Below are 56011 nucleotides of genomic sequence, written 5' to 3' on the forward strand. Positions count from 1 at the left end.
ACAGGTTCTGGTTAACCAGTACGGTGTTGGCGCTAGCCGCGTAAACTCGGTTGGTTATGGCGAATCCCGTCCAGTTGCTGATAACGCAACTGACGCTGGCCGCGCTGTTAACCGTCGCGTAGAAGCCGAAGTTGAAGCCCAAGCTAAGTAATTAGCCCGCTTTAAATCGCTTCAATAGAAGAGCCCGGCTTATGCCGGGCTTTTCTTTGCCCGGGATTTGACCCTTGTCCTTCGCAAGCTGACGAGGCATGAGTGCGGATATTGGAGGAATAGGCAATATCCACGGAGCAAACGCTCATCCGGTCCGAGGCCTGGAGTCGTAGCATGGCCCTCTCAACCATTGATCGAGGACCAGTCATGACAGCTGCAAAAACGATTTTCATCACCGGGGTCAGTAGCGGTTTTGGTCAAGCCTTGGCAATCGAGGCGTTGGCGGCAGGGCACCGCGTCATCGGCACGGTTCGCAACGCCGAAGCGCTGGAGTCGTTCGAAACCAGCGCTACGGGTCAGGCGCATGGCGTGATCCTGGACGTGACCGATTTTGCCGCCATCGACGCCGTAGTCGCCAAGGCAGAAGCCGACTTTGGCCCGGTGGATGTGGTGGTCAACAACGCGGGTTATGGCCACGAAGGCATTTTCGAGGAATCGCCCATCGAAGAAATGCGCAGGCAGTTCGATGTGAATGTGTTCGGCGCAGTGGCGGTGACCAAGGCGTTCGTGCCTTATTTCAGGCAGCGCAGGACCGGCCACATCATCAACATCACCTCCATGGGCGGATCTATCACCATGCCGGGCATCTCTTACTACTGCGCGAGCAAATTCGCCCTTGAGGGCATTTCCGACACGCTGAGTAAGGAGCTCAAACCCTTCAGTGTTTTCGTCACCGCCGTGGCGCCGGGCTCGTTTCGTACCGACTGGGCGGGGCGGTCGATGCTCAGGAGCCCCCGGGCAATTGCCGACTATGACGCGTCGTTCGATCCGATTCGCAAGGCTCGCGAAGATAAAAGCGGCAAGCAATTGGGCGATCCACGCAAAGCTGCGCTGGCCATTCTGCAGCTGATCGCCAGCCCGACGCCGCCTGCGCACCTGTTGCTCGGCAGCGATGCGCTGGAATTGGTCAGGAGCGAATTGCAGCGCAGGCTGGAGCAAATCGACGTTTGGGAAACCCTGACACGCTCCACCGATGGCTGAAGAGGTAGCAATGAGCCAAGAGCACGATACAAAAACGCGCATGATTGAGTTGATCGAGCAGCTGGCGCCTGATGAAGGCTACAACCTGTCGGCCCTGGATGATGTGCGCTTTCTGCGCTCCAATCGGCCTTTGACGCGCACCCCGGTGCTCTACGAACCGGGGATCGTGATCCTCTGTCAGGGTCGCAAGCGCGGCTATCTCGGCGATGAAATCTACCTTTACGATGCCCAGCATTACCTGGTGGTTGCGGTGCCGGTGCCGTTCACCATGGAAACCGACGCCAGCGCTGAAGAGCCGATGCTGGCGGTATATCTGCGTCTGGATTTTACTCTCGCCGCCGAACTGATGCTGCAAGTCGATGAGGGCAAAGGCGCGACTCAGCCGCAGCCGCGAGGCATGTATTCGTCGCCCATGGAGGATTCGCTCAGGCACTCCACGCTGCGCTTTCTCGAAGCCATGAGTGATCCGACCGATGCGCGGATTCTGGGCGCTTCACTGCTGCGGGAGATCTACTACCGAGTCATCTGCGGCGAGCAGGGTGGTTCATTGCGCGCTGCGCTCAACAGCCAGGGGCAATTTGGCAAGATCACCAAGGCGATCCAGCGTATTCACGGCTGTTATCAGGAGCCGCTCGATGTGGACGGCTTGGCGAAAGAGGCGGGTATGAGTGCTTCCAGCTTCCATTCGCACTTTCGTGCGGTGACCGATACTTCGCCCATGCAGTACCTGAAATCTACGCGGCTGCATCAGGCGCGGCTGTTGATGCTGCGCAGCGACATGACGGCGGCAATCGCCGGTTTCAGTGTCGGCTATGAAAGCCCGTCGCAGTTCAGTCGCGAATTCAAACGCTTTTTCGGTCTCACGCCGCACAGCGAAGTGGCGCGCATCCGGCGCAGCTACGCCTTGCCCGCGCCGACATCGCCCTCGATTTACGTCTCATCCCACTGATGACTGGATCAGCCCACGCTGGCCTGGGTTTGCAGCCAATCGGCCATTTCTGCCTGATCGACAGCCGCTACCGCGCCGATCACCAGAATCGCCGGGCTTTTCAACTGGAAGGTCGCGGCGTCGCGCTGCATGTCCGCCAGAGAGCTGCGGCACTCGCGCTGCTGTGGCAAGGAAGCATTTTCGATCATCGCCACCGGCGTTTGCGCGGCGAGGCCGCCGGCCAGCAGGCTGTCACGGATTTCCGCCAGTTTCGCCACGCCCATGTACACCACCAATGTGGTGCCGGTCTGTGCAAGCGCCTGCCAATTCAGACTGCTGTCATCCTGAGTATGCGCAGTGACCAGCGTGACGCCGCGACTGATGCCGCGCAACGTCAGGGAGATGCCGCACTGAGTCGCGCCGGCCAGGCCTGCGGTGATGCCATTGACCAGTTCGACCTCGACATCCCGCGCGCGCAACCAGTCGGCTTCTTCGCCGCCGCGTCCGAAAATGCACGGATCGCCGCCCTTGAGGCGCACCACGCATTTGCCCTGGCGCACGTAACGCAGCATCAGACGATGAATGAACGCCTGCGGGGTCGAGCGGCAGCCGCCGCGTTTGCCGACCGGGATAATCCGAGCATTCGGGCAATGTTCCAGCACGGCGGTATTGACCAGATCGTCGATCAGCACCACATCGGCTTCCCGCAACGCCCGCACGGCCTTGAGAGTGAGTAACTCCGGATCACCGGGACCTGCGCCCACCAGCCAGACTTTTGCACTCATGCTGCTCACCTCTTAATTGATCGCGACCGCTGTCAGCAGCCGTTTGATTTCTGGCACGCAGGAGCCGCACATGCTGCCGCAGCCCAGTTGTGTCTTCAATTGACCCAAGTCCAGGCCTTGAGCGATACCGGCAACGATTGCCCCTTCACTGACGTTCATGCAGTTGCACAAAATCTTCGCGCCGCGGGTTGGTGTCGAGCTCGCGCCCGGCGGCGTGCTGAGCGGCGCCAGCAACCAGCGCCGCAAATTGTCATTGAGGCTGCCGTCAAGCCATTGGCTTTGCAGCCAGTGGCGAGCCAGGGTTTCCCCCGCCAGCCGCACGGCAGTAATCTGCCCGTTTTCGAGACGTACACGCTTGCCGATGGAGCGCTTCGGGTCGTCGTAGGCCATGACCGGCCCTTCATTGAGGCCCAGTATCCGGTCGATTTCCTGCAACAGCTCTGGCTCTGGTGCTGCGGCGTTGGCGGCGTTGATCACCAACCCCGGACGTTCCCGACCGGCCAGGCCCAGGCTGACGTAATCGAAGGCCTCGCACAGCGGGCGTATCGCCGTCAGCAAGTTCTGCACATCGCCTTCGATCAGGACGAAGAGCTTCCAGGGCAAGTCAATCTTGTCGATGCGTACACCTGAATGCTTCAGCTCCGGCTGCTTGGACAAAGGATCGAACGCCGGTTGGGTCAGCAGGTTGACCCCGCCCTTGAGGAAGCGATCACCCCAATGCATGGGCAAAAATGCCTGCCCCGAACGCAGGCTGTCGTCGCTGCCAACCGGCACCACGAGGCTGCCGCGTCGGCTGGTCAGGCTCACCAGATCACCGGGCTGCAAGCGGTGCCGATTCAATTCGTCAGGGTGCAGGCCCAGAACCGCTTCGCTGACATGGCCAAACAGGCGCGCGGCGGTGCCTGTACGGCTCATGCCATGCCATTGGTCACGCAGGCGCCCCGTGTTGAGGGTCAGCGGATAGCGCGCGTCACGCAGCTCGCTGGGCGCACGATAGACGTCGGCAATAAATCGGGCGCGACCGGACGGCGTGGGGAAAATCCCGTCCGCATACAATCGTGCTGTACCGACTGCTGCGCCTTGGGGGAACGGCCATTGTTGCGGGCCGCTCTGGTCGAGGATCGCGTAGCTGATGCCGGACAAGTCCAGATCGCGGCCCCGAGTCAGGACTTTGTATTCGTCGAACAACGCTTGCGGTCGGGCAAACTCGAACAGCGCAGGCGCGCCGGGTTGCAGCCGGGCTTGCAGGCGTCGGGCGAAATCTACAGTGATCGCCCAATCCGGCCGCGCTGCGCCGGGTGCAGGAATCGCTCGGCGAACATGGGAAATACGCCGCTCGGAATTGGTCACCGTGCCTTCTTTTTCGCCCCAACTGGCGGCGGGCAGCAGCAGATCGGCGAAGCGCGCTGTTTCGGTGGTGCGAAAGGCTTCTTGCAGAACCACGAACGGGCAGATGGTCAGGGCTTGCTGGATCTTGTGTTGATCCGGCAACGATTGCGCGGGGTTGGTGCAGGCGATCCACAAGGCTTTGATCTTGCCGGCCTGCACCTGCTCGAACAGTTCGATGGCGGACAACCCCGGTGCTTCCGGCAGGCTGTCGATCCCCCAGTATTCGGCGACTTCGGCGCGATGCTCAGGGTTGGCGGCTTCCCGGTGGCCGGGCAACAGGTTGGACAGACTGCCGGTTTCCCGGCCGCCCATGGCGTTGGGCTGACCGGTCAGGGAGAAAGGTCCGGCACCGGGACGGCCAATTTGTCCGGTCGCCAAATGCAGGTTGATCAACGCGCTGTTTTTCGCGCTGCCGGACGTGGACTGATTCAGACCCATGCACCACAGCGACAGGAAACTCGGCGCCTGGCCGACCCAGCGCGCACAGGTCTGCAATTGCTCGACGGACACGCCGCACAACTCTGCAACCCGCTGCGGTGGGTAATCGTGAACCAGAGCCTTGAGCTCGGCATAGCCTTCGGTGTGTGTGTCGATGAAGTCTCGGTCGATCCAGCCTTCCCAGAGCAGCAGATGCAGGATGCCGTGAAACAGGGCGACATCGGTTCCCGGCTGAATCGCCAGATGCAGATCGGCCAGCTCGCAGGTGTCCGTGCGACGCGGGTCGATGACGATGATTTTCATCTCCGGGCGGCTGCTTTTCGCGGCTTCAAGGCGCCGAAACAGGATCGGATGGGCGTAGGCCATGTTGCTGCCGACGATCAGCACGCAATCGCTGAGTTCGATGTCTTCGTAACTGCACGGCGGCGCATCCGCACCCAGGCTGCGTTTGTAGCCCACCACGGCGGAGGACATGCACAGGCGCGAATTGCTGTCGATATTGTTGGTGCCGACCAACGCGCGAGCCAGTTTGTTGAACGCGTAATAGTCTTCGGTCAGCAGTTGCCCGGAAATATAGAACGCCACGCTGTCCGGGCCGTGTTCGGCAATGGTCCGGGCGAACACATCGGCGGCGTGATCCAGGGCGGTGTCCCAGTCGGTAACGCTGCGGGCCAGGGATTTGCCCAGACGCAGCTCCGGATACAAGGCTCGGGCGCTGAGATCGCCGGTCAGATGCAGGCTTGAGCCCTTGCTGCACAGTTTGCCGAAATTGGCCGGGTGCTGTGGATCGCCGCTGACGCCGAGGATTTTATCTTCGTCATGCTCGATCAACACACCGCAGCCCACGCCGCAATAACAGCAGGTTGATGCCGTGATTTGAGTCTGGACGTCGGTCTCGGTCAGGCGCATAACGCAACACCCATATTTACACCGGTGGCAGCGCCCAGGCTGTGTTCGCCGAACATCAAGTGATCGCGGCTGTTACCGATGCAGCGTGCTTCGCGAATCTGCCGCAGGTACCAGCCGCCATCCGCAGTGTCGCCGTACAGGCAAGCGCCGACCAGCAGGTCATTCTTGATCACCAGTTTCTTGTAGCTGCCGCTGACGGGGTCGCGAAGGGTGATGCTTTCGGTGCCGTCGCCACCCATGAAGTCGCCAGCGGAAAACAGGTCGATGCCGGTCACTTTCAGTTTGGTCGAGGTCACCGAACCTTTGTAGCTGGCGAAGCCCAATTGCGCGAGGTGATTGGCGCAGACCTTGGCTTGTTCGAACAGCGGCGCAACCAGGCCGTAGGCCGTTCCCCGATGGCTGGCGCATTCGCCGATGGCGTAGATTCGTGGATCGAAGGTCTGCAGGGTGTCGCTGACCAGAATGCCTCGGTCACACGGGATGCCCGCCTGCTCGGCCAGTTCGATGGCGGGGCGCACGCCAGCGGCCATCACCACCAGATCCGCCGGAACAACATCGCCGTTGGAGAACTGCACGGCTTTGACCCGACCTTCGCCGTCGTCGAGCAGGGCCTTGGTTTGCTCACCAAGACGAAATTTCAGGCCGCGCTCTTCAAGGGCGTGCTGCAGCAATTGCGCCGAGGTCTGGTCCAGCTGGCGTTCCAGCAGCCACTTGCCGATGTGCACCACCGTGACGTCCATGCCGCGCAGCTTCAGGCCGTTGGCGGCTTCCAGGCCCAACAGCCCGCCGCCGATGACTACGGCATGTTTATGGGTGCGCGCGGTATGGATCATCTGCTGCGTGTCGGCGATGTCCCGATAGCCAATGACGCCATCCAGCGTGTTGCCGGGAATCGGCGGAATGAACGGTTTGGAGCCGGTGGCGATCAGCAGTCGGTCGTAGTGCGCCTGAGTGCCGTCGTCGGCGGTGACGATTCTTTTGATTCGATCGATTCTGACAACGCTGCGATTGAGCAGCAATTTGATGTTGTTGCTCAGGTACCAATCCAGATCGTTGAGCACGATTTCGTCGAATTTCTGCTCGCCGGCCAGCACGGGCGACAGCAGGATGCGATTGTAATTGGGGTGCGGCTCGGCGCCGAACACGGTGATGTCGTACAGGTCGTCGCTCAGCTTGAGCAGCTCTTCCAGAGTTCGCACCCCGGCCATGCCATTGCCGATCATCACCAGTTTGAGTTTTTTCATGTTGCCTCCGAGATCCACCATGGGCGCGCTCGACAAAATCCGTGCAAACAAAAAAGGCGTCCCGCTAGTTACCTAGCGAGGACGCCTTTGTCCGATCCCGTTATCTCGGGAAGCCCGGGCCTTCGTCGTTGAAGGTCAGGGCTATATGTGAGTTGCTTGAGATGGGATATGCATGGGTTGTGCCAGATTGGATGCATGAGGTGGTACAGAGTCAGTAGGAGCGAGGCTTGCCCGCGAATCGGTCTCCCTGCTGACATTAAGTCGCCGGGATGACCCCTTCGCGGGCAAGCCGCGCTCCAACGGAATCTCCAACGGAATGACTGAGGTTCCCGCTTTGGTGCGCGCTGCACCGAAGCGGGGCGCAATGCTCAGTGGCGCAACAGCCAGATGATCAGGATCAGATTCACCAGCAACGACACCAGCGCCAACGTGCGCCAGACCTTGAGCGGCTCGCGTTCCAGCAGCGGCCGATGCTGGACGACTGGACGGTGTTCGGCCTGTTCCAGCTGCAGCAGCCACTGTTCCGCCGTTTCGTAGCGGGAACCCGGTTCAGCGTGCAGGGCCTGTTGCAGGTTGTGATCCAGCCAGTCCGGCACATCCGGTCGATAACGGCTGGCGGGAACCGGTGTGCCGAACCGCCGGTGTTGAAATGCCTCTATTTCGCCGTAAGGATAATGGCCGGTCAGGAGGTAGTAGAGGGCGACGCCGACGGCGTACAAATCCTGCTGTGGGCCGGGTTCTGCGCCGTTGAAAGCCTCGGGCGCAATAAAACTCGGGGTGCCGGGCAGTTCGTCAGCGTGCGCGGACAAACCGGGGCAATACGCCAGCCCGAAATCCAGCAAGCGCAGTTCGCCGTCGTCATCCAGCAGCAGGTTTTCCGGCTTGATGTCGCGATGAATGATATTGCGCCGATGCAGCAAACCCACCGCGCGCAACAGGCGTGTTGCCAGATCCTGCCAATGCGCCACCGAAACAGGACCACTGAGCGCAAACAGCTCGGCCAGCGTACGGCCGCTGTATTCGCGCATCAGGTAATACAGATGCTGACGTTCGGGAGCAGGATGAAGTTCTGGAAAGTAGCGCCCGGCCACCCGCCGCAGAAACCATTCCTCCAGCAACAGGCTTTGCCCGGCGTTGGGTTCGTCATGTCGATTGGTCGGCAGGGTTTTCAGGAGCCAACTCTGGCCAAGCGGATCGCAGACCCGATAAAGCAATGACTGCCGCGATTCCGCCAGCAGGCTGACCACTTCAAAGCCCTCGAAGCGCTGACCGGCTTTCAGCGTTGGCGGCAGCGGCCATTGTTGAAGCTGGACCAGCGTATCGCCAAGATCGTCCTGGCCCAGCTTGTCGATGTGAATCAGCAGGGCGCTGGCATTGTCCTGACTCCCGGCCAGATGCGCGGCATTGACCAGGGTCTGCACCGCGCTGTCCAGGTCGTCCTGTTCGGTGAGAATCGAGCGGATGCTGGCATCGCCCAGCGTGGCCCAGACCCCGTCACTGACCAGCAGCAAACGTTCGCCTTCGCGGAGTTCGCCGTCCAGGTAATCCATGACCACGTACTGATCCAGCCCCAGCGCGCGCTTGAGCACATGCTGCATGTCCGGCTGTTCCCAGACGTGGTCCTCGCTGATGCGTTGCAATTCACCCCGGTGCCAGCGATAGGCCCGGCAATCACCGACATGGGCCAGGGTAAAACGGCGACCGCGCAGCACCAGCGCGCTCAGGGTGGTCAGCAAGCCATTGGCCAGCAGCCAGCGATTCTGCGCCAGCAGCAGGCGATCCAGTGACTGGGCGACGCCCCAGGTTTCCGGCGTTGAATAGTAATCCAGCGCCAGGGCCTGCAAGGTGGATTGCGCGGCCAGTGCGCCATCGACGCACTGGCTGACGCCGTCGGCAAGGGCGAACAGATAACCCTTGCTGGCGGCGAGCGCCGGGACCGGTGTCACCAGGCGCAGAGCGTCCTGGTTTTCCGGTCGCGGGCCGCTGGCGCTGCACTGGGCGAAACTCAGTTGCAGGCTCATCAACTACCTCAGACGCGGGCGGCGGTAACTGCTGCCGAACCCCAGGTGGTTCTCCAGCGACGCTTGACGTTGAGCAGGCCGAACCAGGCCAGTACGCCAAGGAAGGCGAACAGCCACAGGCCGAGCTGATAGTCACCGGTGTTCTGTTTGATTGCACCCAGACCGGCTGCAAGCAAGAAGCCACCGATGCCGCCGGCCATACCGATCAGACCAGTCATGACGCCGATTTCCTTACGGAAACGTTGTGGCACCAGTTGGAATACTGCGCCGTTACCCGCGCCCAGACCGAGCATGGCCGCGACGAACAGCGCCAGTGCCGCCCACGAGCTGGGCAGGTTGAAGCCTACAGCGGCGATGCAGATGGCGGCCACGGCGTACATGCCGGACAGGGTGCGAATCCCGCCAAACCGGTCGGCAAGCGCACCGCCCAATGGACGCATCAGACTGCCGCCAAACACGCAGGCTGCGGTGTAATAACCGGCGGTGACCGGGCTCAGGTCGTATTGATCGTTGAAATAGCCGGGCAGGGCGCTGGCAAGGCCGATGAAACCGCCGAAGGTGACGCTGTAGAAGAACATGAACCACCAGCTGTCACGATCACCCAATGCCTTGAGATAGTCCGCCATGGACTTGGGTTTGGAGCGTTCTGGTGCATTGCGTGCCATCAGGCAGAAGGCAATCAGCGTCAGGACCAGCGGGATGACGGCGAAGCCGAACACATTGCTCCAGCCGAACGCCATGGCCAGAACAGGCGCAATCAACGCGGCCAGAACCGTGCCGGAGTTGCCTGCACCGGCGATGCCCATGGCCTTGCCCTGATGCTCGGCCGGGTACCATTGCGAGGCCAGCGGCAGGGCGACAGCGAATGAAGCGCCGGCCATACCGAGGAACAGACCGAGAATCAAGGCCTGCTCATAACTGTGAATACCCAGTTTCCAGGCACCGAACAAGGCGCAGATGACGATGACCTGGCCAATGATGCCGGCAGTTTTCGGCGACAGTTGATCAGCCAGCAAACCCATGACGAAGCGCAGCACCGCACCGGCCAGAATCGGCGTTGCCACCATCAGGCCGCGTTGTTGCGTGGTCAGGTGCAAGTCGGCAGCGATCTGTACCGCCAAAGGGCCAAGCAGGTACCAGACCATGAAGCTCAGGTCGAAATACAGGAAGGCAGCGAACAGAGTCGGTTTGTGGCCGGCTTTCCAGAAACTTGTATTCATTGAACACCTCATCTGCATAAAGGAAGTCTGTCGGTTCATGAACCGCAGCGGGCGAAGACCTGCAGGCGGAGCATCCATAACCTCGGTGGCTCCACCGGCCCCAATCACTGGGGCCAAAACGCAAAAAACGCCGCAACCCGATTCGCGTTGGCGAAAGAGGTGTGCGACGTCTTTGTCGTAAGTGGGGCAACCGCCGTTGGCTACCTGTGTGATTAGCTAAGCAAAAGCTGGGCCAGAGACGCGAAGGACGCTTTTTCGTTGGCCCGCATCACCCCAGCAGCTCGCTCATGGCAATGATCTGTTCGGCCACCTGGATCAGTTTCTGCTGCCTGCTCATGGCCTGACGGCGCATCAGGGTGTAGGCCTCTTCTTCCTTGCAATCCTTCATTTTCATCAGCAAGCCCTTGGCCAGTTCGATGCGTTTGCGTTCGGCCAATTGCTGATCGCGTGCCTGAAGTTGGGCACGCAAGGCTTGATCGCTCTCAAATCGTGCCATGGCGACATCGAGGATGGGCTGCAGGCGCTGGGCAAGAATGCCCTCGACGATGTAGGCGCTGACCCCGGACTTGATCGCCTGGCGCATCACGTCGGGATCGTGCTCGTCGGTGAACATCACGATGGGGCGCGGCTGATCACGGCTGACCAGCACCACCTGCTCCATGACGTCGCGGCCCGGGGATTCGGTGTCGATGAGGATCACGTCCGGGCGCACCGCTTCAACCCGAGCGGGCAAGTCGATGATCAGCCCGGACTCGTCGATGACTTCAAATCCCGCTTCGGAGAGCGCCGCTTTCAGGCGTCCGACTTTTTTCGGTGTGTCGTTGATCAACAGGATACGTAGCATGATTGCGGCCCTCAGCGGCTGACAACGTCGGGGGCGGTATCAGCCAGCGCATGCAGTTTGAAGCTGCGCGCGTAGCCCGCCGGATCGCTGCCGTCCCAGACTTTGCCGTCGATCAACTGGCTGCTGCGCATGGCCGAAGCAGCGACTTCGATGCCCACTTCACCCGCTGCCTGGCGATACAACTCCAGTTGGTGAACGCGTGTGGCGACCGACAGATAGTCCGGGTCCTCGCGCAGCAAGCCCCAGCGGCGGAATTGGGTCATGAACCACATGCCATCGGACAGGTAAGGCAGGTTCACTGCGCCGCCGCGATGAAAGCGCAGGGCATGATTATCCTGCCATTGGTTGCCCAGCCCATCGGTATATTCGCCGAGCAAACGCGGCTCGATGCAGCTGGCGGGTGCATCCAGATAGTCTTTGCCACTGATCAGCTGCGCGGTGCTGCGGCGGTTTTCCTGATTTTCTTCGATGAAACGGCTGGCTTCCAGAACGGCCTTCACTAGTGCGCGGGCCGTGTTGGGATTCTGTTCGACAAACTCGCGGGTGCAACCCAGGACTTTCTCCGGGTGATCCGGCCAGATCGCCTGGCTGGTGGCGAAGGTGAAACCCAGTTGTCGCTGCACGGCACTGGCACCCCAGGGTTCGCCAACGCAGAAGCCGTCGATACGCCCGGCCTGCAGGTGCGCAACCATTTGCGGCGGCGGCACGACGACGCTGGTCACATCGTGAAGCGGATGAATGCCTTGGCTGGCCAGCCAGTAATACAACCACATCGCATGGTTACCGGTGGGGAAGGTCTGGGCGAAGGTCAGCTTTGGGCCGCTTTGGTGCGCGCGCCGGTCCAGTGCCTCAGGAGTGATCACGCCGGCATCTTGCAGCGGTCGAGACAAATTGATGCTCTGGCCGTTCTGGTTCAGGCCCATCAACACCGCCATGTCCGTCGCGGGACCGCCGCCGATGCCCAGTTGCACGGCATAGATCAGGCCGTAAAGGCTGTGGGCGGCATGCAGTTCGCCGCTGACCAGTTTGTCACGCAGGCTGGCCCAGGAAGCCTGGCGCTTGAGATTGAGGGTCAGGCCATAAGGCTGGGCGAACCCCTGAGTGGCGGCCACCACCAACGATGCACTGTCAGACAACGCCATGAAGCCCAGGTCGAGGCTGTTCATTTCTGGCGCATCGCTGCCATTCACCCAGGCGAGCGGATCGTTTGTGGAGGTATTCATAAGCGTTTCTTCCTTTCCGGAAAAGCCTGTCTCGGGAGCGTTTGTAGCTGGCCCGATGAGGGGTTCTTCCATAAAAAAAGCGTCGTTCAAGCCGTTGCATAAAGCAAGGACGAAAACGGCGCCATTGTCTGTGCATCGCTCCACCGTTGGAACGAGTGCTGATGACTGTTCCAAGCAAGCGATATGCCAGTGCGAGCGCCCGCATTGACGCCGTCCTGTTAAAAGCTGATCGCATGCCTCGCGCCCGCCCGCCCAGGCGTCTATAATCGCCGCCCTGAATTCAGCTTCGACGAGTCGCGCCCGCCCATGTATAACCTGGCCCGCCAGTTACTGTTCAAACTTTCCCCGGAAACCTCCCATGACCTGTCGCTGGACCTGATTGGTGCCGGCGGACGCCTGGGGCTCAATCGCCTGCTGAGCAAGGCGCCTGCGCGCCTGCCGGTGACTGTCATGGGCCTGGAGTTTCCCAATCCGGTCGGGCTGGCGGCAGGACTGGACAAGAACGGCGCGGCCATCGACGGCTTCGCCCAGCTGGGTTTCGGCTTCGTTGAAATCGGCACGGTAACCCCGCGTCCACAGCCGGGCAATCCGAAGCCACGGATCTTCCGCCTGCCGCACGCCGAGGCGATCATCAATCGCATGGGCTTCAATAATCTGGGCGTCGATCATCTGATCAGCCGGGTTCAGGCCGCGAAATACACCGGTATCCTGGGCATCAATATCGGCAAGAATTTCGATACACCGGTCGAGCGCGCCGTGGATGACTATCTGATTTGCCTGGACAAGGTCTACGCCCACGCCAGCTACGTCACGGTCAATGTCAGCTCGCCCAACACGCCGGGGCTGCGCAGCCTGCAATTCGGCGACTCGTTGAAGCAACTGCTGGAAGCCTTGAGCATCCGTCAGCAGGCGCTGACCCAGTTGCATGGCAAGCGCGTGCCGTTGGCAATCAAGATCGCCCCGGACATGACTGATGAAGAAACCGTGTTGGTTGCCGCGGCATTGATCGAATCCGGCATGGACGCGGTCATCGCCACCAACACCACGCTCAGCCGCCAAGGCGTTGAAGGCTTGCCTCACGGCGACGAAGCGGGCGGGTTGTCAGGTGCGCCGGTACGCGAGAAGAGTACGCATACGGTGAAGATCCTCGCCGGTGAACTGGCCGGGCGTCTGCCGATCATCGCTGCGGGCGGCATCACCGAAGGCAAGCACGCGGCTGAGAAAATCGCCGCCGGTGCCAGTCTGGTGCAGATCTACTCCGGCTTTATCTATAAAGGCCCGGCACTGATTCGCCAATCGGTGGACGCTATCGCGGCAATGCCCAAACGCCAGGCATAAAAAAGGGGCTCCTGAGGAGCCCCTGGGCTTGCGCCCCGCGCCCGGATGGGACGCGCCTGGTTAGGTCATTTTTTACAGAGATTTGCTGGACTGGTCGGAAGTTACCTGATTACCCGACCGCGTGAAGTTCGTTGAGTCTGTGGATTCCCGCAGTGCCGGTCATACCGTCCCAGTTGTCGCCGCGTCCTTCTCGCCAACCATTGATCCACGCTTGGCGCACTGACGGTAGAGTAAAAGGGCAAAGCTCACGGGATTTTCCATGAACGCCAAATTGATATCCGCGTAAAAATGCTCTTTCCAACGGATCACGCTTAAGTCTTCTCATAGGGTGTTGCCCTCGTTTGTTGACTGTAATGTCCCTGGGACCTCGTGCTGAGGTCGGGCAGAATTATTCTGCCGTTGGTACCCGCTGCCGGCGTCGCGGGCTTGGTGCCGTTACCATTGCAGTAACAACCTGAGATGAGTTCTAACCAATGGATTGGGCGCTGTGAATGATCGTTTTGTCATAAGCACGTAACATTTGTGACCTCTGGGACATAAGCCTTGAGGTGTTTCAAACTTGATATTTTCTACAAGCCCGCAATGTCGAGGGTTTCGGCGCAAGCTGAGACCAATTCTCAAGTGCGGGTGATGGCTGAATGCACTCAGAGGCTTTTCGACGAAGGGTCACGATGTGACTTTTTATTGCGGCAGTTGTCATGCTGAATGAGTCACTTTTCAGCCAGTGTCTTTTGGCCATTGCGGGCTGAAGGTCAAACAGGTTGGATTCAAGGTAAAAACTGCCGCACTGACGTCATAACCTCATGCGGTGGACCGGCACAATGTGTGTGCCACGCAGGCGTTCTCCAAGAAAGACGCTTGTTTTAAATCTGGTGGGGCAATGCGTTGCCCGCCGCTTATGGCTACGGCCCTGGAATATTCATGTCCGAACGTTACGAACTTTTCCTCACGTGCCCAAAAGGCCTCGAAGGCCTGCTGTCTGAGGAAGCCACTGCGCTTGGCCTTGAGGAGACCCGGGAACACACCTCGGCCATCCGTGGTGTCGCCACCATGGAAACCGCCTACCGGTTATGCCTGTGGTCGCGCCTGGCCAACCGTGTGCTGCTGGTGCTCAAGCGCTTCCCGATGAAAGACGCCGAAGACCTGTATCACGGCGTCCTGGATATCGACTGGCAGGACCACCTTGAAGCCGATGGTTCGCTGGCGGTGGAGTTCAGCGGTAACGGTTCGGGCATTGATAACACCCACTTTGGCGCCTTGAAGGTCAAGGACGCCATTGTCGACAAATTGCGTACGCCGGAGGGTCTGCGGCCTTCGGTGGACAAGCTCAATCCCGATCTGCGCGTACATCTGCGCCTGGATCGCGGCGAAGCCATTCTGTCCCTGGACTTGTCCGGGCACAGCCTGCACCAGCGTGGCTATCGTTTGCAGCAGGGCGCTGCACCGCTCAAGGAAAACCTTGCTGCCGCGATTCTGATTCGTGCCGGCTGGCCGCGTATTGCCGCTGAAGGTGGCGCGCTGGCTGACCCGATGTGCGGCGTGGGCACCTTTCTGGTGGAAGCGGCGATGATGGCTGCCGACATCGCGCCCAACCTCAAGCGCGAGCGTTGGGGTTTTTCGGCGTGGCTGGGACACGTCCCGGCGCTTTGGACCAAGTTGCATGATGATGCAGTGGCGCGGGCACAGGCCGGTCTGGCCAAGCCGCCGCTGTGGATTCGCGGTTATGAAGCTGACCCGCGCCTGATCCAGCCGGGGCGCAACAACATCGAGCGCGCTGGCCTGAGCGAGTGGATCAAGGTCTATCAGGGCGAAGTCGCCACCTTCGAGCCGCGCCCGGACCAGAACCAGAAAGGCCTGGTGATCTGCAACCCTCCTTACGGCGAGCGTCTGGGTGATGAGGCGAGCCTGCTTTATCTCTATCAGAATCTCGGCGAACGTCTGCGCCAGGCCTGTCTGAACTGGGAGGCCGCGGTGTTTACCGGTGCCCCGGATCTGGGCAAGCGTATGGGGATTCGCAGCCACAAACAGTACGCATTCTGGAACGGCGCCTTGCCGTGCAAGCTGCTGCTGATCAAAGTGCTTCCCGATCAGTTCGTCACCGGCGAGCGCCGTACTGCCGAACAGCGGCAGCTCGAGCGTGAACAGGTGGAGCCCGAGGATACCGGCGCGCTGGAAGCGCCAGGCAAGTACGAGAAGTACAACAAGAACGGCAATCCGATCAAACCGGCTCCAGTGGTTGTCGAGCAGCCGCGCTTGAGCGAAGGCGGCCAGATGTTCGCCAACCGCCTGCAGAAGAACCTCAAGCTGCTGGGCAAATGGGTCCGTCGCGAAGGGATCGATTGCTATCGCGTCTACGATGCCGACATGCCGGAATACTCCCTGGCCATCGACCTGTATCACGACTGGGTTCACGTTCAGGAATACGCCGCACCCAAGTCCATCGATCCGGAGAAAGCCTCGGCGCGCCTGTTCGATGCGCTGGCGGCCATTCCCCAGGCGTTGAACATCGACAAGAGCCGCGTGGTGATCAAGCGTCGCGAACGCCAGAGCGGCACCAAACAGTACGAGCGGCAAAGTGCCCAAGGGCAGTTCCGGGAAGTCAGCGAAGGTGGCGTCAAGCTGCTGGTGAACCTGACCGACTACCTGGACACCGGCCTGTTCCTCGACCACCGCCCGATGCGTATGCGTATCCAGCGTGAAGCGGCGGGCAAGCGCTTCCTCAATCTGTATGCCTACACCGCAACGGCCAGCGTTCATGCGGCCAAAGGCGGCGCGCGCAGCACTACCAGCGTCGACTTGTCCAAGACCTATCTGGACTGGGCGCGGCGCAACCTGTCGCTGAACGGGTTCTCTGACAAGAACCGTCTGGAGCAGGGCGATGTGATGGCGTGGCTGGAAGCGTGCCGTGAGGAATACGACCTGATCTTCATTGATCCGCCGACGTTCTCCAATTCCAAGCGCATGGAAGGCATCTTCGACGTACAGCGTGATCAGGTGCAATTGCTCGACCTGGCCATGGCGCGTCTTGCGCCCGGCGGCGTGTTGTATTTCTCCAACAACTTCCGCAAGTTCGTGCTCGATGAAAACCTCGGCGAGCGTTATGCCGTGGAGGAAATCACTGCCCAGACCGTGGATCCGGACTTCGCCCGCAACAGCAAGATCCATCGCGCCTGGAAAATCATGGCGCGCTGATTGGCAACAATGTGCGGTGCGTAACGCTTCCACGGTGCGCACTGCAATTTCAGGCTAGGCAAATTAGTGGCGAATAGCTATAAGAGAGCCACAGCCAGCGTGACTGTTTACTGTGCTGGCGTCGTGAGTTTTGCGTATGCCGTCAAACCCTGTGCGCCCGAAGATTCTTGGCTTTATCAGCGAGCAGGCCTCTCCATGGGTCGTTGCAATAACGGCTCTGGTTTTAGGGTTGTTGTTGACGATCATCCTCGCCCTCGCCAATTTCGAACTCTATAAACGCCAACTGATCCAGCGCTTCAGCTTACTCGCCACCGAACATTTCAGTCGTATTCAGGAACGCCTTGATGGCCAGGTTTATCGCCTGGACAGCCTGCGGCGCTTCTTTGTCTTTTCCGATCAGATCAGTCGCGCGGAATTCAACGGTTTTGCCGCGCCGTTGCTGATGGGGACCCAGGCGTACTCCTGGGCACCGAGGGTCGTCGACACCGAGCGCGAGCCATTCGAGCGCCAGGCTGTCGTCGAAGGCCTGGGCGGCTTCAGTGTGCGCGAGCTCGACGCTGCGGGCGGGCTGCGAAAAGCTGCGGTCAGGGCGGAATATTTCCCGGTACTTTTCACTCAGTCACGCAGCACGCTGCCATTGCCCCTGGGCTTCGACATTGCCTCTGAACAGCTGCGCCACGAAGCGCTGGAGCGGGCGCGCCAGCTGGGCTCCATGGTCGTGACCCCGCGCATGCATCTGGTCGGTCTGGAACCGGTCAACGCGACCGGGATTCTGTTGCTGTCCCCGGTATTGGCCGGGGATGCCAGATTTTCGACGCGGGCGGATGATGTAAGCGGTTTTGTCATGGCCGTTATCAGTCTGAGCGCCCTGATGACCGAAGGTTTGCCAACCCAGGAAAACCTCGCCGTGACCCTGCGCGACCTGGCCGCGCCTGACGAGCCGGAACCCTTGTATCAGTCATCTATAGCGGCGGCCGAAAGTGATTTGCGGGTCAGCACGCTGTTGAACCTGGCCGATCGCGACTATCTGCTGGAGATCCGTCCAACCTCGGTTTTTCTCAACAGTAACCAATCGCAAAGGGTCAATGTGATCCTGTTGGGCGGGCTGCTGAGCCTGATGCTCAGCGCTTTGCTCTACAGCCTGGTCGGCCAGCGGCAACGCGCCCTGCGGCTGGTGGATCAACGCACGTCGGAGTTGCGCCAGCGCGAGCAGCAATTAAGCGGCACTCACGGCCAGCTGCGCAATCTGCTCAACGCCGCCACTGAGGTGGCAATTATTGCCACTGACCTGAATGGCGTGATCAGTACCTTTAATGTTGGCGCACAGAAAATGCTCGGTTACAGCAATGACGAGGTCGTGGGGCGCTTCACGCTGAAGGATCTGCAATTGACGGCAGAGCTCGAAGAGCATGCTCAGCGCCTGAGTGTCGGCTATGGCACCCAGGTTTCAGCGGGTGAAGCGATCTTTGTCGAAGCCAGCCAGGAGAGCATCCACCAGTCTCGGGAGTGGACCTTCGTACGGCGTGACGGCAGCACATTGTCAGTCAATATGCTGGTGACGGCCGTGCGCGATGAGCAAGGCCAGTGGGTGGGCTACCTGGCGGTTTGTATTGATATCACCGAACGCAAGCGCGTCGAGGAGGAATTGCGCAGGTTAGCGGTAACTGATTCGCTGACCGGCGTCTTCAACCGTCGCTATTTTCAGGAACGTCTCGCGGTCGAACTGGGCCGGGTCCAGGGTAATGGGGGAGCGCTGTCGGTGATCATGCTGGATATCGATCATTTCAAAAGGATCAATGACCAGCTTGGGCATGCCATGGGCGATTGGGCGTTGCAGGCCATTTCTCAGCGCATCAGTCTGCGGCTGCGTAGCAATGATGTGTTCTGTCGGCTGGGCGGGGAAGAGTTCATGGTGCTCTGCCCGGGCACCGATGCTGTTCAGGCGTATCAACTGGCGTTGGATCTGTGGCGTGAGCTGCGCAGTCAACCGGTCGATGGCATTGGGGTCATTACCGCCAGTTTCGGCGTTGCGGGCTGGCGCGAAGGGGAAGGTGACGACGCATTGTTGCTGCGCGTGGATTCGCGGGTCTACGCAGCCAAGCAGGCGGGGCGCGACCGGGTCGAGGCGGGCGGCTGTGAGGGTTGGTGAACGAGGGGCCGGTCTTGCGACAGACCCCTTTCGTTGACAGGTGCGGGTCGTTTACTGCTGCTGAATCGACACGGTGTTGTTGACCAGTTTCGGCTGGCGATACAAGTCGACCAACACTTCATCCAGCACTGACGAGGCACCAAATGGACGCGGGTCATTAAGAATGGCCACGACCGCCCAGGTATTGCCGTTGCTGTCGCGGCTGAAACCGGCGATGGCGCGAACCGTGTTCAACGTACCGGTCTTGATATGTGCTTCGCCCAGCAGTGGCGTGCGCTTGAGGCGCTTGCGCATGGTGCCGTCCATGCCGGCCAGTGGCATCGAACTCATGAATTCGGCGGCATACGGGCTGCGCCATGCGGCCTGCAGAATGATCGCCATTTCACGCGCGCTGACCCGCTCTGCACGGGACAGGCCCGAACCGTTTTCCATGACCAGGTGTGGCGCGGTAATGCCTTTTTTCGCCAGCCACTGGCGGATCACCCGCTGTGCGGCCTTGGCATCATCGCCATCGGCTTCGTTGCGATATTCCGAACCCAGGCTCAGGAACAACTGCTGCGCCATGGTGTTGTTACTGAATTTGTTGATGTCGCGAATGATTTCCGTGAGGTCTGGCGAGAACGCCTTGGCCAACAGTTTCGCGCTGCCTGGCACTACATCGACGCGGTCCTTGCCGAGGATGCTGCCGCCCAGTTCCTGCCAGATCGCGCGTACAGCGCCTGCTGCGTAGGTCGGGTGGTCGAGCAGTGACAGGTAGGTCTGGGAATTGCAGCCATCGCCCAATTGCCCGCTGACGGTCACCACGACCGTGCCGTCCGCCTGCGGGATCGGGCTGTAACGCACGTCACCGGCGCATTGCTTGGAGGCTACGGCCTTGACCTGATTTTCCACGCGGATGCTGGCGATCGGCGGCTCGACGGACACCAGAATCTTGCCGCCGTCGTTGCGGGTGATGAAGCGCAGGGCCTTGAGGTTGATCATCAACGAGTCGGGTTTGACCAGGAACGGCTTGTTCTTGTCGTTGCCGTCATCGTCGAACACCGGGAGCTGCGGCTGCACGAAATGGCTGCGGTCCAGAACCAGATCACCGGTCACTTGCTGGACGCCATTGGCGCGCAGATCGCGCATGAGCAGCCAGAGCTTTTCCATGTTGAGCTTGGGATCGCCGCCGCCTTTAAGGTAGAGGTTGCCGTGCAGCACACCGTTGTTCAGGGTGCCATCGGTGAAGAACTCGGTCCTCCATTGATGGGTCGGGCCGAGCATTTCCAGCGCTGCATAGGTGGTGATCAGCTTCATGGTTGACGCCGGGTTGACCGATACGTCGGCGTTGAAAACCGTCGGATTGCCAGGACCGTTAAGCGGCAGCATCACCAGCGACAAGGCATCGTCGCCCAGCTTGCTGGCTTTCAGGGCTTGCTGAACCTTGGGCGGCAGCGTGGTGTTGATGACCGCTGCCTGAGCAGGCAGTCCCAGTGGCAGCAGAAGGGCGAAAAAAAACAAAGGACGCAAAGATTTGATCATTCAATAAAACCCTACTGCAAAGAGGGGAAAAATAAGAGGGCATGGATGGGTTCCCTCGACAAAAATAAGTAGCTGACACAGACGGTTGTTGAAGAAAAGCCGTCTGGCGGTCGAATAGACGGCATTATGCCCCAACCAGCGGTGACTTGTGCTCCGGTGCAAGCGTCTCGACCGCTATTTTTTATCAAGTGCCGAGTCGGGCCGCAGCAGCCTGTTTATCGGCAATACCCGATCTTGGGCCTGTTAGGCAGGCAATTGGCCGCCCAAACTGCTAAAGTGCCGCCCGATATTACTTATGAGGATTTGTTCAATGGCCACTAACCGTTCCCAGCGTCTGCGCAAAAAGCTGTGCGTAGATGAATTCCAGGAGTTGGGTTTTGAGCTGAACCTGGACTTCAAGGAAGATCTGGATGACAAGGCGATCGACGCGTTCCTCGAGGAGTTCCTCAAGGACGCCATGGAAGCCAATGGTCTGGGTTATGTTGGCGGCGATGACTTCGGTCTGGTTTGCCTCATCAAGCGTGGCTCGGTCAACGAAGAGCAGCGCGCTGCTGTTGAAGCCTGGCTCAAAGGCCGCAGCGAACTGACCGAAGTTACCGTCAGCCCGCTGATCGACGTCTGGTACCCGGAAAAACCAATCAATCCGGTTGCCTGATGTTCCGAGGAGGCAGGCCACGCGCCTGCTTCCTTGTTCTACCGCGTTTCCCTTCCGGTTGCAGATCCCCGTCTAGTCGTGGATCCCCTCGTTTCCCCCATTGCGGTTGCCCGATTCATCTGTCTGATGGAGCGCGTTGCGCAAGGCTGTCTCCAGTACACTCATCGCAGCTACCAAAGCTGCCTGACACGCCTCAATGATCTCCACGGGTTCGGCTTCGCCACAGGCATCTTCCAGCGCTTCACATCTGTCGATGACCTGAACCGCCCGAATGATCCGCGCCGCGCCCTTGATCTTGTGTGCCATCTGACGAATGTCGGCCTGATTCGCCGTTGCCTTGAGGCCGGTGAGTTCCGCGCGGTCCTGTTCGCAGCTGAGCAGCAGTTGCGCCAATAGCCGCTGAACGCTTTCGGGACGATCACCGGTCAACAGGCTGACGCTGCCCATGTCGAACACTTCGGGAGCCGATATTTCAGGGCGTTGCCGAGCGCGAGGCTGGAGCTTGTCCAATCGTTCGTTGAGCGCCTTGAGGCTGATGGGTTTGAACAGGCAGTCGTCCATGCCCGCATCCCGACAGCGCTGTTTCTCTTCCGGCTGGGCATTGGCGGTAAAGCCCCAGATCGTGCAGCGCTGACGCTTTTCATCCTGCTCATGGTTGCGGATTGCGCGAGTCAGGTCGTAGCCATTCATCACCGGCATGTTGCAGTCAGCTATTACCAGATCGAACTGTCCTGGCAGCCAGAGCTCAAGCCCTTGGGCCCCCTGTTCCGCTGTCGAGCAGTGATGGCCGAGAAATTCGAGCTGCTGACACAGGAGCATGCAGTTGGCGGGATGATCGTCGACGATGAGGATGTCCAGCGCCGCCGTTTCCCGTGGCGGTGCTTCCTTGGCCGGCGCGGCGATTTCCAGCGGCTCCAGGGTTGTCAGATCAAAGGTCATGTGGACTTGCGTACCGTCTCCGGGCTCACTGCTGAGGTTCAATGTGCCGCCCATCATTTCGCACAGGTGACGGCAGATCACCAGCCCCAGTCCGGCGCCGGTGCGCGGCTGTTGACCGGTGTTTTCCGCCTGGGCAAAAGGCTCGAACAGCCGCTGCTGATCCTCTGTGCTGATGCCGATGCCGCTGTCCTGGATCAGCACGTGCAGCCGCAGCTGTTGCGGGCCCGGGCTGGTGTCGGTCTGCAGGCTGATTTTCACCTGACCCTGCTCGGTGAACTTGATCGCGTTGCTGATGAGATTGGAGAGAATCTGTTTGAAGCGCAGCGGATCGATCAGGACATCGGTGTTGATGCCGGGGTCTAGATCAAGCAACAGCCCGAGGCTCTTTTGCCGGGCCAGCCCGTCGAAGACACGAAACACCGATTCGACCAGCTGGCGCAGATTTGCGCGCTCCGGACTCAGGGTCAGGCGGCCTGACTCGATGCGCGCGATATCCAGGATGTCACCGATAAGCTCCAGCAGATCCTTGGCCGAGCCGTAGGCCACCTCGATGGCCGGTCGATCCAGCTGACCCTGATCGGCTCGACGCAGGGCCAGTTCGAGCATGCCGATCACGGCGTTCATCGGGGTGCGTATTTCATGGCTCATGGTTGCCAGGAAGGTGCTCTTGGCGCGATTGGCGTCATCGGCCTGATCCTTGGCGGTGCGAAGCTCCTCGATCAACTGGCGACGCTCGCTGATGTCGATCCAGCCCCCGATGACGCCCTGGACTTCACCCAGCGAATCACGGAACGGCAGGATCCAGTGATAGATCGTCAGATGTCGGTCGCCGATGTGCAGCGTGCGGTCGAGGATCAGCGGCGTGCTGCTGGCCATCACCCGTTTGTAGTCGTCGGCATATTCGTGGGCTTCGTCGACATCACTGAGAATGCCCTCGGTAACGGTTTTGTTGAGGATGTCCTCACGCCGCGCCGAGAAGGCTTCCAGATAGCTGTCGTTGCACATGCGCAGCAGTCCTTCGCGGTCCCGCACGTAGATAGGATGCGGAGTGCCGTTGACCAGAGCGCTCATGAACTCGAATTGATCGCTGAGTGCGCGCTCGGCCCGTTCGCGTTGCTTGATCTGGCGTCGCATGTAGGCATTCCAGGCCAGTGAACCGAGCAATAACAGACCGGCGCCGATGAGGATCTGATAGATCTGGCGCTGATAGTCGTGCCAGTTGCCGCCGGCCGGGGTATACGAGCGCCAGCGGTTGTTGATCACCGCCAGATCCTGCGGGGCGATGCTCGACAGCGCCTTGTCGAGAATGGCGCTCAGCTCAGTGGCCTTGCGCGAGGTGGCCATGGAGATCAGGGCCGGCTCGTTGCCGACGGTCGCGGTCATTTGCAGGCGGTCCTCGAAGACGCCTGAAGAGAGAAAATAATTGGCGATCAGCAATGAGGTGATCGCGCCTTCAACTCGACCCTGGGCAAGCATGTCCAGTGCCTGGAAAGGGTTGTCCACTTCGATGGGCACGATCTCCGGGAAGTTGTCCCGCAGGTAGGCGGTGAGAGGGCTGCCGACGTTGATCGCCACCCGTTTGCCGTTGAGTTGCTCAAGTCGGGGTGGGTTGTCTGGCCATTTGCGCGTCACCAGCACGAATGAGTTGTCTACGTATGGACGACTGAAACTGAGCTGGTCTTCGCGCTCCTCACTGGGAATCAGGGCTCCGATCATGTCGGCCTGGCCCTGACTGACCCGATTCAGCATGTCGGACAGGCTTTGCGACCGGCTGACTTCGAAGCGCAGCCCGGTGCGCAGGCGCACCAGTTCCAGCAGGTCGGCGGTGATGCCGCGGAAGTTGCCGTTGGCGTCGAAGAACGTCAGCGGTGCATAGGATTCGTTGATGACAAGGCGCACGGTTGGGTGTTGCGCGATCCAGCGCTCCTCGCGCTGGGTCAGTTGCAGTTTCTGATCGGTCAGCATCAAGTCGTCAGCCCCCCAGCGCCGGGAAATGGCAATGCGCTCATCAACGCTGATGGATTTGAGGGTCTGATTGAGTATGGGCAACAAGGGCGTGCCGTCGTTGCGGACTGCGAAGCTGAAACCGTTGGCCTCATGCTTGCCGAAATTGGCCATCTGCACGTTATTCAGATAGCCCTTGTTGATCAGGTACTGGGTGGAAATGGTATCGCCGAGAAAGACGTCGGCCTGATTGAAAGCAACGGCGTTGATAGCGCTCTGAAACGAAGGATAGGTCTTCAATGTAGCCCCCGGGTAGAGGGCCTTGACGCTGGACTCCGGCAAATAGTGATAGACCATGCTCAGGCGCATGCCCTCCAGGCCCTGGTTCAGTGCGCGCGTCTCGCCGACGCGCGTTACCAGCACCGGCTGATCCACTGCGTAAGGTGTCGAGAGCTTGAGACTGCCATCGATTGCCTCGAACCCGTTTGCGCTGCCGAGCAGATCGATCTTGCCTTCCTTCAGGGCGCTGATTGCCGAAGCTCTGGACTCATAGCGCTGGACCTTGACGGGCAGGTCCAGCGCTTCGGAGATGATGCCGGTGTAGTCGGCGGTAAACCCTTCGTACTCTCGACCTGACTGGGTCAGATCGAACGGCGGGTAGTCAGGGGCAGAAGTACCCAGGATCAGCTCGCGCTTCTCGTGTACCCACTGCCACTGCGCCTTGTCCAGCTTGACGTCCATGTGTCCGGGACTGGAGCGACTCAGCAGGCGGTAGGATTCGCCGCCAGCCGGAATCGCCTGGGCGCTCCAACTTGCGCAGACGCAGGCGGCCAGTATCAAATAATGTTTAATGCGGGTGGACATCCGGTCCCTCACACGAGCGCGTTGCGTTTTGCCATCTCGATAAGTTCTACCAAGGTTTTAACCCTGAGCTTTTGCATCAGGCGTGTTTTGTAAGTGCTGACGGTCTTATTGCTGAGAAACATTCCCTTGGCGATTTCTTTATTGGTACGGCCCTGAGCGAACAGCTGCAATACCATCAACTCGCGATCATTGACCAACTTGAACAGTTCGATTTCGCTGGGTTGGCCATTTTCGCCAGTCGCTTTGGTCAGCGCCTGACTCGGGAAGTAATTGTAGCCGGATAATACGGCTTTCACCGAGCTGAGCAGTTCACTGAGGTCTTCCTGTTTGCAGACATAACCTGCGGCGCCCGATTGCATGCACCGGATGGCGAACAGGCTGGGGGTCTGTGACGTCAGGACCAGGATTTTCGAATGCAGACCCATGGCATTGAAGCGGGCCAGTACTTCCAGGCCGTCGAGCTTAGGGATGCTGATGTCGAGGATGATCAGATCCGGCATGCATTCGCGGACCATCTGCATGGCATCCACACCGTTATCGGTTTCACCCACCACCTGGTAATTTTCGTTTTCCAGGAGCATTCGAACGGCGAGGCGAATAACCGGGTGATCGTCGATGATAAAAACTGAGTTCATGATTCAATCCATACAAGCTGCGAAGAAAGCGCGCACCTTAGCTCAGATGTTCAAGCAGGCCCATGAACAGACTGCGCTGCAGGGTATATATAGGAAATGTCCTACAACAATTAAAGTATCGGAGTACGAGAACGCCCATTTTTCGTTGCGTTAGTGTTTAAATTATCAACGGAATGTCGTGAGAATTCAGTTATAAAAAAATACCTTGTTTATTTCGGTTATGAAATTTCCTGCAAACTAAGAACTGTTTTCCTACAGTGTTCACTGTTTGATTTCATTGCTATTTACTTATCTCTTCACAGCGGTCTTGTCCGGCGCCTGGCTCGATCATGCGTCGGGGAGGGTGGCATCAAGCATGCGGCACAGATCCGGGCCGTGCAGGGGTTTGCTCAGGCAGCCCAGTAGCGGAAGGCCGCGTTCGAGTGCCATTTGTTCAAGTGCGTGCAACTGACTGTTACCCAGTCCGCTGAGGAGTATGGCGCGGCGGACGAAGCCACGTTTGTGGGCCAGTTCAATCAGGTCGAACCCCTGAAAGTCCGGCAGACCCTGGTCGCAAAGCAGCAGGTCGTAGGGTTTGGGAGTGCGCGTCATGGCTTCCAGTGCCTCGGTGGCCGTCAGGACAGGGGTAAGCAGGAAATACCCTTGGTTGTTGAGCAGGATCTGCGTGGCGATCAGTTGAAACGGATGATCCTCCACCAGCAGGATGCGCAAGTTGTGTTTAAACATGGGGGGAGCTTCCGGCAACGTGCTCGCGCAACGCGGGTGCGGATCGAGGCGGATCGGCAGCCTTCGAACGGCATCGGCGATGGCTATTGGACTAATGGGAGATGTGCCAGTAGTGGCAATCAAAGTGGCGGGATTATTGGGCAGTGCCAGCACCCAAGCGATAGGACCTTTCTGATATGTGCGTAGGGCGATTCTGAAGTTTCAATGCGCATCTCGCGCTCATTGGTGCTGAAATGATTCGAGTGGATGCCATCCCAGCGTTTGGCAACGCGTGAGACAGCATCCCTCCGGTGCCTTACATGGGGCTTGAGCGCCCCGTCATCTCCCTGGCCATTTCACTGGCGTAGCTGTCGGTCATTCCGGCGATGAAGTCGATCATGCGCAGAAACGATGCATGCAGCGGCGCGTGTGGGTCGGGGGCGCTGTTGCCCATCAGGTCGAGAATGCGTCGATGCTTGAACGACGGCGTGCGTCCGCCGAACTGTTCCAGTGCTGCGCCGCAAAACGCATTGAGGAGAATCTCAAGGGTGGTGTATGCGCCAATCTCGTGCAGGGTCTTGCGCTTGTCCTGGAAGATCTTCTTGCGCGCCATGTCCTTGGCATCGAGCACGCAACGCTTTGCCGGGCCATGCATGTGTTCGACCAGATCGCCACTGAGCGTGCCGGCCAGCAATTCGTCCTGTTGCTCGACGAACGCCCGGGCGGCAGCGTTGGTCAGGTGTTCAATGGCCTTGCCACGCAAAATGGCCAGTTTGCGCCGCCGTGAGTCGTCCGGGCCGAGCTGGCGATAGGTGTCCGGCAAATCATCGCCCACCAGGCTCAGCAACAAGCCCTCGACCTCGGCATAGTCCAGCAGGTCCATCTCCAGCCCGTCTTCCAGATCGATCAGGGCATAGCAGATGTCATCGGCGGCTTCCATCAGGTACACCAGTGGATGGCGCGCCCAGCGTTGTTCCTCAAGTTGTGGCAAGCCCAGTTTGTGGGCGATCTGTTCGAGGATCGGCAGCTCGCTCTGGTAGCAGCCGAACTTGTGTTTCTTGTAGCCGAGGGAATCGGCATGTCGTGCGGTCCAAGGGTATTTCAGGTACGTGCCCAGCGTTGCGTACGTCAGGCGCGTGCCACCATCGAACTGGTGATATTCCAGTTGGGTCAGGACCCGAAAACCCTGCGCATTGCCCCCGAAGTTGAGGAAGTCATCGCGCTCCACTGCGCTCATGGCATCCAGCCAGCCGCGCCCGGCTGCCTGATTGAACCAGTTGCGAATCGCATCCTCGCCAGAGTGACCAAATGGTGGGTTGCCAATATCGTGGGCCAGGCAGGCCGACTGAATGACCATGCCCAGATCACCCGGATCGCACCAGTCGGGCAGGGCGCTGCGCAAGGTCTCACCGACACGCATGCCCAGCGAGCGACCGACGCAACTGACTTCCAGCGAGTGGGTCAGGCGGGTATGAATATGGTCGTTGCTCGACACGGGATGCACCTGGGTCTTGCGCCCGAGGCGGCGAAACGCCCCGGAGAAGATGATGCGATCGTGATCCTTGTGAAAAGGACTGCGCCCCAACTCTTCGGGGCTGTGCAGGGTTTTGCCAAGACGTTCGCGGTTGAGCAGGGTTTGCCAGTCCAAGGCTCGCACTCCATAGATTAAGTGCGCCTAGCTTCCCGTTTCGCGACGCTGACAGCAAGTGGCGGGTGGGTATTGGTTTACATTCCCGCCGCATCCACATCAATGAGCAGCAAGCGCTGACCATTGTCGAAGAATTGGCCCGCCGTCAGGCAATACTGGTTGCTGGTAGCGTCGCGGTAAGTGTTCGACAGGCTCAGGCGTCGCTCATGCCATCCTTCAGCCAGCAAGTGGTAGAAGTAGGGCCGCCATGACCAGTTATGCCCAAGGTATCTGGCGTCCGAATGCCAGGCGCCGTTGCGCCATTCGAGGTTCGGCGTGAGTTGCGTTCCATGCCGGTCACATTGATAGAAACGCAGTAGCCAAGGGTAGTCGAGCAGTTTTGGCAAATCGCTGATCGGGCTCTGGTTTTCATCCCAGTGCTGCAGGATTGACATCAGGGTGGTCAGTTGCTGACGCAGGCTCATCAGCCTCGCGCGCTCAGCCACCTTGCGCAGTACATAGCGATCCCGCAACTCGGCGAATTGCGCGACAAATGCATCGGCCCGAAAGAACTCAAGTTCGCCCTGGGCGAAGAGGAAACCCTGTACATAACGTGAGCCGCACTCCAGGGCGAAATGCAATTCAGCCTCGGTTTCAACCCCTTCGGCGATGATCCAGCACCCGGTTTTCTCGGCCATCTGCGCCAGGGCTTTGACCACGTCGCTGCTGGGCCCGCCGCGCGCGGCCGCCTGGAACAGGCGCATGTCGAGCTTGAGGATGTCCGGCTGCAAGGCCAGCACGCGATCCAGTTGCGAATAGCCGGCACCGAAATCGTCAATGGCGATCCGCGCGCCCGCTTCACGGTAACGGCTGACGACCTCTGCGAGGCGTTGACTGTTGCCACCCAGTTCGGTGATTTCGAACACGATCCTTTCCGGCGCGATGCCGTGTTTTTTCAACTGCTTGAGACTGGGCAGCGGCTGATCGGGCCGCAGACGACTGATCCATCTGGGGGAAATGTTCAGGCTCAGGAACCAGTCATCGGGAGCCTCATGGAGCCGACTCAGTGCATCGTCGCGGATGATTCGGTCCAGGCGCCGCAACTCGGTGCCGGGCACCCTCGGATCGGCGAACAACGGGCCGACTGAGGTCAGGCGATTATCGCTTTGACGCAAACGGCCCAGGGCTTCAACACCAGCAATACGGCCAGTAGCGGTATCGATGAACGGCTGAAAGCAGGCAAGTGGTTGCCCATCGATCACATGGCCTCCTTAGTAGAGTTAAACGCTGGAAAAAGTTTTCGTCGGACAAACAAAAAGCGTCCAGTCAAGACAGAACCTTGAATGGACGCTTTAGGACTTGTAACAAGCTCGTTGCAAGAATGCAGCCAAACACATGCAACCCGGCATCAGGATGCCATCAGTGCTTGCGCGGCGGCCCCTGCAGGGCGAGGCGGATGACCGGCAGCAGGCTGACGCCCAGCTTGACAATCCGACTGAAGCCACCGCTGCGACCGCTTTTGGCGCCTTTGCCGCTGAGGAAACCCAGTAGCGTCACAACACCCATACCCCAGAGTGGCGCATGTTTGATGCCCAGGGTGCCTTGCCAGTTTTGCGTCATGCCACGAACGCGGCGCAGCGGCTGCAGCAGCTGGCTCGATTCCTGGCGGATCTCCTGGCGGTGCATTTCCATGCGCAGGCGGATAAGGGCTTTTTGCAGTTCACGGCGAGTATGCTTTTGATGGGATTCGGGCACGCTCATGGCATCAGTCGCTCACGGTCATTGGCCAGTTCTTCGAGGGTCGCGTTGAACGGCGAGGACTCGTCGAATATGGCGGCTTTTAAACGCATCGAACAAAACAGCGCGGCCAGGGTGTAGAACACGCAGAGGCCGATGATGCCGGCCAGCCGATAGCTGTCCCACAGCACAATCAGCAACAAGGCCGAGAGCCCGGTCAATAACAACAGCGCGAAAACCAGCGCAAGGCCGGCAAACAATAGGAGGCTCAAGGTGCGAGCTTTCTGTTCCTGTAGTTCTATGCCGAACAGCTCGACGTGGCTGTGCAGCAAACCCAGGAACGCCGCGCCCAATCGCCGTGGCGATGAGGTTTGGTCCTGTTCAGGACCGGATTCCGTTCCCAAAGCCATAGCCGTTAGCGCCTTGTAGCCAGCAGACCGATCAGGAAACCAACGCCGGCAGCGATGCCGACCGATTGCCATGGATTGGTCTGGACATAATCTTCGGTGGCCACTACGGCAGCCTGACCGCGCTCGCGCAGCGACTCTTCAGTGACTTTCAAGGTCTCGCGAGCCCGTGACAAACTTTCCTGAATCTGCCCACGCAACTCGTCTGCCTGTTCGCCAGCCAATGAGGCGGTATGGCTGAGCAGCTTTTCCGTGTCTGCGACCAGGAGTTGAAAATCGTTCATCAGGATTTCCTGGGCATTCTGTGCTGTTTGGCGGGACATAGTGTTCTCCGTTCAGTGGCGTATGGATGTTTCGAGTCCGACGAATTGCGGAAGGTTCATTTCAATTGCAGCGTGATCCGCATGCGGTGATTGGTACAGCTTTTGCTTCTTGCTGGTGCGCCATCCGCACCATTGCGCCGACTAAGAGCACAAAGGCAGCGGACGTGGCTAAAACCGGTATTTTCTTTCTAAAAACTCCCTGGGAAATCCTGAACCGCGCGTCAGGCATATCAATGACGCGCCAAAGCAGGTCGTGAGGCTTGTGGCGGTACAGAGCGACTGAACCACTTCAGTGCGCCGTCTGATATATCGCGCTGTTTTGGTGCCTTTCCGGCTTGCAGGCCTGCCTTGATGGATAACTTACAAAGCGCCGTTGACACATTGGTCCACAGTTCCAATACCCTGTTTTTGCTGCTCGGTGCGGTCATGGTTCTGGCCATGCACGCCGGTTTTGCATTCCTGGAAGTCGGCACTGTCCGCCACAAGAACCAGGTCAATGCCCTGGCGAAAATCCTCAGTGACTTTGCTGTCTCGACCCTTGCCTATTTCTTTATAGGCTACTGGATCTCCTACGGCGTCAGCTTTCTGCAGCCTGCTGCGGTGCTCAGTGCCGATCACGGCTATGTGCTGGTGAAATTCTTCTTCCTGTTGACGTTCGCCGCTGCTATTCCGGCGATCATTTCCGGCGGCATCGCCGAGCGTGCGCGGTTTGCGCCGCAGTTGTGCGCCACGGTATTGATCGTTGCGTTCATCTATCCGTTCTTTGAAGGCATGGTCTGGAACGGCAATTTCGGCCTGCAGCGTTGGCTGGCCTCGTCCTTTGGCGCGAGTTTCCATGATTTCGCCGGTTCTGTCGTGGTTCATGCCATGGGCGGCTGGCTGGCGCTGGCTGCGGTGTTGCTGCTCGGGCCGCGAAACGGACGTTATCGGGAAGGACGTCTGGTGGCTTATCCACCTTCGAGTATCCCGTTTCTGGCGCTTGGGTCGTGGATTCTGATTGTCGGCTGGTTCGGCTTCAACGTGATGAGCGCCCAGACCTTGCAAGGCGTCAGCGGACTGGTGGCGGTCAACTCATTGATGGCCATGGTCGGCGGCACGGTCGCGGCATTGATTGTCGGCCGCAACGACCCGGGCTTTCTGCATAACGGCCCCCTGGCCGGGTTGGTGGCAATCTGCGCGGGTTCGGACCTGATGCATCCCATCGGCGCATTGATCACCGGCGTTATCGCTGGCGCGTTGTTCGTCTGGTGTTTCACCGCCGCACAAGTGCGCTGGAAAATCGACGACGTGTTGGGCGTGTGGCCGTTGCATGGTCTGTGCGGCGTCTGGGGCGGCATCGCCTGCGGCATCTTCGGCCAGGCGGCGCTTGGCGGGTTGGGCGGCGTGAGCCTGATCAGTCAGTTGATCGGCACCGGCCTCGGTGTGCTGGTGGCGCTGCTCGGCGGCTTCGCCGTTTACGGCGCGATCAAGCTGATCATTGGTCTACGGCTGAGCCAGGAACAGGAGTATTACGGTGCCGACCTGTCGATTCACAAGATCGGCGCAGTGAGTCAGGACTGAGCGTCAATCGCCGGGAGTGAGCGCGATCCTGCCAATGTGAAAATCTGCTGGCAGGAGAGGCGGCCGTTCTGCTCTTATAGGCGTCCAGGCTAGCCACTGCGGGGACCCATTCACGATGAATCTCCAAACCCTCACGCCCTACGGCGGCATCACCGTGATGCTGCCTGCCGTACTGGTGATTACCGCGTGGTTATGGACCACCCGTTCGCACCGGTCAGCGCTGCTGTGGATCGCAACGGTGGTGGTGGCGTATTCAATCGTGATTACCAGCAAGATCCTGTTCAAGGGCTGGGGCGTGGCCCTCGAAAGCCTGGGTATTTACGTATTCAGCGGCCACGCGATGAATACCTGCCTGGTGCTCATCGTCGGCTTGAGTCTGTTGGCGCGGCAACTGCACCAGGCTCTGCGCTGGCCGGCAGCGGCGCTGGGATTGACCCTGGGCTGGGGGTTCAGCATTTTTTGCGTAGCGCCTTTCATCCACCCACTGCCGGAAGCAATTGCCGGCGCCTTGGTGGGTTCGCTCGCGGCCCTGGTGTTTCTCTTCGGGCTGGAAAATATCCGCTCCGGGAGAATCCCGTCCTCCGCGCTGGTGGCCGGATTGCTCTTGATTGCTTTCAGTTCGACCACGACCAAGTACACCGCCGAGTCCTTGCTGGATCGTATTTCGATGAAAATGTCCGGCGCCGACGCGGCATTCCGGGCGCCGGACTGGCGTACTCCGGCCGAACCTTTGTAAGAGAGCCGATTCAGGTTCTGATATTCATGTACATGGCTCGACGACTATGCCACGCGAGCCTAAAATAACTGCCCGTTTCCCCTTGAGGGCCTTGCCATGCCTCCGGAATGCCAGCTGTTCGGTACCTTGGGTTGCCATTTATGCGAAGTCGCTGAAGCCGAGTTGTTGCCGCTGGTTGAGCATGGTTTGCTGGTTGAATTGGTGGACATCGGCGAGAACGAAGGGCTGATCGAGGATTACGGGCTGCGCATTCCCGTCCTGCGACGTGTGGATACCGGCGCAGAGCTGGACTGGCCGTTCGATGCCGAGCAGATCGTGACGTTTTTGCGTAAGTGACTGCTGAGAGGGAAGCATGATCCTCTAGGACATGCTCTAGCCGGGAAGTCGCTCTCCCGGCTAAAGCCGGTCTTACAAGAGGTGTTGGCGTGCCTTAGTGTTGCAAAACATGAAATAGGCCGATCAAACTTTGACCTGATGGGCCAGGTTCCCTAGGCTTCGAGAATCTTTGACGGGTGAGAGCAGGACAAAAACGCAGTACACCTTTCATCTGCGCAGCGAAACGCCTGGCGTTTTTGCCTGCCATCCCCACGTCTCGAATGAACTGGAGAACTGATGAAATCTTATCTATGGCTTGGCTTGATTGGCGCTGCATCCCTTAACAGTGCCTTCGCCGAAACCCGCTCGGTACCCATGAACCTGGTCAGCGCGACTGACGCGCCTCAGCCCATCGGCGAGGTCATCATCAGCGAAACACCGTACGGCCTGTTGTTCACTCCCAATCTGAAAGCACTGCCCGCCGGCGTGCATGGCTTCCATGTGCATGCCAACGCCAGTTGTGAAGCTGCCATGAAGGACGGGGTCAAGGTTGCCGCCGAGGCTGCGGGCGGCCATTTTGATCCAGGCAAGACCGGCAAGCACCTGGGACCATACGCCGAAGGGCATCTTGGGGACCTTCCGGCAATCTATGTCAGCGCAGACGGCATGGCGATCTACCCGGTGCTGGCGCCTCGTTTGAAGAAGCTTTCCCAGGTCAAGAATCACGCGCTGATGATCCATGCCGGTGCCGATAATCATGCAGATGTACCCAAACCTTTGGGCGGCGGGGGCGAACGCATGGCCTGCGGGGTGATCTGATCCAGGCTTCGGCGCGCTGGGTTCTGAACCGGGCTTGAGCGATAATGCCGCGCCAGTCAACCAAGAGCCCGCGCATGTCCGATCCCGTTTTTTCCGCCGCCGACAGTCAGGCCAGCACCCTTTATCTGCCTCCGGGCTCATGGTCAACGGTGCTGGATTGTCTGTGCGCACACTTCAAGGCCATCAGCCGCGAGCAATGGCTGGATCGCATGGCGCGCGGTCGGGTGCTGGATGCTCAGGGCGCGCCGATTGCGCCCGGCCTCGCTTACCGGGAAGGCCTGCGGATTCACTATTTCCGCGAAGTGCCCAACGAAACGCCAATCCCGGTGGTGGAGTCGATTCTGTACGCCGACGAGCATCTGGTGGTGGCGGACAAACCGCATTTCTTGCCGGTAACTCCGGCCGGTGAATACGTTGAGCAAACGCTGTTGCGCCGCCTGATCCGGCGTCTGGACAATCCGGATCTGGTGCCGCTGCATCGTATCGATCGGCACACCGCAGGCCTGGTGCTGTTTTCCGCCAACAAGCAGACGCGCTCGGCTTATCAGTCGCTGTTTCCCACGCGCAAGATCGACAAGCGTTATGAGGCTATCGCTGCGGCCTTGCCTGGCGTGGATTTTCCCTTGCTGCACAAGACCCGACTCATCGAGGGCGAACCGTTTTTCCGTATGCAGGAAGGACCGGGCACCAGCAATACCGAAACCCGGATTGAAGTCTGCGAGCAAAATGGCGATCTGTGGCGCTATGGACTTTATCCGGTGACGGGCAAGAAGCATCAGTTGCGGGTACACATGGCGGCGCTGGGTGCGGGGATCTGCAACGATCCGTTTTATCCCGACGTCATCAAGGATGCCGTGGACGATTACAGCCGACCGCTGAAACTTCTGGCGCAAAGCCTGCGTTTCATTGATCCATTGAGCGGTGAGCCGAGATTATTCGAGAGTCAGATCAAGCTGGACTGGTAGACAGGTTGTCCAGACGCAAAAAAAAACCCGCACCTGGCGGGTTTTTCAGCAACTGGATCACGTCGTCATCAAAGGTCTTTGACGGTACGCACTTGATCCTTGTTGACGCGGGTTTCTTTGCCATCGAGTTGCTTGAATTCGTAGAAACCCGACTCTTCATCGTATTTAGGGGTATCGACAGCCTGGATTTCGCGGCCGTCAGTCAAGGTGATCACAGTGGGCGAGGCGCAGCCGGCGAGGGAGGCGAGGCTCAATGCAAGCAGAAAGGCAGCGGGAAGGGTCCGTTGTTTCATTACTGTGTCTCCAGAGGATTCTTTTGATTAACTGACGTTCAGACGTACGCGCCGCCAGCAAGTTCCGTGAATAGTAACCCTTGTGGGGCGCACGAGGTCAAACGGTGATCCGCGTCAACAGATCCGGGGTGTTGAAGTTCGCCAGGCGAGGATCGCCTGCCGCACACTGCACGGCAACCGGCTGCAACGGCTCCATGGCCCGGCGCGGGCTGCGTTCGCCGGCCTGCCAGGCCGCTTCGAAGGCTGCGGCATGCCGGGTGGGGATGATACACAGCAACGGCTGCCAGTGTTCACCATCACGCACCATTACCGGCTGATCAGGGTGCGCAAATGCCGTTTCACGCAGCGCTTGCAACAACTCGCCGTCAATCAGTGGAACATCGCAAGGCAGCACCAACAGGAAGTCATGCCGGGCCACGGTCAACGCTGCGCGAATGCCAGCGAGTGGCCCGTTGAAATCAGCGTTGTTGTCCTGCACCAATTGATCAGCGTAGTGCGCGTACTGATCGAGGTTGCGATTGCAGGAAATGATCAGATCATCGGTCAATGGTCGTGTCAGGCGCTGAAGGTGCTGGATCAATGGTTCGCCGCGCCATTCGATCAGGCCTTTGTCGCGCCCGCCCATGCGCTGACCCTGGCCGCCGGCCAGCAGCAGGATCGAGCAGGGTGGGAGGGGAGCGGAACCGGACATGGCAGACTTAACCGAGGCAGTGAAAAGGAGTGCTGTGATATAACACCGGGCTGTTTCCTCGACAACTGGATTGAGCCTATGAAAGCCAAGGCTGACACACCTTTCGTGCCCTTGAATATCGCTGTCCTCACCGTCAGCGACACCCGCTCCCGCGAAACCGATACCTCCGGCCAGATGTTTGTCGACCGCCTAACCGAGGCCGGTCACAACCTGATCGAGCGCGTACTGCTCAAGGATGACCTGTACAAGATTCGCGCCCAGGTAGCGACCTGGATCGCCGATGATGAGGTGCAGGTCGTGTTGATTACGGGCGGCACCGGCTTCACCGGGCGCGACAGCACGCCAGAAGCCGTGGGCTGCCTGCTGGACAAGCAAGTTGATGGTTTCGGCGAGCTGTTCCGGCAGATTTCCGTGCCTGACATTGGCACTTCGACTATCCAGTCTCGTGCCCTGGCAGGCCTGGCCAATGGCACGCTGGTGTGCTGTCTGCCGGGCTCGACCAACGCGGTGCGCACCGGTTGGGACGGGATTCTCGCCCAGCAGCTGGATTCGCGTTTTCGCCCGTGCAACTTCGTGCCGCACCTCAAGCAGGCCGAGCCCTGCGCAACGCGTGGGTAGCCGTTCATGAACAAACCCTTGATGCCGGTTGAAGACGCGCTCGCGCGTCTGCTGGAAATGGCTGCGGCCACGCCCATTACCGAACGTGAACGGGTGCCGTTGGCCAACGCGCAGGGTCGTGTACTGGCGGTGGATCTGATCTCCACGCTGGACCTGCCGCCATGGCCAAACAGCGCCATGGACGGTTATGCGCTGCGCCTCGCTGACTGGGCTGGGGAACCACTAAAGGTCAGTCAGCGGATTTTCGCCGGCCAGGCCCCCGAACCCCTGACGCCCGGCACCTGTGCGCGGATCTTCACCGGCGCTCCGGTTCCGCAGGGTGCCGATTGTGTCGAGATGCAGGAAAACGCTGTGGTGCAGGCCGATGAGCGGGTTGCGTTTATCGAACCGTTGCTCGCCGGGCAGAATATCCGCCCTCAGGGCCAGGAAACCCGCGTTGGCGATAAGGTGCTGGCAGCCGGGACTCGTCTCGGTCCCATCGAACTGGGACTGACGGCTTCCCTCGGCCTGGCCGAAGTTGACGTGATCCGCCGGGTGCGCGTGGCGGTGTTGTCCACTGGCGACGAGTTGATCGAGCCGGGACAGCCATTGGGGCCAGGGCAGATCTACAACAGCAATCGCGTGCTGTTATGCAGTTGGCTCAAGCGTCTGGAATGCGAAGTCATCGACGCCGGTATTCTTCCGGATGATCTGGAAAAGACCCGCACAGCCCTGACCGCGCTCAATGATGTGGACCTGATTCTTTCCACCGGTGGCGTCTCCGTCGGCGAGGCTGATTTTCTCGGTCATGCACTGCGCGAGGAGGGCGAGTTGTCCCTCTGGAAACTGGCGATCAAACCCGGAAAACCGCTGACATTCGGCCATTTCCGAGGCGTGCCGGTGATCGGTCTGCCGGGCAACCCCGCTTCGACCCTGGTCACCTTTGCCCTGTTGGCCCGGCCTTACCTGCTGCGTCGTCAGGGTGTGCAAGACGTTACGCCGCTGCAATTCCCCGTGCCTGCCGGATTCGCCTGGACCCGGCCGGGCCATCGTCGCGAATATCTGCGCGGGCGTCTTGAGCAAGGTCGTGCGGTGTTTTACCGCAACCAGAGTTCAGGTGTTTTGCGCAGCGCCGCCTGGGCCGACGGGCTGATCGAAGTCCTGGAAGAGCGCACCTTTGCCGAAGGCGAATGGGTCAATTTCATTCCATTGAGTGAAGTCTTGGGCTGAGACTCTGATGCTGGCCGCTGTTCCCAGGGCAAGTAACTTCCCTTGGGAACAGCGGTGAGAGTGAGCTTGTGTCAGTCCTTGACTGACTCTTCCTCGCGCCGATCCGCATCGAACAGTTGCTCAAGTTCCTTGCGCGCTTCCCGCGCCGTTTGCAGCACTTTGGCTGCATCGTCATAAACCAGATGCTGCGCGGCGAGCACCTGTTCGTCATGGCGTTTGAAGCGATTGATCCGCGCGTCAGCCTGGGCCTGGCTCAAGCCCAGGCCGAGCAGGGTCTGGCGGCTCATTTCCAGGCTGGAATAGAAGGTTTCCCGAACGGCCTGGGCGCCAACGTCAATCAGCCGATGCACATGCTGGCGGTTACGCGCCCTGGCAATGATTTTCATGTTGGGGTACAGCTTGCGCACCAGTTCGGCGGTCTTGATATTGGTGTCCGGATCGTCGGTGGCGATGACGAAAAACTCGGCCTGATCGACCTTCGCCGCACGCAGGATTTCCGGGCGCAGCGGGTCGCCATAAAACACCGGTACATTGCCGAAACTGCGGGAAAACTCGATCGATTCCACGGCGGTATCCAGTGCCACAAAAGGAACGTTCTGCGCCCGCAGGATACGCGCCACGATCTGGCCCATGCGACCCATCCCGGCGATCACCACCCGAGGCGAATCGGTGGTGATGTCCTTGTATTCGTCAGGAACTTCGATAACCACTTTCTTCGGCTTGAGCCAGCGAGCAATGGCCAGTAGCAACAAGGGCGTCATGGCCATCGACAAGGTGATGGTCAGTACGAGAATGTCGTACAGCCGGGCATCGAACAGGCCTTGATCGCTGCCGATCTTGAACACCACGAAGGCAAACTCACCGCCAGCCGCGAGCACGATACCCAGGCGCAAGGCGCTCTGTTTGCCCAAACCGCCCGCCAGGCGGCCGACCAGAAACAGCAGCGGCAGCTTGATGAACACCAACAACAGGGTCAGTCCCAGGACGATGGCAGGCTCGCTGAGCAACAAACTGAGATTGGCGCCCATGCCGACACTCATGAAAAACAGCCCCAGCAGCAAACCCTTGAAGGGCTCGATCTGCGATTCAAGTTCGTGACGGTATTCCGAATCGGCGAGCAGCAGCCCGGCGAGGAATGCGCCCAGGGCCATGGACACTCCGACTTGATCCATCAACCAGGCGGTGCCGATGACCACCAGCAAGGCCGTCGCCGTGGACACTTCCTGGATTTTGGTCTTGGCGACAATACGAAACACCGGGCGTAGCAGGTAGCGGCCGCCGACCACGACAATCGCGATACTGCCCAATACGCGCAGGCCGTGATTCAGGCCTTCGCTGGCGCTGAGGTTGTGATCGGAGCCCGCGAGGAACGGCACCATGGCGATCAAGGGGATCGCGGCAATGTCCTGAAACAGCAGGATGGCGAACGCCAGTCGCCCATGGGGCAGGTTGAGCTCCTTGCGTTCGGCCAGGCTTTGCAGGCCGAATGCGGTGGACGACAGCGCCAGGCCGAGACCCAGCACCACAGCGGTATTCAGCGGTTGGCCGAACGCCAGCAGCGCGACGCCGCCGATGATCAGACCCGTCAGCAACACCTGGGCCAGGCCTACGCCGAAAACCGATTTGCGCATCACCCATAAACGTTTTGGCGAAAGCTCAAGGCCGATGATGAACAGCAGCAGCACCACGCCGAGCTCGGAAATGTGGCTGACGCTTTCGGGATTGCCGATCAGCCCCAGCACCGACGGGCCAATAATGACGCCAGCGAACAGATAGCCGAGCACTGCGCCCAGTTGCAACCGCTTGGCCAATGGAACGGTCAAAACCGCGGCAAGCAAAAACACGACTGCGGCCTGTAACAGGCTGCCTTCATGGGGCATGGTGAACTCCTTGGCATCTAGCGAAAGGTCAGCTGATCGACCTTGAATAGACCGCCATTAAACCATGTGCAGGCTACGGTTCGTTGTCTGGATGTGCTGTGACATCCGTCAAGGGAAGTGGCTGGGCGATGTAACGCGACGCGCATGGGCGTAATATGGGCGCGCATTTGGCGACGAATGCCGTCCATGAAGAATTCAGGAAACCCGCAATGACCAATAAACAGCGTTTGATGTATTCCATTCTGATTGCTTTGAGCGTGCTGGCGATCATGTTGGGTCTGTCGCATTTGCAGACCATCGGGGTGATTACCGAACAGACCTTTCAATACATTGCCATCACCGTTGCCATTCTGGTGGTGGTCATCAATGGCTTCATGCGGCGCAAGGTCAAACGCTAAAGGCGTGTGGGGCGGGCGCGCCGATCATTCGGCGGGCTTGCCCGGCTCGTTCAACCGTTGCCAGGCGCGCGGATGCAGGCTGTAGCTTTTGTCGGCGTTGAGGTGAATGACGCCTTCATCGCACAGACGCTTGAGCACTTCGCGCACGCTCAGGAACGACAGCGGGATATCCAGCTTCAGCAGCTGGCTGTGAACGCCACGCACGCCCAATGCGTGCCCTTCGCCAGTGGCCGTCAGCAAGGCGTCCAGGACTTTCAGACGGACCAGACTGGTGCGCAGGCCGAAACTTTTAAGCAGCTGTCGGATGGGCTCATTGCCTGGACGTTCCGCATCCGACGTAGCGGCAGGTGTCTGTGCTGCGACGGCTGATTGGCGAAGCATCGTTCGAGTAGTGGTTGCGTGACGATTAAACATGCGCAAATTCCTTTTCAGGCCCTTCTTGTGATCTATCTCCTTAATAAGACGAATGAGCGCGAGAAATCCTCAGCCTGAAATGCAAAAAACTTCCTGAATGCAGATGACGTCATGCTTTGCCCAAGGCATGGCTGGCTAAATTTTCCGGATCGGCTTCGTTTAATGGGGGCGACAAGCGGCGGCGAGCTCGCGCCTGCCGGTCAGCCAAGCCATCAGGAGTCAGAGTGATCATTTCCAAGCGGATGCCGACGATTTGCGTTTCAGGGCTGTTGTTCTGCCTGAGTTTTACCGTGCAGGCCCAGGCGCCCGCAGGGCACGCCAGCGCTGAGATACGCCGCACGGCATTTGGCGTGCCGCACATACGCGCCAACGACGAACGGGGTCTGGGCTTCGGTATTGGTTACGCCTATGCCCAGGACAATCTGTGCCTGCTGGCCAATGAAGTGGTGACGGTCAATGGCGAGCGCTCGCGCTTTTTTGGTCCGGACAAACAAACCCTTGAACAGCGCAATAACCTGACCAGCGATGTGTTCTTCCAGGGCTTGAACAGCCCGCAGGCGGTCGGCGCGTTCTGGAAGGCGCAAACGCCGCAGGTGCGTCAATTGGTCGAGGGTTACGTCGCAGGCTACAACCGTTATCTGGCCGAAATCCGCGAGAAAAACGGGCAGGGCCAATGTCTGCAGGCGGCCTGGTTACGGCCGATCACGCCCGAGGATCTGGTCAAGCTGACCCGTCGCCTGCTGGTCGAAGGTGGCCTCGGGCAATTTGCCGAGGCGGTGGCTGGCGCGGTTCCGCCCAGTGTGGCGAAGCAGGCAAGCATTGCCGACAAGGAATTCGAGGTCGCCGAAGCCAACATGCAGAGCTTCGCCTTCGAGCGCGGCAGCAATGCGGTTGCCATCGGCAGCGAGCGTTCCGCCAACGGCCGCGGCATGCTATTGGCCAACCCGCACTTTCCCTGGGTGGGCGGCATGCGCTTCTATCAGATGCACCTGACCATTCCCGGCAAACTCGACGTCATGGGCGCCTCGCTACCCGGCCTGCCGCTGATCAATATCGGCTTCAGTCAACACCTGGCCTGGACCCACACCGTGGACGCGTCGAAGCATTTCACCTTGTATCGCCTCAAGCTGGACCCCAAGGACCCGACCCGTTACCTGGTCGATGGCCAATCCCGGGCCATGCTCAAGACCACCGTCAATGTCGCGGCGACGGACAAGGACGGCAAACCTTCGCAGCAATCCCGAGACCAGTATCGTTCGGAGTTCGGCCCCATCGTGCAATGGCCGGGCAAGCTGGACTGGAATCGTGAATATGCCTACAGCCTGCGCGACGCAAACCAGACCAATGATCGGGTATTGCAGCAGTGGTATTCGATGAATCAGGCGACCAGTCTTGCCGCCTTGCAAGCTTCGTTGCAGAAAATCCAGGGCATCCCGTGGGTCAACACGGTCGCGGTGGATGATCGTGGGCAGGCGCTGTACATGAATTACGCGGTGGTGCCCAACGTCACCGCGCAGAAGCTGGCGCAATGCAGTGACCCGACCGCGGGGCAGGACATGATCGTGCTCGACGGCTCGCGCAGTGTCTGCGCCTGGGACAACGCCAAAGGTGCGGCGCAAGCGGGCATCTTCCCGGCCTCGGCTTTGCCCAGCCTTGCGCGCAACGATTACCTGCAAAACTCCAATGACTCGGCGTGGATGACCAATCCGGCGCAGCCGCTGACCGGCTTTTCGCCGCTGATCAGCCGTGACGCCGTGCCGCTTGGCATGCGAGCGCGGTTTGCCGTCGAGCGTCTGCGTGATGTGCAGCAGGCCGGCAAGCAGGCAGACAAGATAGGAATCGCCGATCTGCAGGCAATGGTCATGGATAACCGCGTTTACATGGCCGAGGCCGAAGGCGGCGCCCTGCTCGATGATGTACTGCAATTCTGTGCCGGCTATTCAGGGGCGGATGTGGCGACGATCAAGGCGGTCTGCACCAGCCTCGCCAAATGGGATCGCAGCGCCAACCTGGAAGCGGGTATCGGCTTTGTGCATTTCCAGAATCTCGCCAAGGCATTGCAGAAGGTGCCGAACGCATGGCGCATCGCATTCGACCCTGCCAATCCGCTGCATACCCCGCGAGGCCTGGACATCAGCCAACCGGCGGTAGGTGAAGCGTTGCATGCTGCGTTATTGGCCTCGGCCGAGCAGCTGGAAAAAGCCGGTCTGGGCAGCGACAGTCATTGGCGGGATGTTCAGGTCTCGACCGTGGGCGCGCAGCAGACGCCGATCCATGGTGGGCCGTCAGTGCTGGGTATCTACAACGCGATGACCGCGATACCGCGCAACGATGGCAAGCGCGAAGTGGTCAGCGGCAGCAGCTATTTGCAGGTGGTGACGTTCGACGAACGTGGACCTCAAGCCCTGGGACTGCTGGCGTCATCGGAGTCCAGCAACCCTGACTCGCTCCACAGCAACGACCAGACCCGGGCATTTTCCGATAAGCGCTGGGGCGAATTGCCGTTCACCGAACAGCAGATCGAGCAGGACCCGGAGTATCGCGTGCAAATCATCAAGGAAGGGCAGCGCCAAGACGGGCGAGCGTCAGGCGGCTAGCCTTTGGGCATCCCGGCGGGGCGTCTGTTGATGACCGGGTTGCCTTGAGAGTTGTGGGTCAGGAACACCGGCAATACTTTGGGCAGGGACGCCAGCAGGCTGGCCATGTCGCCGGTGTTGTAACTGCCGCCGAGGCGGATTGCACCCGTGGCGCTGTCCGCCAGCAGGATCGGCTGGGGCAGATAGCGATTGATCAGTGGCAGTGCCTGATGCAGCGGCAGGTTGTTGATCACCAGCTTGCCACTGCGCCAGGCCAGGCTGGTGTCGTTGGCATAGGTTTCACTGATCTGCGGCTGGAAGTCGCCGGTTTTGTAGCTGGCCTGCATGCCTGGGTCCAGGTGCATGCCGATGCCCGGTTGTGAGGCATTGCTGGTGACCTGCACCGAGCCGTCAACCAGCATCACTTTGACTTGATCCTGATACATCCAGACATTGAAGCGGGTGCCGGTCACGGTAACGCTGCCCGCGCCTGCCTTCACCACAAATGGATGCTGGCGGTCGTGGCTGACCTCAAAGAACGCTTCGCCTTTGTTCAGCGTCACGCTGCGGCGGTCCTTGTAGTTGGCGAAGGTCAGTTCAGTGCCCAGATTCAACTCCACCCGACTGCCATCGGCAAGGGTAATCAAGCGAGTTGTGTCCTGTGCCTGGTAAGCGTCGTAAGCATTGGGCAGCCAGCCCTGACTCCAGCCGATATACCCCGCCGTCGGCAAAGCCAGCAGTGCAACGGCCGCTGCTGCAGCATACGCGCGCCAGCGAGGGGAGGTGCGCATCGGGGCGACATCCAGCATATCGACGTTGCCCGATACCGGTGCAGAATTGATCGGCGTGATCGCCTCGGAGACATCCCAGATTTCCAGCACCGCCTCGTATTCAACGGCATGCAGCGGATGCGCGCTCAACCAATGCTCGAACGCCCGACGTTCCTGGGCGGTGCAATCGCTGGCGTGCAGCCGCATACACCAGTGCGCAGCGGCATCGGTGATGGCATCGTATTCGGCTTCGCTAAGAATGGGATCGCTCATTGGCACTCCGGTAGAGCCTGCATTCTACCTCTGCGCAGGAGTCGACGAGAACAGGCATGGCGTTTGAATATCAATGTCCTACAGTATTTTCCCGTAACAGAGCACGATTCCCATTCCCGTATGGCCAGCAACGCTATTTACTCGAACTGCCGAGCCGCCTAGGCTGCCGGTCGTCATCATTTTTGAAGGAGCAACGAGTGAGCCTGAGTATCGAAACGACTTTGAATCCCACAGAGCAGGATTGCCTGGGGATCCTTACGCCACTGCGTGCCTATAACGTTTCCCAGGCCGGCGATGCCGGCGCGGAAAAATTCGCGCTGCTGGTGCGTGACGACATCAGCAGTGAAGTGCTCGGCGGGCTGTCCGGCAAATTGCTCTATCGGTGGATGTTCATCGAACTGCTGGCTGTGCCGGAACAGGCGCGCGGGCAGGGACTTGGGTCGCGCCTGATGAAAATGGCCGAGGAGCTGGCGCTGGAAAAAAATTGCGTCGGGATCTGGCTCGACACCTTCGACTTTCAGGCGCCTGAGTTCTACCGCCGTCTTGGTCTTACCGAGTTCGCAACCCTGCCTGATTATCCGCCGGGTCATCAGCGATTCTTTTTCCAGAAACGCCTGGGTCTCGCCGGAGCGCCCGGTTTACCTGCCTGAAGATGAGCAGTAATCTCGACGTCGGTCCTTTCAACCTCGCTCTTCCAATAATGACCCCGGAGCTTCAGATGTCTGTACCTCGCGACAATCTCGACCTGCAGCACGTCACGTTTACTGAACTGGCGGAGGTGTTGCGCCAGATATTCCTGCGCCACGGTACTTCGCCTGAAGTTGCCCAGGTCTTGTCGCACAACTGCGCCAGCGCCCAGCGCGATGGATCTCACAGTCACGGGATATTCCGTATTCCGGGCTATCTGTCCTCACTGGCCAGCGGTTGGGTGGATGGCAAGGCAGTGCCGGTGGTCGAGGACGTCGGTGCGGCGTTCATCCGCGTTGATGCGGCCAACGGGTTTGCCCAGCCGGCCCTGGCCGCCGCCCAGCCGTTGTTGATCGAAAAAGCCCGCAGCGCCGGCATTGCGATTCTGGCGATCCGCAGCTCGCACCACTTCGCGGCGTTATGGCCGGATGTCGAGCCGTTCGCTGCTCAAGGTCTGGTGGCCTTGAGCGTGGTGAATAGCATGACCTGCGTCGTACCGCATGGCGCACAGAAACCGTTATTCGGCACCAACCCGATTGCTTTTGCGGCGCCACGCGCTGGCGGTGATCCGCTTGTTTTCGACCTGGCAACCAGCGCCATCGCCAACGGAGACGTGCAGATCGCTGCAAGGGAAGGGCGCCAGTTGCCAGCCGGCATGGGCGTCGATCGAGCCGGTCAGCCGACTCAGGATCCCAAGGCGATCCTCGACGGTGGCGCGCTGCTGCCGTTCGGTGGCTACAAAGGCTCGGCATTGTCAATGATGGTTGAACTGCTGGCCGCCGCCTTGACCGGAGGTAACTTTTCCTTCGAGTTCGATTGGTCGAAACATCCTGGCGCCCAAACCCCCTGGACGGGCCAGCTGTTTATCGTCATCGATCCAGACAAGGGCAGCGGACAGCATTTCGCCGAGCGCAGTGAAGAACTGGTCAGGCAGATGCATGGCGTCGGCCAGGAGCGCATGCCCGGTGACCGTCGTTATGCAGAGCGGGCCAAATCCCTGACCCAAGGCATCGCAATCTCCCGCGCTGAATGGGCGGGGCTTGAGCAACTGGCGGCGGTCTAAATCGCCGGCAACAGTCTGGCGGTTCGCGCCTGGGCAACATTCAGGCGCACTGACTGGCTGTTACTTGGCATCACTTCCTCGGCCTGGCGATTTTGCCCACAAGGCATTGCCAGGGCACTGGCGCTCAGAGCATCGACCAGCAGTGCGGCAAAAAAGGTCATTGTGGTTTTCATTAGCGATGCTCCATGGCGGCTCTTAAGCAAGAGCCAGCTTAAGAGTCGCCGCGTCTGAGCGTTAGCCAATTGCTGCCGGGTTATTGCCTGATGCTGTTGAGCGCAGCGCGCCCGGTCTGTACGCCTGAATTGTTGATATGTAATACCACCCCTATCTATGCTTGGGGCTGGATAGACAGCCTGAGCGTCCTGCGCAGCGGTGGTTGGGGAGGGGATATCTTGCAAGGCCATCTTTAGAGGTGACCGCTCGTCGTACACCTGCTTGCGTTCCGCTCGCGAGGCAACTACTGTATATTCAAACAGTATATCGAGAAAGGGGTTCGCCATGTCCTTGGAGCAATTTGAAAACGTCACTGCCGATCACTCAGTCGCAATGAACGGTATCCATGAAATGCAGCGCGAGGACTTTCTCGCCCTGGCCAGCGCATTGCGGCAATTCAATGCTTGTCAGTCGCCGGTCTCGATGGTCATAGCCAACGCACAATATGGGGGTGAGCGCTACGCGAGCCTGGCCAGCGAATAGTCAGCGGGGAACTCCGCTGGTAGATTTCGTTGCAGGCGAACGGGGTTCGGCCTGCGCATTCATGTCGCCTCGGCGTTCCCGATGGCTTCTTTTGCCACTGCGGATCAGCTGAAGCGCCAGCAAGGTGCCAAGAATAGAGAACACACACCAGCCCAGCAGGAAAGTCACCACTATTAGAGTCTCCGACTACTTCTGTACTTTTGCGACAAGTTGCGCATTGTACGCCGTCCTGAGATTACGTCGATCAGGTCTGTAGCGTTATATCGTCAAACACCGTATTCCCCTCGTGCTAGACCGAGATAGTGGGACTTAACCCTCTATTAAGGCAGCGACCCACGCAAATGGAGAGTATGGTAATGGATGACATTCCGCTTCAGGTAAACCCTAATGAATAACCTCGGCGCACGATTGAAAGAAGAGCGGAAGTCTCTTGGGCTCTCGCAGCAGCAGTTTGCAGCCATCGGTGGCGTAGAGGCAAACGCGCAAGGGAAGTATGAAAGTGGCGAGCGAACCCCCCGCTCGGACTACCTTGCGGCACTGGGTATCAAGGGCGTGGACATCCTCTATTTGCTTTCCGGCCAGCGCACTCCGTTGAGCTCCGAAGCACTTAACGATGCTGAACGTGAGGTCATCGTGCATTACCGTAACCTGACCCTCGTCGATCAGGACGCCATCGGCCAGTTGGCGCAGTCCCTTTCTGAATGCTTGCCGACCTCTGAATAATCCCTCGCACCAACGGCCAATGTGTTGCCTTTGGATATACGAAACATATATGCTTCGTATATTCCATTTGAGGTGAATCATGGGTCTCGTCAAAATTTCCGAGCAGATGCATGCCAACATCCGGTCAGCCAGTGCCGCGCTGAGTCGTTCCATCAACGCCCAGGCTGAGCACTGGATGCGCGTCGGTATGCTGGCCGAATTGCATCCATCGCTGGATTACAGCCAGATCTGCCAGATGCTCATCCGTGCCGAGCACGCAGGTGGCACCGTCCTCAGCGCACAAACCTGCGATATTTCCGATACTACCGAACACGCAAAGGTGGCATCGCGATGAGTGGCGCAGTCAGCATCAAGACCGAAGAAGATCTGGTTCAGCTGCGTATTGCCGGACGGCTCGCTGCCGATGTGCTGGCGATGATCGGCCCTTACGTCAAGGCCGGTGTCAGTACCGAGGCACTCGATGACATTTGCAATGAGTACATTGTCAAAGAGCTGAAGGTGATCCCGGCCAATGTCGGTTATCACGGTTTCACCAAGACCACCTGCATTTCGCCTAACGCGGTGGTCTGTCATGGCATCCCGTCGGCGTCGGATATCCTCAAGGAAGGCGACATCATCAATATCGATGTCGCGGTCATCAAGGACGGATGGTTCGGCGATACCAGCCGGATGTATTTCGTGGGTGAAGTCAGCCCCCTTGCCAAACGACTGGTACAGACCACCTACGAAGCGACGCGGGCGGGCATTCATGCTGTCCGACCCGGTGCGACCCTGGGCGATATTGGCAATGCCATTCAAACGGTCGCGCACCGCGAAGGCTTCAGCGTCGTCCGGGAATATTGCGGTCACGGCATCGGCCGCAATTACCACGAAGATCCACAGGTCCTTCATTACGGTGCGCAGGGCAAAGGCATGAAGCTCAAGCCTGGAATGGTCTTCACCATCGAGCCGATGATCAATGCCGGAAAACCGGGGACCAAGGTGCTTGCTGATGGCTGGACCGTGCTGACCCGGGATCTCTCCCTTTCAGCCCAGTGGGAGCACATGGTTGCCGTGACTGACACAGGGTTCGAATTGCTGACGCCATGGCCTGATGGCACGGGCGAATATCCCGCCATTTAAGCCCGCAAACAAAAAGACCCGGCCTGGCAACAGGTCGGGTCTTTTAACAAGCTGGGTCAGGCTTCGAGACTTTTCGCGGTGTTTACACCTGAAGAGCTGAGCTTGATCGGGTAATTGAGATTGCGTCCGGATTTGCCTGCGGCATCCACGCTGCCGTCATGAATCAAACCGTTTTGCTGGAGATACTCAAGGGTATCGGCAACTGCGTGCTCCCCCCTGTAGTTGTCCAGGATTTCCTTGCCCAAGCCGTTTGGATGAGCGTGGAGGAGTCGGGTCAGTACTTCTTTTTCCAGAGCTTTGTCGATTGTCATGCTTACCTCGCGTTGCTGGTTAATGAGCGCTGCTTGGTATTGGGACAGTAGCGATTCCATTTTGTTTAGATCTGCGTGCCCGGGAACGTTTTTTTCCAGTGCACGGCCGTCACGCCCACGCCTTCAGCCTGAAGAATGGCAAGCCTGATCGGGCCTGCGGCGATGTTTTCGCTGACGCTCCAGACGCCGGCATGCAGCGTTGCGAAATGCAAGGCATCGCTCTCGCACAAATGCCAAGCCTGATGGTTGAAGTGGCGCGGCTCTCCGCGAAACTGGTAGTGAATTTCGAAATCCGTCTGGTCAGTCATCAACGTTTCCGCCTGTGAATGTAGTGGCTACATAATCTTAAAAAAATGGGTACTTCCGTTGTACTCGCCACCTTGAGCTGCCATTGCGCTCTGGATGTGGCCATTTCATTTCAAGATCGATACAGGCGTGCAATAAACTTCAAGCGGCCATGAATCGTACTGCGGGTCAGGCCTCCAAACGTAGTTCGTTTTCAAAATCCCAGGAGGAAAAATTACACGGATTCGGACCAATTTGAGCCGTCGTCCGATCAGCGGCAATAGGCCACGTTTGCCTTCGATACACTTGGATGTATGTAAGTAACTTAAGCGTTTCAGCGTCTATTCATTTGGGTTGGCCGAAGATCTGCGTGACCTTGAGTGATACAGTGCCGCTTCAAAATCAAACGAGGGCCTACACATGTCATTGCTGGATGATGAACAGGATATCTGGGATATGTTTGCCGCTTCGGCGCTGACCGGGCTAATCACGCGTGGCGCTATCGAGCCTGCCGATGCTGCTCAATTGGCCGCTGATTATGCGTCCCAATTGATGATCCAACGGGCGTTGCGTATCCAGTCTGAAGAGGATGCCGCAGACAACGCGTGACCAGCGTTCCTGCACAAGCAAAAGGGTCCGACGCTGCATAGCGTTGGGCCCTTTTGTATTTTTCGGCACAAGTTCGGCAGGGTTCAGCCGCAGCGCTTGAGATCCACCACACCGACGAATTCATTGCCGTGGCCCATGACACACGCGACGCGCTGGTTGCGCTGCTGCTCCCAGCCCTCAACCGGATAAGTCTTGTTCCAGGCCTGATAAAGCTGTTGGTCCTGACGCGAGAGGCGCAGGTTGTAGTGCTTGCTCATGTAGAAATACGTCCGGGCGATCATCCCGCGAATCGACGGGCGTGGCATGACTTTCTTCGCCTTGAAATCCACTTGGGTCAGGCAGGAACCGTACTGCCCGGTTTTGACCGGTAGCCAGCCGAAGCTGAAGTTATTCCGGTCACCGTTGACCTCGCCGATGCTTGGCACCAGGTTGTGCAGGTCGGCTTCGGCTTGCTTGTAGACAGCATCATTTTTCGTGCAATTCTTGCGTCCGCCACGTTGCCAGCATTGACGCAAGTGCCCGATTTGCCACGCCGGGACAATGTGCTCCCATTCAATGCGCCGGGCGCGAGCGGCGTTCTTGCGCGGGACGTAGCCACAGCCGGCAATGTCCACTTTGTTGCCACTGTATTTGCAGCCGCAATAGAACTCGGTCGACTGAGGCGAATAAAGGCCCCAGGCGATTTTCTTTGCCTGGCTGAAGGTGTGGGGCGCATCGGCGTAAGCGTTGACTGGAGCAGTAAGGAGCAGGGCGGTACACAGCAGCGTCAATAGTCGAACCAGCATGCCGTCAGTCTTCCTTCGGCACGGTCCAGAATATCTGCACGCCGCCGTCGTCCCGCCAGGCGAGCGTAACGTTGTCGTTCTCGGCGATTTCTTCGAGCATTTGATTCCACTCGTCCTCGACCTCATCTGGCAGACGAAACACCAGGGCTGCTTTGGCTTTTTGAGCGGTAGGCGAATTAATTATTTTCTGCACCCGAACACCTAGGCGTTCGTAGGAGCTGGGAGTCGCCGGAGTTGCTGCAGGTTGTTTTGCCACGAATAGGATTCCTGATTTGCTGTATGTGCATACAGTATTTCAGTGCGCGCTGTTTCGCAACTCTCTTGTAGGATCAAGCGGGTAATGATGCCGGCATGGCGACTTTTCCCATGGGTTACCCGCAGATTCGAACCATTGTCCGTGGAATTAATCTGATGAGTTCAGCAGGCAGCTTTGCCTCGCCTGGTCGCAAACCAATCAAGGAGGGAACATGAACATCAGACATTGGCTTTTGCCAGCGGTTATAGCAGGCTGCTTCGTGCTGACCGGTTGTTCTTCACCGACAGTCGTCACCCTGCAGAATGGCACGCAATACATCACCAAGGACGCGCCGAAGACCAAGACCAAGGATGGTTTTTATGAGTTCGAGGACATCTCTGGAAAGATGATCAAGGTGCGCGCCGATGAAGTCGCCACGGTCAAACCGGAGGATTGAGACGCCGCGCGTGCCTGGTTGAGTCAGGACCAGACACGCGATTGCTTCTATAGAGTCCTATGGGGTAAAGACTTCGAGGTTGCGGCCGATGTAGCTGGCAGTACTCACCCACCAGGAATCAACATGTCACTCTCGATCGGATTTCCAGCGTCTTCTCTGTTGATCAATGGTCAGACCGCCGCGGCAGCCACTACGGCCTCCCAAACCCTCATCGCGCAGACGGCTACTCAAGCTGCTGCCGATGATAAAGAGGGCGATGAGAAGGGCGATGTTAACGTCGACATGAACGAAATTGGTGCTTCCGGCAGTAGCGGTTCGGGGAACGTCAACGCAGCGACCGCCAACCTGCTCAAGCGTCTGGCTGAGTTGCAGCAGCAATTGGAGAAAGTCCAGCAGCAAATGCAGGCCGCCGAGAACGCCAGCTATCCGACACCTGAAGCCAAGACCACCGCCGTGATGGGCTTTCAGAGCCAGGTATCTTCCATCACCGGTGCTATCCAGCAGGTTTCTGCTCAGCTGGTAAAAGAAATGTCCAAGTCTGGCGGCATCAGCACTACCGCGTAAAAACCGCTGCACTGGACTTCTGCATTTCTCCGGCCGCTGCGGTATGAGCGGCCGTTTTCAGGGTTGACAAAATTTAGGCCGGTTCTCATAGTTCGTTTCTCGCAAACGTTTGCGCAGTGATGCATCCATTACTTCGTAACCTTGCCCGACACAATAATCATAAGATCGGAGTGAACCCATGAAGCTGCCCTTTGCTGGACGTCTCCTCGCTGTTGCAATGCTGACCGCAGTCACCGCTGTCATGCCCCTCGCTGCCCAAAGTGCCCAGACCCCTGATAAACCAAAAGTCGCGCTGGTGATGAAGTCTCTCGCCAACGAATTCTTCCTGACCATGGAAGACGGCGCCAAGGCTTATCAGAAAGAGCACGCCAGTGATTTTGACCTGATTTCCAACGGCATCAAGGACGAGTCGGATACTGCCAGTCAGATCCGTATTGTTGAGCAGATGATCAGTTCCAAGGTCAACGCGCTGGTCATTGCTCCAGCCGATTCCAAAGCGCTGGTTGCGGTGATCAAGAAGGCGCAAGACGCCGGGATCACGGTAGTCAACATCGATAACCAACTCGACCCGGCGGTGTTGAAAAGCAAAGGCATCACTGTGCCGTTTGTAGGTCCTGACAACCGTAAAGGTTCACGTCTGGTGGGCGAATATCTGGCCAGACAGCTGACCGCTGGCGATGAAGTGGGCATTATTGAAGGTGTTTCGACCACCACCAACGCGCAGCAGCGCACTGCGGGCTTCAAAGACGCCATGGACGCTGCGCAGATGAAGGTTGTGTCCACGCAGTCCGGCAACTGGGAAATCGGCGGTGGCAACAAGATCGCCGCAGCGATGCTCACTGAATACCCGAATCTGAAGGCGTTGCTGGCCGGTAACGACAGCATGGCGCTGGGCGCTGTTGCTGCTGTGCGTGCCGCTGGCAAGGCGGGCAAGGTTCAGGTGGTGGGTTATGACAATATCAACGCCATCAAGCCTATGCTCAAGGATGGTCGCGTGCTGGCGACTGCCGATCAGTTTGCTGCCAAGCAAGCCATCTTCGGCATCGAGACTGCGTTGAAGATGCTCAAGGGTGAGAAAGTCGACAGTGCCAACGGCGTGATCGAAACGCCGGTCGAGCTGGTCACCAAGCCGTAATCCCTGCCGAACAACTGCATCTGCCCGACCAGGGCAGGTGCATGGAGAGCTTTATGTCGGCATCCTCTCAAGCCGCTGTTCTATCCGTTACCGGCATCGGTAAAACCTACGCTCAGCCTGTGCTGGGCGACATTGACCTGACGCTGATGCGCGGCGAAGTGCTGGCCCTGACCGGTGAAAATGGCGCGGGTAAAAGCACCCTGTCGAAAATCATCGGCGGCCTGGAAACGCCTACCACCGGAACGATGCAGTTTCAGGGGAAGCCCTATCAGCCGCTGAGTCGCACCCAGGCTGAAAAGCTTGGCATTCGCATGGTCATGCAGGAACTGAATCTGCTGCCGACCCTGTCGGTGGCCGAGAATTTGTTTCTGGATAACCTGCCGCGCCGTGCGGGCTGGATCAATCGCAAGCGCCTGCGCGAAGACGCGCTCAAGGCCATGGCTCAGGTTGGACTCGAAGCCATTGATCCGGATACGCTGGTCAGTGAGCTGGGCATCGGTCATCAGCAAATGGTGGAGATCGCGCGCAACCTGATTGGCGACTGTCATGTGCTGATCCTCGATGAGCCGACAGCGATGCTTACTGCCCGCGAAGTCGAGATGTTGTTCGAGCAGATCACGCGCTTGCAGGCGCGGGGCGTGTCGATCATCTACATCTCCCATCGTCTGGAAGAGCTGGCCAGGGTCGCGCAGCGCATTGCAGTGCTGCGCGACGGCAAGCTGGTCTGTGTCGAGCCGATATCGAGTTATAACAGCGAACAGCTGGTGACCTTGATGGTGGGGCGCGAGCTGGGCGAACAGATTGATCTGGGGCCGCGTCAGATTGGCGAAGTCGCGCTGAAGGTCAACGGCCTGAGCCGTGCTGGCAAGGTGCAGGACGTTTCGTTCCAGGTGCGCAACGGCGAAATTTTTGGTATCTCCGGGCTGATCGGCGCCGGGCGTACTGAACTGTTGCGGCTGATCTACGGCGCTGACCTGGCCGACAGCGGCAGCATCGAGCTGGGTAATCCGCTGCGGTCCGTCAGCATTCGCTCGCCGGTGGATGCTGTCAGGCAGGGCATCGCGTTGATTACCGAAGACCGCAAAGGCGAAGGGCTGCTGCTTTCGCAATCCATCAGCGCCAACATTGCGCTGGGCAACATGGACGCCATTTCACACGGCGGGCTGGTCAACGGGCGTGAAGAAATGGCCCTCGCCCAACGCCAGATCGACGCTATGCGCATCCGCAGTTCAAGCCCGACCCAGCTGGTCTCGCAGCTGTCTGGCGGCAACCAGCAAAAGGTGGTGATCGGCCGTTGGCTGGAGCGCGATTGCAGCGTCATGCTGTTTGACGAGCCGACCCGTGGCATTGATGTCGGCGCCAAATTCGATATCTACGCACTGCTGGGCGAATTGACCCGACAGGGCAGGGCGCTGGTGGTGGTGTCCAGTGATTTACGCGAGCTGATGCTGATCTGTGATCGCATCGGCGTGTTGTCTGCCGGGCGTTTGATCGACACCTTCGAGCGCGATTCCTGGACCCAGGATGAACTGCTTGCCGCCGCCTTTGCCGGCTACCAGAAACGTGATGCGCTGCTCACCGAAGCGGCGCCCAGGAACGACTCATGAAAACCTCCACCACTTCCCAGACCTTGCCGTCGCCGGGCAAGCGCAGCGGTAACTTTTTCGGCCTGGGCACTTACCTGGGCCTGGCTGGCGCTTTGCTTGCGATGATTGTCCTGTTTTCCCTGCTCAGCGATCACTTTCTGTCGTATGAGACCTTCAGCACGCTGGCCAACCAGATTCCAGACCTGATGGTGTTGGCGGTTGGCATGACGTTCGTGTTGATCATTGGTGGCATCGACTTGTCGGTGGGTTCGGTGTTGGCTCTGGCTGCATCTGCGGTCAGCGTGGCGATACTGGGCTGGGGCTGGAGCGTGTTTCCGGCGGCCTTGCTGGGCATGGCTTGCGCAACGTTGGCGGGGACGATTACCGGCTCGATCACGGTCGCCTGGCGCATCCCCTCTTTTATCGTATCGCTGGGCGTGCTGGAGATGGCGCGGGGCGTTGCGTATCAGATGACCAACTCACGCACGGCCTACATCGGTGATTCGTTCGCGTGGCTGTCCAACCCCATCGCGTTTGGCATTTCGCCGTCGTTCGTCATTGCCCTGCTGGTGATCTTCGTCGCTCAGGCGGTACTGACGCGTACCGTGTTCGGTCGTTACCTGATCGGCATTGGCACCAACGAAGAAGCGGTGCGGCTGGCGGGGATCAATCCCAAGCCCTACAAGATTCTGGTGTTTTCCCTGATGGGCCTGTTGGCCGGGGTCGCGGCGCTGTTCCAGATATCGCGACTTGAAGCGGCTGATCCCAACGCCGGTTCCGGCCTGGAGTTGCAAGTCATCGCCGCAGTGGTGATCGGCGGTACCAGCCTTATGGGTGGCCGAGGCTCGGTGATCAGTACGTTCTTCGGGGTGTTGATCATTTCGGTGCTGGCGGCTGGCCTGGCTCAGATCGGCGCGACCGAACCCACCAAGCGCATCATTACCGGTGCGGTGATCGTGGTCGCGGTGGTGCTGGACACTTATCGCAGCAACCGCGCCCGGCGGCAGATCTGACATGGCAACCATCAAGGATGTAGCGGCACTGGCAGGGATTTCCTACACAACGGTTTCCCACGTGCTGAACAAGACCCGGCCAGTCAGCGAGCAGGTGCGGATCAAGGTCGAGGCGGCGATTGCGCAGCTGGATTACGTTCCAAGCGCCGTTGCCCGCTCGCTCAAGGCCAAAACCACGTCCACCATTGGCTTGTTGATTCCCAATGGTATCAATCCGTATTTCGCCGAACTGGCCCGGGGCATTGAGGATTACTGCGAGCGCAACGGTTTTTGCGTGATCCTGTGCAACTCCGACGACAACCCTGAAAAACAGCGCGGTTACCTTCGGGTCCTGCTGGAGAAGCGTGTCGATGGCTTGATCGTTTCCTCGGTGGGTGGCGACACCTGGCTGGCGGGCGGTCTCGCCGGTGTACGCACGCCGCTGGTGATCGTCGACCGCGAGCTGGAAGGCGTCGCCGCTGATCTGGTGCGTATCGATCATGAGTTGGGCGCTTATCTGGCGACGCGGCATTTGCTCGACCTTGGTCACCGGCACATCGCCTGTATCCGGGGACCGGCGCAAACCAGCGTGGCTCAGTTGCGACTGGCCGGTTATCAACGCGCGATGCAGGAAGCCGGGATCGAAACCGCCGGGCACTGGATCGTGGAAAGCGACTACACCAGCCCGGGCGGTTATCAGGCTGCCGTGACCTTGCTGGAACGCGATCCGCCCAGCGCTATCTTTGCCGGTAACGACATGATTGGCATCGGCGTGTTGCGGGCCGCCGCCGAACGCAATATTCGCGTACCACGGGATCTGTCGGTGGTGGGCTTTGATGATATCCAGATGAGCCAGTTCGTTTATCCGGCGCTGACCACCGTGGGCCAGTCGATTCTGCAATTGGGTGAGACGGCAGCGCAGTTGTTGTTGCGGCGCATCACCGAACCTTGTGGCGGCGACGTGCAGCAGGTGATCGTGGCACCGAGCATTGTGGTGCGTGAATCCACCGCGCCAC

General features: G+C 59.2%; 55 protein-coding genes and 2 pseudogenes (2 of these 57 only partly in view). 30 read left to right on the top strand and 27 right to left on the bottom strand.

The window, feature by feature from the left end; translation table 11 throughout:
- From ACP7E4_RS10660 to ACP7E4_RS10670, 3 genes are all read left to right on the top strand, one after another.
- Positions 1 to 151 carry the 3' end of an OmpA family protein gene (locus tag ACP7E4_RS10660; RefSeq protein WP_020290163.1) on the top strand. Its footprint begins 884 nt before the window's first position, so only the last 151 of its 1035 coding nucleotides appear in the window; its start codon lies beyond the left edge, outside the window; its stop codon occupies positions 149 to 151.
- Positions 152 to 357: 206 nt separating this feature from the next.
- A complete protein-coding gene (locus ACP7E4_RS10665) occupies positions 358 to 1191 on the top strand; it encodes an oxidoreductase (protein WP_426114890.1) in 834 nt (277 codons plus the stop codon).
- 10 nt (positions 1192 to 1201) lie between these two features.
- On the top strand, positions 1202 to 2140 hold the full coding sequence (locus tag ACP7E4_RS10670) for an AraC family transcriptional regulator (RefSeq protein WP_426114888.1): 939 nt from the start codon (positions 1202 to 1204) through the stop codon (positions 2138 to 2140).
- 8 nt (positions 2141 to 2148) lie between these two features.
- On the opposite strand, the gene cobA is transcribed toward ACP7E4_RS10670, so the two are convergent.
- From cobA to ACP7E4_RS10705, 7 genes and pseudogenes are all read right to left on the bottom strand, one after another.
- Positions 2149 to 2904, bottom strand: a complete 756-nt coding sequence (gene cobA, locus ACP7E4_RS10675) for a uroporphyrinogen-III C-methyltransferase (protein ID WP_426114886.1) — start codon at positions 2902 to 2904, stop codon at positions 2149 to 2151.
- Between the two features lie 12 nt (positions 2905 to 2916).
- Positions 2917 to 5640, bottom strand: coding sequence for a molybdopterin-dependent oxidoreductase (locus ACP7E4_RS10680; RefSeq protein ID WP_426114884.1), 2724 nt, complete (start codon positions 5638 to 5640; stop codon positions 2917 to 2919).
- A 32-nt stretch (positions 5641 to 5672) separates the two neighbouring features.
- Positions 5673 to 6884, bottom strand: a pseudogene (locus ACP7E4_RS10685) (NAD(P)/FAD-dependent oxidoreductase); the annotation flags it as partial.
- A gap of 368 nt (positions 6885 to 7252) precedes the next feature.
- Positions 7253 to 8905 carry a protein kinase domain-containing protein gene (locus ACP7E4_RS10690; RefSeq protein ID WP_426114882.1) on the bottom strand — a complete coding sequence of 551 codons (1653 nt, stop codon included), beginning with the start codon at positions 8903 to 8905 and terminating at the stop codon, positions 7253 to 7255.
- 8 nt (positions 8906 to 8913) lie between these two features.
- Positions 8914 to 10125 carry a nitrate/nitrite transporter gene (locus tag ACP7E4_RS10695; protein WP_426114880.1) on the bottom strand — a complete coding sequence of 404 codons (1212 nt, stop codon included), beginning with the start codon at positions 10123 to 10125 and terminating at the stop codon, positions 8914 to 8916.
- A gap of 268 nt (positions 10126 to 10393) precedes the next feature.
- Positions 10394 to 10969 carry an ANTAR domain-containing response regulator gene (locus ACP7E4_RS10700; protein ID WP_020290156.1) on the bottom strand — a complete coding sequence of 192 codons (576 nt, stop codon included), beginning with the start codon at positions 10967 to 10969 and terminating at the stop codon, positions 10394 to 10396.
- Positions 10970 to 10980: 11 nt separating this feature from the next.
- On the bottom strand, positions 10981 to 12192 hold the full coding sequence (locus ACP7E4_RS10705) for a CmpA/NrtA family ABC transporter substrate-binding protein (RefSeq protein ID WP_426114878.1): 1212 nt from the start codon (positions 12190 to 12192) through the stop codon (positions 10981 to 10983).
- 306 nt (positions 12193 to 12498) lie between these two features.
- On the opposite strand from ACP7E4_RS10705, the gene ACP7E4_RS10710 reads away from it, so the two are divergent.
- Entirely contained in the window at positions 12499 to 13530 is a 1032-nt protein-coding gene (locus ACP7E4_RS10710; protein ID WP_426114876.1) for a quinone-dependent dihydroorotate dehydrogenase, read from the top strand.
- Between the two features lie 109 nt (positions 13531 to 13639).
- On the opposite strand, the gene rmf is transcribed toward ACP7E4_RS10710, so the two are convergent.
- Positions 13640 to 13855, bottom strand: coding sequence for a ribosome modulation factor (gene rmf, locus ACP7E4_RS10715; protein WP_080290409.1), 216 nt, complete (start codon positions 13853 to 13855; stop codon positions 13640 to 13642).
- Positions 13856 to 14451: 596 nt separating this feature from the next.
- Here rmf and rlmKL point away from each other — a divergent pair.
- Both rlmKL and ACP7E4_RS10725 read left to right on the top strand, forming a co-directional pair.
- Positions 14452 to 16722, top strand: coding sequence for a bifunctional 23S rRNA (guanine(2069)-N(7))-methyltransferase RlmK/23S rRNA (guanine(2445)-N(2))-methyltransferase RlmL (gene rlmKL, locus ACP7E4_RS10720; protein WP_426114873.1), 2271 nt, complete (start codon positions 14452 to 14454; stop codon positions 16720 to 16722).
- A gap of 136 nt (positions 16723 to 16858) precedes the next feature.
- Entirely contained in the window at positions 16859 to 18871 is a 2013-nt protein-coding gene (locus tag ACP7E4_RS10725) for a diguanylate cyclase (RefSeq protein ID WP_426114871.1), read from the top strand.
- Positions 18872 to 18922: 51 nt separating this feature from the next.
- On the opposite strand, the gene dacB is transcribed toward ACP7E4_RS10725, so the two are convergent.
- Entirely contained in the window at positions 18923 to 20392 is a 1470-nt protein-coding gene (gene dacB, locus ACP7E4_RS10730; protein ID WP_426114869.1) for a D-alanyl-D-alanine carboxypeptidase/D-alanyl-D-alanine endopeptidase, read from the bottom strand.
- A 310-nt stretch (positions 20393 to 20702) separates the two neighbouring features.
- On the opposite strand from dacB, the gene ACP7E4_RS10735 reads away from it, so the two are divergent.
- The gene (locus ACP7E4_RS10735; protein WP_020290150.1) at positions 20703 to 21047 is read left to right on the top strand and encodes a YggL family protein; all 345 of its coding nucleotides are present in this window, start codon (positions 20703 to 20705) and stop codon (positions 21045 to 21047) included.
- A gap of 72 nt (positions 21048 to 21119) precedes the next feature.
- On the opposite strand, the gene ACP7E4_RS10740 is transcribed toward ACP7E4_RS10735, so the two are convergent.
- The 8 genes from ACP7E4_RS10740 to ACP7E4_RS10775 all read right to left on the bottom strand — a co-directional run bounded on the left by ACP7E4_RS10740 (position 21120) and on the right by ACP7E4_RS10775 (position 30228).
- Positions 21120 to 24794: a transporter substrate-binding domain-containing protein gene (locus ACP7E4_RS10740; RefSeq protein ID WP_426114867.1), complete on the bottom strand. Its 3675-nt coding sequence runs from the start codon at positions 24792 to 24794 to the stop codon at positions 21120 to 21122.
- Between the two features lie 8 nt (positions 24795 to 24802).
- On the bottom strand, positions 24803 to 25429 hold the full coding sequence (locus tag ACP7E4_RS10745) for a response regulator transcription factor (protein WP_065834028.1): 627 nt from the start codon (positions 25427 to 25429) through the stop codon (positions 24803 to 24805).
- 327 nt (positions 25430 to 25756) lie between these two features.
- Positions 25757 to 26155, bottom strand: a complete 399-nt coding sequence (locus tag ACP7E4_RS10750) for a response regulator (protein ID WP_426114864.1) — start codon at positions 26153 to 26155, stop codon at positions 25757 to 25759.
- Between the two features lie 295 nt (positions 26156 to 26450).
- Positions 26451 to 27782, bottom strand: coding sequence for a deoxyguanosinetriphosphate triphosphohydrolase (locus ACP7E4_RS10755; RefSeq protein WP_426114862.1), 1332 nt, complete (start codon positions 27780 to 27782; stop codon positions 26451 to 26453).
- A 77-nt stretch (positions 27783 to 27859) separates the two neighbouring features.
- The gene (locus ACP7E4_RS10760; RefSeq protein WP_426114860.1) at positions 27860 to 29023 is read right to left on the bottom strand and encodes an EAL domain-containing protein; all 1164 of its coding nucleotides are present in this window, start codon (positions 29021 to 29023) and stop codon (positions 27860 to 27862) included.
- Positions 29024 to 29180: 157 nt separating this feature from the next.
- Positions 29181 to 29522 (bottom strand): hypothetical protein, encoded by a 342-nt coding sequence (locus ACP7E4_RS10765; protein ID WP_020290145.1) that lies wholly within the window; start codon positions 29520 to 29522, stop codon positions 29181 to 29183.
- On the bottom strand, positions 29519 to 29908 hold the full coding sequence (locus tag ACP7E4_RS10770) for a phage holin family protein (RefSeq protein ID WP_426114857.1): 390 nt from the start codon (positions 29906 to 29908) through the stop codon (positions 29519 to 29521). Before ACP7E4_RS10770 ends, ACP7E4_RS10765 begins: the two co-directional genes overlap by 4 nt.
- 5 nt (positions 29909 to 29913) lie before the next feature.
- Positions 29914 to 30228, bottom strand: a complete 315-nt coding sequence (locus tag ACP7E4_RS10775) for a DUF883 family protein (protein WP_426114855.1) — start codon at positions 30226 to 30228, stop codon at positions 29914 to 29916.
- 351 nt (positions 30229 to 30579) lie between these two features.
- Here ACP7E4_RS10775 and ACP7E4_RS10780 point away from each other — a divergent pair, with 351 nt between their 5' ends.
- The 5 genes from ACP7E4_RS10780 to ACP7E4_RS10800 all read left to right on the top strand — a co-directional run bounded on the left by ACP7E4_RS10780 (position 30580) and on the right by ACP7E4_RS10800 (position 34623).
- Entirely contained in the window at positions 30580 to 31788 is a 1209-nt protein-coding gene (locus tag ACP7E4_RS10780) for an ammonium transporter (RefSeq protein WP_426114853.1), read from the top strand.
- Positions 31789 to 31903: 115 nt separating this feature from the next.
- Positions 31904 to 32524 (top strand): hypothetical protein, encoded by a 621-nt coding sequence (locus ACP7E4_RS10785; RefSeq protein ID WP_426114851.1) that lies wholly within the window; start codon positions 31904 to 31906, stop codon positions 32522 to 32524.
- Positions 32525 to 32620: 96 nt separating this feature from the next.
- Positions 32621 to 32860 carry a glutaredoxin family protein gene (locus tag ACP7E4_RS10790; protein ID WP_426114849.1) on the top strand — a complete coding sequence of 80 codons (240 nt, stop codon included), beginning with the start codon at positions 32621 to 32623 and terminating at the stop codon, positions 32858 to 32860.
- Positions 32861 to 33136: 276 nt separating this feature from the next.
- Positions 33137 to 33658, top strand: a complete 522-nt coding sequence (gene sodC, locus ACP7E4_RS10795; protein WP_426114847.1) for a superoxide dismutase [Cu-Zn] SodC — start codon at positions 33137 to 33139, stop codon at positions 33656 to 33658.
- Between the two features lie 74 nt (positions 33659 to 33732).
- Positions 33733 to 34623 (top strand): pseudouridine synthase, encoded by an 891-nt coding sequence (locus ACP7E4_RS10800; protein ID WP_426114845.1) that lies wholly within the window; start codon positions 33733 to 33735, stop codon positions 34621 to 34623.
- A 68-nt stretch (positions 34624 to 34691) separates the two neighbouring features.
- Here the strand turns inward: ACP7E4_RS10800 and ACP7E4_RS10805 are convergent, their stop codons facing one another.
- Together ACP7E4_RS10805 and mobA are read right to left on the bottom strand one after the other, a co-directional pair.
- A complete protein-coding gene (locus tag ACP7E4_RS10805) occupies positions 34692 to 34916 on the bottom strand; it encodes a YgdI/YgdR family lipoprotein (RefSeq protein WP_020290137.1) in 225 nt (74 codons plus the stop codon).
- A gap of 97 nt (positions 34917 to 35013) precedes the next feature.
- Entirely contained in the window at positions 35014 to 35607 is a 594-nt protein-coding gene (gene mobA, locus ACP7E4_RS10810; protein WP_426114843.1) for a molybdenum cofactor guanylyltransferase MobA, read from the bottom strand.
- A gap of 78 nt (positions 35608 to 35685) precedes the next feature.
- Here mobA and moaB point away from each other — a divergent pair, with 78 nt between their 5' ends.
- Positions 35686 to 36225: a molybdenum cofactor biosynthesis protein B gene (gene moaB, locus ACP7E4_RS10815; protein WP_020290135.1), complete on the top strand. Its 540-nt coding sequence runs from the start codon at positions 35686 to 35688 to the stop codon at positions 36223 to 36225.
- A gap of 6 nt (positions 36226 to 36231) precedes the next feature.
- Positions 36232 to 37434 carry a gephyrin-like molybdotransferase Glp gene (gene glp / locus ACP7E4_RS10820; protein ID WP_426114841.1) on the top strand — a complete coding sequence of 401 codons (1203 nt, stop codon included), beginning with the start codon at positions 36232 to 36234 and terminating at the stop codon, positions 37432 to 37434.
- 71 nt (positions 37435 to 37505) lie between these two features.
- Here glp and ACP7E4_RS10825 read toward each other — a convergent pair whose 3' ends face one another.
- Positions 37506 to 39314 carry a monovalent cation:proton antiporter-2 (CPA2) family protein gene (locus tag ACP7E4_RS10825; protein ID WP_426114839.1) on the bottom strand — a complete coding sequence of 603 codons (1809 nt, stop codon included), beginning with the start codon at positions 39312 to 39314 and terminating at the stop codon, positions 37506 to 37508.
- A gap of 209 nt (positions 39315 to 39523) precedes the next feature.
- On the opposite strand from ACP7E4_RS10825, the gene ACP7E4_RS10830 reads away from it, so the two are divergent.
- Positions 39524 to 39712 (top strand): hypothetical protein, encoded by a 189-nt coding sequence (locus ACP7E4_RS10830; protein ID WP_426114837.1) that lies wholly within the window; start codon positions 39524 to 39526, stop codon positions 39710 to 39712.
- A gap of 24 nt (positions 39713 to 39736) precedes the next feature.
- Here the strand turns inward: ACP7E4_RS10830 and ACP7E4_RS10835 are convergent, their stop codons facing one another.
- Positions 39737 to 39952 (bottom strand): hypothetical protein, encoded by a 216-nt coding sequence (locus ACP7E4_RS10835; RefSeq protein WP_426224891.1) that lies wholly within the window; start codon positions 39950 to 39952, stop codon positions 39737 to 39739.
- 28 nt (positions 39953 to 39980) lie between these two features.
- Between ACP7E4_RS10835 and ACP7E4_RS10840 the strand changes: the two are divergent.
- Both ACP7E4_RS10840 and ACP7E4_RS10845 read left to right on the top strand, forming a co-directional pair.
- Positions 39981 to 40115, top strand: a pseudogene (locus tag ACP7E4_RS10840) (hypothetical protein); the annotation flags it as partial.
- Positions 40116 to 40350: 235 nt separating this feature from the next.
- On the top strand, positions 40351 to 42723 hold the full coding sequence (locus ACP7E4_RS10845; RefSeq protein WP_426114833.1) for an acylase: 2373 nt from the start codon (positions 40351 to 40353) through the stop codon (positions 42721 to 42723).
- On the opposite strand, the gene ACP7E4_RS10850 is transcribed toward ACP7E4_RS10845, so the two are convergent.
- Positions 42720 to 43745 (bottom strand): FecR family protein, encoded by a 1026-nt coding sequence (locus ACP7E4_RS10850; RefSeq protein WP_426114831.1) that lies wholly within the window; start codon positions 43743 to 43745, stop codon positions 42720 to 42722. The two genes, ACP7E4_RS10845 and ACP7E4_RS10850, sit on opposite strands and share 4 nt — an antisense overlap.
- Before the next feature lie 197 nt (positions 43746 to 43942).
- Here ACP7E4_RS10850 and ACP7E4_RS10855 point away from each other — a divergent pair, with 197 nt between their 5' ends.
- Both ACP7E4_RS10855 and ACP7E4_RS10860 read left to right on the top strand, forming a co-directional pair.
- A complete protein-coding gene (locus ACP7E4_RS10855) occupies positions 43943 to 44395 on the top strand; it encodes a GNAT family N-acetyltransferase (protein WP_426114829.1) in 453 nt (150 codons plus the stop codon).
- A gap of 68 nt (positions 44396 to 44463) precedes the next feature.
- Positions 44464 to 45495 (top strand): Ldh family oxidoreductase, encoded by a 1032-nt coding sequence (locus ACP7E4_RS10860; RefSeq protein ID WP_426114827.1) that lies wholly within the window; start codon positions 44464 to 44466, stop codon positions 45493 to 45495.
- Here ACP7E4_RS10860 and ACP7E4_RS10865 read toward each other — a convergent pair.
- Positions 45492 to 45668 carry a hypothetical protein gene (locus tag ACP7E4_RS10865; RefSeq protein ID WP_426114825.1) on the bottom strand — a complete coding sequence of 59 codons (177 nt, stop codon included), beginning with the start codon at positions 45666 to 45668 and terminating at the stop codon, positions 45492 to 45494. The two genes, ACP7E4_RS10860 and ACP7E4_RS10865, sit on opposite strands and share 4 nt — an antisense overlap.
- A 325-nt stretch (positions 45669 to 45993) precedes the next feature.
- Here ACP7E4_RS10865 and ACP7E4_RS10870 point away from each other — a divergent pair, with 325 nt between their 5' ends.
- The 4 genes from ACP7E4_RS10870 to map all read left to right on the top strand — a co-directional run bounded on the left by ACP7E4_RS10870 (position 45994) and on the right by map (position 48036).
- A complete protein-coding gene (locus tag ACP7E4_RS10870) occupies positions 45994 to 46191 on the top strand; it encodes a hypothetical protein (RefSeq protein WP_426114823.1) in 198 nt (65 codons plus the stop codon).
- Positions 46192 to 46578: 387 nt separating this feature from the next.
- Positions 46579 to 46914: a helix-turn-helix domain-containing protein gene (locus ACP7E4_RS10875; RefSeq protein ID WP_426114821.1), complete on the top strand. Its 336-nt coding sequence runs from the start codon at positions 46579 to 46581 to the stop codon at positions 46912 to 46914.
- 79 nt (positions 46915 to 46993) lie between these two features.
- Positions 46994 to 47248 carry a ParD-like family protein gene (locus ACP7E4_RS10880; RefSeq protein WP_426114819.1) on the top strand — a complete coding sequence of 85 codons (255 nt, stop codon included), beginning with the start codon at positions 46994 to 46996 and terminating at the stop codon, positions 47246 to 47248.
- Positions 47245 to 48036, top strand: coding sequence for a type I methionyl aminopeptidase (gene map, locus ACP7E4_RS10885; RefSeq protein ID WP_426114817.1), 792 nt, complete (start codon positions 47245 to 47247; stop codon positions 48034 to 48036). The genes ACP7E4_RS10880 and map overlap by 4 nt, the downstream gene beginning before the upstream one ends.
- Positions 48037 to 48092: 56 nt before the next feature.
- Here the strand turns inward: map and ACP7E4_RS10890 are convergent, their stop codons facing one another.
- Together ACP7E4_RS10890 and ACP7E4_RS10895 are read right to left on the bottom strand one after the other, a co-directional pair.
- Positions 48093 to 48347 (bottom strand): hypothetical protein, encoded by a 255-nt coding sequence (locus ACP7E4_RS10890; protein WP_341520366.1) that lies wholly within the window; start codon positions 48345 to 48347, stop codon positions 48093 to 48095.
- 65 nt (positions 48348 to 48412) lie between these two features.
- Positions 48413 to 48655: a DUF6555 family protein gene (locus tag ACP7E4_RS10895; protein WP_341520365.1), complete on the bottom strand. Its 243-nt coding sequence runs from the start codon at positions 48653 to 48655 to the stop codon at positions 48413 to 48415.
- Between the two features lie 397 nt (positions 48656 to 49052).
- On the opposite strand from ACP7E4_RS10895, the gene ACP7E4_RS10900 reads away from it, so the two are divergent.
- Positions 49053 to 49241 carry a hypothetical protein gene (locus tag ACP7E4_RS10900; RefSeq protein ID WP_020290118.1) on the top strand — a complete coding sequence of 63 codons (189 nt, stop codon included), beginning with the start codon at positions 49053 to 49055 and terminating at the stop codon, positions 49239 to 49241.
- A gap of 83 nt (positions 49242 to 49324) precedes the next feature.
- On the opposite strand, the gene ACP7E4_RS10905 is transcribed toward ACP7E4_RS10900, so the two are convergent.
- Positions 49325 to 50026, bottom strand: a complete 702-nt coding sequence (locus ACP7E4_RS10905; protein WP_426114814.1) for an endonuclease — start codon at positions 50024 to 50026, stop codon at positions 49325 to 49327.
- A 4-nt stretch (positions 50027 to 50030) separates the two neighbouring features.
- On the bottom strand, positions 50031 to 50282 hold the full coding sequence (locus ACP7E4_RS10910; RefSeq protein ID WP_426114812.1) for a DUF1654 domain-containing protein: 252 nt from the start codon (positions 50280 to 50282) through the stop codon (positions 50031 to 50033).
- Positions 50283 to 50493: 211 nt separating this feature from the next.
- On the opposite strand from ACP7E4_RS10910, the gene ACP7E4_RS10915 reads away from it, so the two are divergent.
- The 6 genes from ACP7E4_RS10915 to ACP7E4_RS10940 form a co-directional block, all read left to right on the top strand.
- Positions 50494 to 50718, top strand: a complete 225-nt coding sequence (locus ACP7E4_RS10915) for a YgdI/YgdR family lipoprotein (RefSeq protein ID WP_426114810.1) — start codon at positions 50494 to 50496, stop codon at positions 50716 to 50718.
- Between the two features lie 123 nt (positions 50719 to 50841).
- A complete protein-coding gene (locus ACP7E4_RS10920; RefSeq protein WP_426114808.1) occupies positions 50842 to 51282 on the top strand; it encodes a hypothetical protein in 441 nt (146 codons plus the stop codon).
- Between the two features lie 178 nt (positions 51283 to 51460).
- Positions 51461 to 52417, top strand: coding sequence for a sugar ABC transporter substrate-binding protein (locus ACP7E4_RS10925; protein WP_426114806.1), 957 nt, complete (start codon positions 51461 to 51463; stop codon positions 52415 to 52417).
- 53 nt (positions 52418 to 52470) lie between these two features.
- On the top strand, positions 52471 to 54024 hold the full coding sequence (locus tag ACP7E4_RS10930; RefSeq protein WP_426114804.1) for a sugar ABC transporter ATP-binding protein: 1554 nt from the start codon (positions 52471 to 52473) through the stop codon (positions 54022 to 54024).
- Positions 54021 to 55016: an ABC transporter permease gene (locus ACP7E4_RS10935; RefSeq protein WP_426114802.1), complete on the top strand. Its 996-nt coding sequence runs from the start codon at positions 54021 to 54023 to the stop codon at positions 55014 to 55016. The genes ACP7E4_RS10930 and ACP7E4_RS10935 overlap by 4 nt, the downstream gene beginning before the upstream one ends.
- Before the next feature lies 1 nt (position 55017).
- A protein-coding gene (locus ACP7E4_RS10940) for a LacI family DNA-binding transcriptional regulator (protein WP_426114800.1) crosses the window boundary here: on the top strand, positions 55018 to 56011 show its 5' portion. 29 nt of this gene lie beyond the right edge of the window; the window shows 994 of its 1023 coding nt (coding positions 1-994); its start codon is at positions 55018 to 55020; its stop codon lies off the right edge, out of view.

Origin of the sequence: Pseudomonas sp. DSP3-2-3, assembly GCF_049898225.1 — a bacterium.
Lineage (GTDB): Bacteria > Pseudomonadota > Gammaproteobacteria > Pseudomonadales > Pseudomonadaceae > Aquipseudomonas.

Coding starts and splice junctions, on each gene's coding strand:
- ACP7E4_RS10925 (WP_426114806.1), top strand. CDS start 51,461: ATGAAGCTGCCCTTTGCTGGACGTCTCCTCGCTGTTGCAATGCTGACC.
- ACP7E4_RS10805 (WP_020290137.1), bottom strand. CDS start 34,916: ATGAAACAACGGACCCTTCCCGCTGCCTTTCTGCTTGCATTGAGCCTC.
- ACP7E4_RS10735 (WP_020290150.1), top strand. CDS start 20,703: ATGGCCACTAACCGTTCCCAGCGTCTGCGCAAAAAGCTGTGCGTAGAT.
- ACP7E4_RS10785 (WP_426114851.1), top strand. CDS start 31,904: ATGAATCTCCAAACCCTCACGCCCTACGGCGGCATCACCGTGATGCTG.
- ACP7E4_RS10665 (WP_426114890.1), top strand. CDS start 358: ATGACAGCTGCAAAAACGATTTTCATCACCGGGGTCAGTAGCGGTTTT.
- ACP7E4_RS10700 (WP_020290156.1), bottom strand. CDS start 10,969: ATGCTACGTATCCTGTTGATCAACGACACACCGAAAAAAGTCGGACGC.
- ACP7E4_RS10770 (WP_426114857.1), bottom strand. CDS start 29,908: ATGGCTTTGGGAACGGAATCCGGTCCTGAACAGGACCAAACCTCATCG.
- ACP7E4_RS10800 (WP_426114845.1), top strand. CDS start 33,733: ATGTCCGATCCCGTTTTTTCCGCCGCCGACAGTCAGGCCAGCACCCTT.
- ACP7E4_RS10915 (WP_426114810.1), top strand. CDS start 50,494: ATGAACATCAGACATTGGCTTTTGCCAGCGGTTATAGCAGGCTGCTTC.
- rlmKL (WP_426114873.1), top strand. CDS start 14,452: ATGTCCGAACGTTACGAACTTTTCCTCACGTGCCCAAAAGGCCTCGAA.
- cobA (WP_426114886.1), bottom strand. CDS start 2,904: ATGAGTGCAAAAGTCTGGCTGGTGGGCGCAGGTCCCGGTGATCCGGAG.
- ACP7E4_RS10930 (WP_426114804.1), top strand. CDS start 52,471: ATGTCGGCATCCTCTCAAGCCGCTGTTCTATCCGTTACCGGCATCGGT.
- ACP7E4_RS10680 (WP_426114884.1), bottom strand. CDS start 5,640: ATGCGCCTGACCGAGACCGACGTCCAGACTCAAATCACGGCATCAACC.
- ACP7E4_RS10710 (WP_426114876.1), top strand. CDS start 12,499: ATGTATAACCTGGCCCGCCAGTTACTGTTCAAACTTTCCCCGGAAACC.
- ACP7E4_RS10690 (WP_426114882.1), bottom strand. CDS start 8,905: ATGAGCCTGCAACTGAGTTTCGCCCAGTGCAGCGCCAGCGGCCCGCGA.
- ACP7E4_RS10765 (WP_020290145.1), bottom strand. CDS start 29,522: ATGAGCGTGCCCGAATCCCATCAAAAGCATACTCGCCGTGAACTGCAA.
- dacB (WP_426114869.1), bottom strand. CDS start 20,392: ATGATCAAATCTTTGCGTCCTTTGTTTTTTTTCGCCCTTCTGCTGCCA.
- map (WP_426114817.1), top strand. CDS start 47,245: ATGAGTGGCGCAGTCAGCATCAAGACCGAAGAAGATCTGGTTCAGCTG.
- ACP7E4_RS10870 (WP_426114823.1), top strand. CDS start 45,994: ATGTCCTTGGAGCAATTTGAAAACGTCACTGCCGATCACTCAGTCGCA.
- ACP7E4_RS10895 (WP_341520365.1), bottom strand. CDS start 48,655: ATGACTGACCAGACGGATTTCGAAATTCACTACCAGTTTCGCGGAGAG.
- ACP7E4_RS10780 (WP_426114853.1), top strand. CDS start 30,580: ATGGATAACTTACAAAGCGCCGTTGACACATTGGTCCACAGTTCCAAT.
- ACP7E4_RS10740 (WP_426114867.1), bottom strand. CDS start 24,794: ATGTCCACCCGCATTAAACATTATTTGATACTGGCCGCCTGCGTCTGC.
- sodC (WP_426114847.1), top strand. CDS start 33,137: ATGAAATCTTATCTATGGCTTGGCTTGATTGGCGCTGCATCCCTTAAC.
- ACP7E4_RS10750 (WP_426114864.1), bottom strand. CDS start 26,155: ATGTTTAAACACAACTTGCGCATCCTGCTGGTGGAGGATCATCCGTTT.
- ACP7E4_RS10875 (WP_426114821.1), top strand. CDS start 46,579: ATGAATAACCTCGGCGCACGATTGAAAGAAGAGCGGAAGTCTCTTGGG.
- ACP7E4_RS10775 (WP_426114855.1), bottom strand. CDS start 30,228: ATGTCCCGCCAAACAGCACAGAATGCCCAGGAAATCCTGATGAACGAT.
- ACP7E4_RS10905 (WP_426114814.1), bottom strand. CDS start 50,026: ATGCTGGTTCGACTATTGACGCTGCTGTGTACCGCCCTGCTCCTTACT.
- moaB (WP_020290135.1), top strand. CDS start 35,686: ATGAAAGCCAAGGCTGACACACCTTTCGTGCCCTTGAATATCGCTGTC.
- ACP7E4_RS10745 (WP_065834028.1), bottom strand. CDS start 25,429: ATGAACTCAGTTTTTATCATCGACGATCACCCGGTTATTCGCCTCGCC.
- ACP7E4_RS10935 (WP_426114802.1), top strand. CDS start 54,021: ATGAAAACCTCCACCACTTCCCAGACCTTGCCGTCGCCGGGCAAGCGC.
- ACP7E4_RS10705 (WP_426114878.1), bottom strand. CDS start 12,192: ATGAATACCTCCACAAACGATCCGCTCGCCTGGGTGAATGGCAGCGAT.
- rmf (WP_080290409.1), bottom strand. CDS start 13,855: ATGAGAAGACTTAAGCGTGATCCGTTGGAAAGAGCATTTTTACGCGGA.
- ACP7E4_RS10790 (WP_426114849.1), top strand. CDS start 32,621: ATGCCTCCGGAATGCCAGCTGTTCGGTACCTTGGGTTGCCATTTATGC.
- ACP7E4_RS10725 (WP_426114871.1), top strand. CDS start 16,859: ATGCCGTCAAACCCTGTGCGCCCGAAGATTCTTGGCTTTATCAGCGAG.
- ACP7E4_RS10695 (WP_426114880.1), bottom strand. CDS start 10,125: ATGAATACAAGTTTCTGGAAAGCCGGCCACAAACCGACTCTGTTCGCT.
- ACP7E4_RS10860 (WP_426114827.1), top strand. CDS start 44,464: ATGTCTGTACCTCGCGACAATCTCGACCTGCAGCACGTCACGTTTACT.
- ACP7E4_RS10880 (WP_426114819.1), top strand. CDS start 46,994: ATGGGTCTCGTCAAAATTTCCGAGCAGATGCATGCCAACATCCGGTCA.
- ACP7E4_RS10900 (WP_020290118.1), top strand. CDS start 49,053: ATGTCATTGCTGGATGATGAACAGGATATCTGGGATATGTTTGCCGCT.
- ACP7E4_RS10670 (WP_426114888.1), top strand. CDS start 1,202: ATGAGCCAAGAGCACGATACAAAAACGCGCATGATTGAGTTGATCGAG.
- ACP7E4_RS10850 (WP_426114831.1), bottom strand. CDS start 43,745: ATGAGCGATCCCATTCTTAGCGAAGCCGAATACGATGCCATCACCGAT.
- mobA (WP_426114843.1), bottom strand. CDS start 35,607: ATGTCCGGTTCCGCTCCCCTCCCACCCTGCTCGATCCTGCTGCTGGCC.
- ACP7E4_RS10825 (WP_426114839.1), bottom strand. CDS start 39,314: ATGCCCCATGAAGGCAGCCTGTTACAGGCCGCAGTCGTGTTTTTGCTT.
- ACP7E4_RS10830 (WP_426114837.1), top strand. CDS start 39,524: ATGACCAATAAACAGCGTTTGATGTATTCCATTCTGATTGCTTTGAGC.
- ACP7E4_RS10865 (WP_426114825.1), bottom strand. CDS start 45,668: ATGAAAACCACAATGACCTTTTTTGCCGCACTGCTGGTCGATGCTCTG.
- ACP7E4_RS10890 (WP_341520366.1), bottom strand. CDS start 48,347: ATGACAATCGACAAAGCTCTGGAAAAAGAAGTACTGACCCGACTCCTC.
- glp (WP_426114841.1), top strand. CDS start 36,232: ATGAACAAACCCTTGATGCCGGTTGAAGACGCGCTCGCGCGTCTGCTG.
- ACP7E4_RS10920 (WP_426114808.1), top strand. CDS start 50,842: ATGTCACTCTCGATCGGATTTCCAGCGTCTTCTCTGTTGATCAATGGT.